The 56,133-nt window shown below is 71.6% G+C and carries 55 protein-coding genes (2 of these 55 only partly in view); 12 read left to right on the top strand and 43 right to left on the bottom strand.

From position 1 onward, the window contains the following. From ACZOOI_RS16185 to ACZOOI_RS16140, 10 genes are all read right to left on the bottom strand, one after another. On the bottom strand, positions 1-351 hold the start of the coding sequence (locus ACZOOI_RS16185) for a hypothetical protein (protein ID WP_465276536.1). Its footprint begins 849 nt before the window's first position; 351 of the gene's 1,200 nt are visible here — the first part of the coding sequence; it begins with the start codon at positions 349-351; the stop codon falls past the left edge of the window. 90 nt (positions 352-441) lie between these two features. Next, on the bottom strand, positions 442-1,230 hold the full coding sequence (locus tag ACZOOI_RS16180) for a type III pantothenate kinase (RefSeq protein ID WP_020549599.1): 789 nt from the start codon (positions 1,228-1,230) through the stop codon (positions 442-444). A 110-nt stretch (positions 1,231-1,340) separates the two neighbouring features. Beyond that, positions 1,341-2,231 carry a carboxylating nicotinate-nucleotide diphosphorylase gene (nadC, locus tag ACZOOI_RS16175; RefSeq protein ID WP_465276535.1) on the bottom strand — a complete coding sequence of 297 codons (891 nt, stop codon included), beginning with the start codon at positions 2,229-2,231 and terminating at the stop codon, positions 1,341-1,343. Next, on the bottom strand, positions 2,228-3,877 hold the full coding sequence (locus ACZOOI_RS16170; protein WP_465276534.1) for an L-aspartate oxidase: 1,650 nt from the start codon (positions 3,875-3,877) through the stop codon (positions 2,228-2,230). Before ACZOOI_RS16170 ends, nadC begins: the two co-directional genes overlap by 4 nt. Further along, complete coding sequence (gene panD, locus ACZOOI_RS16165) at positions 3,874-4,305, bottom strand: aspartate 1-decarboxylase (protein WP_391586433.1); 432 nt, start codon at positions 4,303-4,305, stop codon at positions 3,874-3,876. Before panD ends, ACZOOI_RS16170 begins: the two co-directional genes overlap by 4 nt. Beyond that, positions 4,302-5,162 carry a pantoate--beta-alanine ligase gene (panC, locus tag ACZOOI_RS16160; RefSeq protein WP_465276533.1) on the bottom strand — a complete coding sequence of 287 codons (861 nt, stop codon included), beginning with the start codon at positions 5,160-5,162 and terminating at the stop codon, positions 4,302-4,304. The genes panD and panC overlap by 4 nt, the downstream gene beginning before the upstream one ends. Continuing rightward, positions 5,159-6,097 (bottom strand): Rossmann-like and DUF2520 domain-containing protein, encoded by a 939-nt coding sequence (locus ACZOOI_RS16155; protein WP_465276532.1) that lies wholly within the window; start codon positions 6,095-6,097, stop codon positions 5,159-5,161. The genes panC and ACZOOI_RS16155 overlap by 4 nt, the downstream gene beginning before the upstream one ends. A 64-nt stretch (positions 6,098-6,161) precedes the next feature. Beyond that, positions 6,162-6,596, bottom strand: a complete 435-nt coding sequence (locus tag ACZOOI_RS16150; protein ID WP_465276531.1) for a hypothetical protein — start codon at positions 6,594-6,596, stop codon at positions 6,162-6,164. A 195-nt stretch (positions 6,597-6,791) separates the two neighbouring features. Continuing rightward, the gene (locus tag ACZOOI_RS16145) at positions 6,792-7,973 is read right to left on the bottom strand and encodes a cytochrome P450 (RefSeq protein WP_465276530.1); all 1,182 of its coding nucleotides are present in this window, start codon (positions 7,971-7,973) and stop codon (positions 6,792-6,794) included. 34 nt (positions 7,974-8,007) lie between these two features. Then, entirely contained in the window at positions 8,008-8,466 is a 459-nt protein-coding gene (locus ACZOOI_RS16140; protein ID WP_465276529.1) for a 2,4'-dihydroxyacetophenone dioxygenase family protein, read from the bottom strand. A gap of 140 nt (positions 8,467-8,606) precedes the next feature. Between ACZOOI_RS16140 and ACZOOI_RS16135 the strand changes: the two genes are divergently transcribed. After that, a complete protein-coding gene (locus tag ACZOOI_RS16135) occupies positions 8,607-9,416 on the top strand; it encodes an SDR family NAD(P)-dependent oxidoreductase (protein ID WP_465276528.1) in 810 nt (269 codons plus the stop codon). Positions 9,417-9,486: 70 nt separating this feature from the next. Here ACZOOI_RS16135 and ACZOOI_RS16130 read toward each other — a convergent pair whose 3' ends face one another. The 3 genes from ACZOOI_RS16130 to ACZOOI_RS16120 form a co-directional block, all read right to left on the bottom strand. Beyond that, the gene (locus tag ACZOOI_RS16130; protein ID WP_391586426.1) at positions 9,487-10,185 is read right to left on the bottom strand and encodes a response regulator; all 699 of its coding nucleotides are present in this window, start codon (positions 10,183-10,185) and stop codon (positions 9,487-9,489) included. Further along, on the bottom strand, positions 10,182-11,414 hold the full coding sequence (locus ACZOOI_RS16125) for a sensor histidine kinase (protein WP_465276527.1): 1,233 nt from the start codon (positions 11,412-11,414) through the stop codon (positions 10,182-10,184). The genes ACZOOI_RS16130 and ACZOOI_RS16125 overlap by 4 nt, the downstream gene beginning before the upstream one ends. A 118-nt stretch (positions 11,415-11,532) precedes the next feature. Beyond that, positions 11,533-12,711, bottom strand: a complete 1,179-nt coding sequence (locus tag ACZOOI_RS16120; protein ID WP_465276526.1) for a sensor histidine kinase — start codon at positions 12,709-12,711, stop codon at positions 11,533-11,535. 106 nt (positions 12,712-12,817) lie between these two features. On the opposite strand from ACZOOI_RS16120, the gene ACZOOI_RS16115 reads away from it, so the two are divergent. Beyond that, on the top strand, positions 12,818-13,792 hold the full coding sequence (locus ACZOOI_RS16115; RefSeq protein WP_465276525.1) for an SAM-dependent methyltransferase: 975 nt from the start codon (positions 12,818-12,820) through the stop codon (positions 13,790-13,792). 251 nt (positions 13,793-14,043) lie between these two features. Here ACZOOI_RS16115 and ACZOOI_RS16110 read toward each other — a convergent pair whose 3' ends face one another. The 3 genes from ACZOOI_RS16110 to ACZOOI_RS16100 are packed head-to-tail and all read right to left on the bottom strand — an operon-like array spanning position 14,044 to position 17,198. Beyond that, positions 14,044-15,297 carry a CaiB/BaiF CoA transferase family protein gene (locus ACZOOI_RS16110; RefSeq protein WP_465276524.1) on the bottom strand — a complete coding sequence of 418 codons (1,254 nt, stop codon included), beginning with the start codon at positions 15,295-15,297 and terminating at the stop codon, positions 14,044-14,046. Between the two features lie 36 nt (positions 15,298-15,333). Beyond that, a complete protein-coding gene (locus ACZOOI_RS16105) occupies positions 15,334-16,704 on the bottom strand; it encodes a PH domain-containing protein (protein WP_465276523.1) in 1,371 nt (456 codons plus the stop codon). Next, complete coding sequence (locus ACZOOI_RS16100; RefSeq protein ID WP_465276522.1) at positions 16,701-17,198, bottom strand: PH domain-containing protein; 498 nt, start codon at positions 17,196-17,198, stop codon at positions 16,701-16,703. Before ACZOOI_RS16100 ends, ACZOOI_RS16105 begins: the two co-directional genes overlap by 4 nt. A gap of 70 nt (positions 17,199-17,268) precedes the next feature. Here ACZOOI_RS16100 and ACZOOI_RS16095 point away from each other — a divergent pair, with 70 nt between their 5' ends. Continuing rightward, positions 17,269-18,420, top strand: coding sequence for an NADH-quinone oxidoreductase subunit D (locus tag ACZOOI_RS16095; RefSeq protein ID WP_465276521.1), 1,152 nt, complete (start codon positions 17,269-17,271; stop codon positions 18,418-18,420). 43 nt (positions 18,421-18,463) lie between these two features. Here the strand turns inward: ACZOOI_RS16095 and ACZOOI_RS16090 are convergent, their stop codons facing one another. The 4 genes from ACZOOI_RS16090 to ACZOOI_RS16075 form a co-directional block, all read right to left on the bottom strand. Beyond that, positions 18,464-20,146: a hypothetical protein gene (locus ACZOOI_RS16090; RefSeq protein ID WP_465276520.1), complete on the bottom strand. Its 1,683-nt coding sequence runs from the start codon at positions 20,144-20,146 to the stop codon at positions 18,464-18,466. Between the two features lie 212 nt (positions 20,147-20,358). Further along, positions 20,359-21,282 (bottom strand): ABC transporter substrate-binding protein, encoded by a 924-nt coding sequence (locus ACZOOI_RS16085; RefSeq protein ID WP_465281212.1) that lies wholly within the window; start codon positions 21,280-21,282, stop codon positions 20,359-20,361. A gap of 23 nt (positions 21,283-21,305) precedes the next feature. Continuing rightward, positions 21,306-21,980 (bottom strand): ABC transporter permease, encoded by a 675-nt coding sequence (locus tag ACZOOI_RS16080; RefSeq protein ID WP_465276519.1) that lies wholly within the window; start codon positions 21,978-21,980, stop codon positions 21,306-21,308. Beyond that, positions 21,977-22,717, bottom strand: a complete 741-nt coding sequence (locus ACZOOI_RS16075; protein ID WP_465281211.1) for an ABC transporter permease — start codon at positions 22,715-22,717, stop codon at positions 21,977-21,979. The genes ACZOOI_RS16080 and ACZOOI_RS16075 overlap by 4 nt, the downstream gene beginning before the upstream one ends. Positions 22,718-22,885: 168 nt before the next feature. Here ACZOOI_RS16075 and ACZOOI_RS16070 point away from each other — a divergent pair, with 168 nt between their 5' ends. Further along, positions 22,886-24,034: an ABC transporter ATP-binding protein gene (locus ACZOOI_RS16070; RefSeq protein ID WP_465276518.1), complete on the top strand. Its 1,149-nt coding sequence runs from the start codon at positions 22,886-22,888 to the stop codon at positions 24,032-24,034. 120 nt (positions 24,035-24,154) lie between these two features. Here ACZOOI_RS16070 and ACZOOI_RS16065 read toward each other — a convergent pair whose 3' ends face one another. The 11 genes from ACZOOI_RS16065 to dacB all read right to left on the bottom strand — a co-directional run bounded on the left by ACZOOI_RS16065 (position 24,155) and on the right by dacB (position 34,710). Next, positions 24,155-24,640 carry a DUF3180 domain-containing protein gene (locus ACZOOI_RS16065; RefSeq protein ID WP_391586415.1) on the bottom strand — a complete coding sequence of 162 codons (486 nt, stop codon included), beginning with the start codon at positions 24,638-24,640 and terminating at the stop codon, positions 24,155-24,157. Beyond that, positions 24,637-25,224, bottom strand: a complete 588-nt coding sequence (gene folK / locus ACZOOI_RS16060) for a 2-amino-4-hydroxy-6-hydroxymethyldihydropteridine diphosphokinase (protein WP_465276517.1) — start codon at positions 25,222-25,224, stop codon at positions 24,637-24,639. The genes ACZOOI_RS16065 and folK overlap by 4 nt, the downstream gene beginning before the upstream one ends. Then, positions 25,221-25,583 (bottom strand): dihydroneopterin aldolase, encoded by a 363-nt coding sequence (folB, locus tag ACZOOI_RS16055; protein ID WP_391586564.1) that lies wholly within the window; start codon positions 25,581-25,583, stop codon positions 25,221-25,223. Before folB ends, folK begins: the two co-directional genes overlap by 4 nt. 192 nt (positions 25,584-25,775) lie before the next feature. After that, entirely contained in the window at positions 25,776-26,240 is a 465-nt protein-coding gene (locus tag ACZOOI_RS16050) for a nuclear transport factor 2 family protein (protein WP_360313026.1), read from the bottom strand. Then, positions 26,237-27,121 carry a dihydropteroate synthase gene (gene folP, locus ACZOOI_RS16045; protein ID WP_465276516.1) on the bottom strand — a complete coding sequence of 295 codons (885 nt, stop codon included), beginning with the start codon at positions 27,119-27,121 and terminating at the stop codon, positions 26,237-26,239. The genes ACZOOI_RS16050 and folP overlap by 4 nt, the downstream gene beginning before the upstream one ends. Positions 27,122-27,229: 108 nt before the next feature. Further along, positions 27,230-27,835 (bottom strand): GTP cyclohydrolase I FolE, encoded by a 606-nt coding sequence (gene folE / locus ACZOOI_RS16040; protein WP_020549572.1) that lies wholly within the window; start codon positions 27,833-27,835, stop codon positions 27,230-27,232. A gap of 2 nt (positions 27,836-27,837) precedes the next feature. Then, positions 27,838-29,892 (bottom strand): ATP-dependent zinc metalloprotease FtsH, encoded by a 2,055-nt coding sequence (gene ftsH, locus ACZOOI_RS16035; protein ID WP_465276515.1) that lies wholly within the window; start codon positions 29,890-29,892, stop codon positions 27,838-27,840. 307 nt (positions 29,893-30,199) lie between these two features. Next, positions 30,200-30,766 carry a hypoxanthine phosphoribosyltransferase gene (hpt, locus tag ACZOOI_RS16030; RefSeq protein WP_078979398.1) on the bottom strand — a complete coding sequence of 189 codons (567 nt, stop codon included), beginning with the start codon at positions 30,764-30,766 and terminating at the stop codon, positions 30,200-30,202. Positions 30,767-30,812: 46 nt separating this feature from the next. Continuing rightward, positions 30,813-31,793, bottom strand: coding sequence for a tRNA lysidine(34) synthetase TilS (gene tilS, locus ACZOOI_RS16025; protein ID WP_465276514.1), 981 nt, complete (start codon positions 31,791-31,793; stop codon positions 30,813-30,815). Positions 31,794-32,021: 228 nt separating this feature from the next. Further along, entirely contained in the window at positions 32,022-33,170 is a 1,149-nt protein-coding gene (locus ACZOOI_RS16020) for a zinc-dependent metalloprotease (RefSeq protein ID WP_465276513.1), read from the bottom strand. 136 nt (positions 33,171-33,306) lie between these two features. Beyond that, positions 33,307-34,710, bottom strand: a complete 1,404-nt coding sequence (gene dacB / locus ACZOOI_RS16015; RefSeq protein WP_465276512.1) for a D-alanyl-D-alanine carboxypeptidase/D-alanyl-D-alanine endopeptidase — start codon at positions 34,708-34,710, stop codon at positions 33,307-33,309. A 151-nt stretch (positions 34,711-34,861) separates the two neighbouring features. On the opposite strand from dacB, the gene ACZOOI_RS16010 reads away from it, so the two are divergent. Further along, the gene (locus ACZOOI_RS16010; protein WP_020549566.1) at positions 34,862-35,353 is read left to right on the top strand and encodes an inorganic diphosphatase; all 492 of its coding nucleotides are present in this window, start codon (positions 34,862-34,864) and stop codon (positions 35,351-35,353) included. 113 nt (positions 35,354-35,466) lie between these two features. On the opposite strand, the gene ACZOOI_RS16005 is transcribed toward ACZOOI_RS16010, so the two are convergent. From ACZOOI_RS16005 to ACZOOI_RS15990, 4 genes are all read right to left on the bottom strand, one after another. Continuing rightward, entirely contained in the window at positions 35,467-36,861 is a 1,395-nt protein-coding gene (locus ACZOOI_RS16005; RefSeq protein ID WP_465276511.1) for a C40 family peptidase, read from the bottom strand. A 219-nt stretch (positions 36,862-37,080) separates the two neighbouring features. After that, positions 37,081-38,019 carry a hypothetical protein gene (locus ACZOOI_RS16000; RefSeq protein WP_465276510.1) on the bottom strand — a complete coding sequence of 313 codons (939 nt, stop codon included), beginning with the start codon at positions 38,017-38,019 and terminating at the stop codon, positions 37,081-37,083. Between the two features lie 40 nt (positions 38,020-38,059). After that, complete coding sequence (locus ACZOOI_RS15995; protein ID WP_465276509.1) at positions 38,060-38,779, bottom strand: DedA family protein; 720 nt, start codon at positions 38,777-38,779, stop codon at positions 38,060-38,062. Positions 38,780-38,925: 146 nt separating this feature from the next. Then, entirely contained in the window at positions 38,926-39,804 is an 879-nt protein-coding gene (locus ACZOOI_RS15990) for an alanyl-tRNA editing protein (RefSeq protein WP_465276508.1), read from the bottom strand. A 118-nt stretch (positions 39,805-39,922) separates the two neighbouring features. On the opposite strand from ACZOOI_RS15990, the gene ACZOOI_RS15985 reads away from it, so the two are divergent. Further along, the gene (locus ACZOOI_RS15985) at positions 39,923-40,681 is read left to right on the top strand and encodes a hypothetical protein (RefSeq protein ID WP_465276507.1); all 759 of its coding nucleotides are present in this window, start codon (positions 39,923-39,925) and stop codon (positions 40,679-40,681) included. A 125-nt stretch (positions 40,682-40,806) separates the two neighbouring features. On the opposite strand, the gene ACZOOI_RS15980 is transcribed toward ACZOOI_RS15985, so the two are convergent. Further along, positions 40,807-41,787, bottom strand: coding sequence for an LLM class flavin-dependent oxidoreductase (locus tag ACZOOI_RS15980; protein WP_465276506.1), 981 nt, complete (start codon positions 41,785-41,787; stop codon positions 40,807-40,809). 102 nt (positions 41,788-41,889) lie between these two features. Further along, positions 41,890-42,306, bottom strand: coding sequence for a MarR family winged helix-turn-helix transcriptional regulator (locus ACZOOI_RS15975; RefSeq protein ID WP_465276505.1), 417 nt, complete (start codon positions 42,304-42,306; stop codon positions 41,890-41,892). Between the two features lie 111 nt (positions 42,307-42,417). On the opposite strand from ACZOOI_RS15975, the gene ACZOOI_RS15970 reads away from it, so the two are divergent. The 3 genes from ACZOOI_RS15970 to ACZOOI_RS15960 all read left to right on the top strand — a co-directional run bounded on the left by ACZOOI_RS15970 (position 42,418) and on the right by ACZOOI_RS15960 (position 45,684). Beyond that, the gene (locus tag ACZOOI_RS15970; protein ID WP_465276504.1) at positions 42,418-43,269 is read left to right on the top strand and encodes an SDR family NAD(P)-dependent oxidoreductase; all 852 of its coding nucleotides are present in this window, start codon (positions 42,418-42,420) and stop codon (positions 43,267-43,269) included. An 82-nt stretch (positions 43,270-43,351) separates the two neighbouring features. Continuing rightward, positions 43,352-44,275 carry a TIGR03619 family F420-dependent LLM class oxidoreductase gene (locus ACZOOI_RS15965; RefSeq protein WP_465276503.1) on the top strand — a complete coding sequence of 308 codons (924 nt, stop codon included), beginning with the start codon at positions 43,352-43,354 and terminating at the stop codon, positions 44,273-44,275. A gap of 143 nt (positions 44,276-44,418) precedes the next feature. Continuing rightward, positions 44,419-45,684: a TerD family protein gene (locus ACZOOI_RS15960; RefSeq protein ID WP_465276502.1), complete on the top strand. Its 1,266-nt coding sequence runs from the start codon at positions 44,419-44,421 to the stop codon at positions 45,682-45,684. A gap of 107 nt (positions 45,685-45,791) precedes the next feature. Here the strand turns inward: ACZOOI_RS15960 and ACZOOI_RS15955 are convergent, their stop codons facing one another. Together ACZOOI_RS15955 and ACZOOI_RS15950 are read right to left on the bottom strand one after the other, a co-directional pair. After that, the gene (locus tag ACZOOI_RS15955; RefSeq protein ID WP_465276501.1) at positions 45,792-46,493 is read right to left on the bottom strand and encodes a L,D-transpeptidase; all 702 of its coding nucleotides are present in this window, start codon (positions 46,491-46,493) and stop codon (positions 45,792-45,794) included. Between the two features lie 94 nt (positions 46,494-46,587). Further along, positions 46,588-47,268: an HAD-IA family hydrolase gene (locus ACZOOI_RS15950; protein ID WP_465276500.1), complete on the bottom strand. Its 681-nt coding sequence runs from the start codon at positions 47,266-47,268 to the stop codon at positions 46,588-46,590. Between the two features lie 220 nt (positions 47,269-47,488). Here ACZOOI_RS15950 and ACZOOI_RS15945 point away from each other — a divergent pair, with 220 nt between their 5' ends. Beyond that, entirely contained in the window at positions 47,489-47,809 is a 321-nt protein-coding gene (locus tag ACZOOI_RS15945; protein WP_465276499.1) for a hypothetical protein, read from the top strand. Positions 47,810-47,851: 42 nt separating this feature from the next. Continuing rightward, complete coding sequence (locus ACZOOI_RS15940; protein ID WP_465276498.1) at positions 47,852-48,637, top strand: phosphotransferase; 786 nt, start codon at positions 47,852-47,854, stop codon at positions 48,635-48,637. Positions 48,638-48,815: 178 nt separating this feature from the next. On the opposite strand, the gene ACZOOI_RS15935 is transcribed toward ACZOOI_RS15940, so the two are convergent. Both ACZOOI_RS15935 and ACZOOI_RS15930 read right to left on the bottom strand, forming a co-directional pair. Next, entirely contained in the window at positions 48,816-49,085 is a 270-nt protein-coding gene (locus ACZOOI_RS15935) for a DUF4235 domain-containing protein (RefSeq protein ID WP_465276497.1), read from the bottom strand. Between the two features lie 53 nt (positions 49,086-49,138). Next, on the bottom strand, positions 49,139-49,957 hold the full coding sequence (locus ACZOOI_RS15930) for a hypothetical protein (RefSeq protein ID WP_465276496.1): 819 nt from the start codon (positions 49,955-49,957) through the stop codon (positions 49,139-49,141). A 702-nt stretch (positions 49,958-50,659) separates the two neighbouring features. On the opposite strand from ACZOOI_RS15930, the gene ACZOOI_RS15925 reads away from it, so the two are divergent. Continuing rightward, a complete protein-coding gene (locus ACZOOI_RS15925; RefSeq protein WP_465276495.1) occupies positions 50,660-51,286 on the top strand; it encodes an Ig-like domain-containing protein in 627 nt (208 codons plus the stop codon). 70 nt (positions 51,287-51,356) lie between these two features. Here ACZOOI_RS15925 and ACZOOI_RS15920 read toward each other — a convergent pair whose 3' ends face one another. After that, positions 51,357-51,551: a DUF5708 family protein gene (locus ACZOOI_RS15920; protein WP_465276494.1), complete on the bottom strand. Its 195-nt coding sequence runs from the start codon at positions 51,549-51,551 to the stop codon at positions 51,357-51,359. Positions 51,552-51,729: 178 nt separating this feature from the next. After that, a protein-coding gene (locus tag ACZOOI_RS15915) for a DUF3320 domain-containing protein (RefSeq protein WP_465276493.1) crosses the window boundary here: on the bottom strand, positions 51,730-56,133 show its 3' portion. The gene runs 633 nt beyond the window's last position; only the last 4,404 of its 5,037 coding nucleotides appear in the window; the start codon falls outside the window, past its right edge; it ends in the stop codon at positions 51,730-51,732.

Genomic DNA, 56,133 nt, shown 5'->3' with positions numbered 1-56,133 from the left:
CGCGATGCGGCTTGCCCGTTCGCGCTCACCGCAGGGCAGATCGACGGTGCTCCGCAGGGCGGCCAGGTCCTCGGCCGACGGGATGTGCGCGACCTCGTCCACCGCGTTCCGCAGGCAGTCCAGGAACGTGGACGCGGTTCCCGGCAGCGCGGCCCGATAGCGCCGCAACTCGGCCGTCATGAACGTGCGCAGCCGCTCGCGCTCGTCCTGCGCCTCGCCGATCGCCCGGCCGAGCAACCAGAAGTCGACCGAGTCGCGACCGCCGCGCAGCGCAACGGCCAGCGCGCGGCGCAGTACCCGCACCTCGTGCGCACTGAAGGCCATCCCCTGGTCACCATGTGGCGTCGGCATACCACGCACTGTATGTGGCGAGGTGGACAATCCGGCTCATTTGATGCGTGTGTTTTTCCGATTTGGAGCCGGTCGCGAGGCCGGCTCCGCTCAGACCGCCGCGTTGCGCTCGTAGACCATCCGCAGGCCGATCAGGGTCAGCCACGGCTCGTGCACGTCGATCACCGAGGCCTCGCCCAGAACCAGTGTGGCCAGCCCGCCGGTGGCCACCACGGTGACCGCGTCCGGGTCGTCCGGGGACAGCTCGGCCGCCATGCGCTTGACCACGCCGTCCACCTGCCCGGCGAAGCCGTACAGGATGCCCGCCTGCATCGCCTCGACCGTGCTCTTGCCGATCACGCTGCGCGGGCGCATCAACTCGATCTTGCGCAACTGCGCGCCGCGGGCGCCCAGCGCATCCACCGAGATCTCGATGCCGGGGGCGATCGCGCCGCCGACGTACTCGCCCTTGGTGCTGACCGCGTCGAAGGTGGTCGCGGTGCCGAAGTCGACCACCACGCACGGGCCGCCGTACAGCTTGACCGCCGCGAGCGCGTTGATGATCCGGTCGGTGCCGACCTCCTTGGGGTTGTCCATCAGCACCGGCACGCCGGTCTTGACCCCGGGCTCGACGACCACCGTGGGGATGTCGCCGTAGTAGCGCCGCACCATGTCGCGCATTTCGTGCAGTACGGACGGCACGGTGGAGCAGATCGCGATGCCGTCGATGCCGTCGGCACCGATCAGCGGGTGCTGGCCGAGCAATCCCGCGAGGACGACGGCGAGTTCGTCCGCGGTCCGCCGGGCCTCGGTCGAGATGCGCCAGTGCTCGACGATCTCGTCACCGTCGAACAGGCCGAGCACGGTATGCGAGTTACCGACGTCGATGGTGAGCAACATCGTGGGCGTCCTTGGTGTTCTGGCTCGGGCCGTGGGGGACGGAGCGCGGCTTCGGAAAGGGAAGAGCGGCGGGGCGGGGACGGGCTGATCCGGTGAACGGTACCGGTCGCTCAGGCGCGCAGATCCACGCCGACGTCCAGGATCGGGGCGGAGTGGGTGAGCGCACCGACCGCGATGTAGTCCACGCCGGTCTCGGCGACCTCGCGGGCGGTCGCCAGGGTGAGGCCGCCGCTGGCCTCCAGGCGGGCCCGGCCCGCGACCAGAGCCACCGCCTCGCGCATGCGATCCGGCGTCATGTTGTCCAGCAGGATCAGGTCGGCGCCCGCGTCCAGAACCGGCGGGATCTGGTCGAGGTGGTCCACCTCGACCTCGACCGGCACGTTCGGAAAGGCCGCCCGCACGGCCTTGAACGCCTCGGCGACGCCGCCTGCGGCGACCACGTGGTTGTCCTTGACCATCGCCGCGTCGGACAGCGACATCCGGTGGTTGACCCCGCCGCCGCAGCGCACCGCGTACTTCTCCAGGGCGCGCAGTCCCGGCGTGGTCTTGCGGGTGTCCCGGACCGAGGCACCGGTGCCCTCGATCGCGTCCGCCCACGCGCGGGTGGCGGTGGCCACGCCGGACAGCCGGCACAGCAGGTTGAGCGCGACCCGCTCGGCGGTGAGCAGCGTGCGGGTACTCGCCTCGGCGGTGAACAGCACCGTGCCGGGGGTCACCGCGTCGCCGTCCCGAACGTGCCGGGTGACCACCAGGTCGGTTCCACAGACCAGTTCGAGCACCGCCTCGGCGACCGGCAGGCCCGCGACCACGCCCGATCCGCGGGCGGTGAATTCGGCGTGACCGCGCGCGTCCTCGGGCACGGTGGCCACCGAGGTGACGTCCACGCCGCCGTCGAGGTCCTCGGCGACGGCGGCGGTCGCCAGCGCGGCGACGGCGAGCGGGTCGAGCCCGGCCTCGGCCAGGCGCGACGTGAGATCGGCGGACAGCTGGGCGGTACTCACGCGGTCGACTCCTTGGGTTCGTGTGCCTGGTAGGCGACGTGCAGGGCGCCCTCGCGCAGCGACGTGACGAGGTTGCCGCGCCACGCGGCATCGTCGAGGTCCGGACGGTCCTCGCGCCAGTGGCAACCGCGCGTCTCCTCGCGGATCAGCGCGGCCCGGGCGAGCGCGCTCGCCACCAGGTGCAGATTGGTGGTCTCCCACGTCTGCGTGCACGGATCGGTGCTGGTCCGGGCGGCCAGCGCGGACAGCGCGACCTCGGTGTCGGCCAGGCCGGCCGCGTTGCGCAGCACCCCGGCGCCCGAGGTCATCGCGCGTTGCAGGCGCAGCCGGACCTCCTCGCCGAGCAGCCCCGCCGGGCCCTCGGGGGCGACCGGCGCGGCGAACGGCGGCATGTCCCGGGCCAGATCGGCCGCGATCCGCTCGGCGAAGACCAGGCCCTCCAACAGCGAGTTGGACGCGAGCCGGTTGGCGCCGTGCACACCCGTGCAGGCCACCTCGCCGCACGCGTACAACCCCGGCACGCTGGTCCGACCGTGCAGGTCGGTGCGTACGCCTCCACTCGCGTGGTGCGCGGCGGGCGCCACCGGGATCGGCTCGGTCACCGGGTCGATCCCGTGGGCACGGCAGGCGGCCAGGATGGTCGGGAAGCGGTGCTTCCACATCTCCGCGCCGAAGTGCCGGCCGTCCAGGTACATGTGCTCGGCGCCGGTCTCGGCCATCCGGCGCATGATGCCCTTGGCCACGACGTCGCGCGGGGCGAGTTCGCCGAGCGGATGACGATCCGTCATGAACCGGATGCCGGCCGCGTCCACGAGGTGCGCGCCCTCGCCGCGGACCGCCTCGGAGACCAGCGGCTGCTGGCCCTCGGCGCCCGCGCCGAGCCACAGCACGGTCGGGTGGAACTGGACGAACTCCAGGTCGGTGACCTCGGCCCCGCCGCGCAGCGCGAGCGCGACCCCGTCGCCGGTGGACACCGACGGGTTCGTGGTGGAGGAGTAGATCTGGCCCATGCCGCCGGTGGCGAGCACGACGGCGCGCCCCACGGCGGCGCCGACCCCGTCCCGCGCGCCTTCGCCCATCACGTGCAGGGTGACCCCGCAGGCGCGCCCGGTGGCGTCCTTGAGCAGGTCGAGCACGAGTGCGTTCTCGATCACCTCGATGTCCGGCGTGGCCTGCACCGCGGCGACCAGCGCCCGCGATATCTCCGCACCCGTCGCGTCGCCGCCGGCGTGCACGATCCGGTTGCGCAGGTGACCACCCTCGCGGGTGAGCAGCACGTCGCCGTCCGGCCCCCGGTCGAACTCGGCGCCGGTGTCGATCAGTCGGCGCACCGCGTCCGGACCCTCGGTGACCAGGACCCGGACCGCGTCCTCGGCGCACAAACCGGCGCCGGCCACGAGCGTGTCGTGCAGGTGCTGTTCGGGGCTGTCGCCCTCGCCGAGCGCGGCCGCTATCCCGCCCTGCGCCCAGCGTGTGGAGCCCTCGTCGAGCTGCGCCTTGGTCACCAGCAGGACCCGGCCCGCCCGGCGCGCCCGCAGCGCGACGGTCAGGCCGGCCACTCCGGAGCCGACCACGATGACGTCCGCGCGCACGCTCCACCCGGGATCGGGGGCGGCCAGGCGCGCGGGAAGTGCGGGCGTGTTCATTGCGCGGCCCGGTCGCCGACCACGCGGTCGCCGCGTACCGTTTCGCCACCGGGCAGGGCCTCGGCCGGGTCGTGACCGGTTCCGGTGATCGTGTTCGCCGCGTCCACGAACACCACGCGCGGCTTCAACGCCCGCGCCTCGGCGTCGGTGACCTGGGCATAGGCGATGATGATCACCAGGTCGCCGGTGTGCACCAGGCGGGCGGCGGCACCGTTGATGCCGATCACGCCGGTGCCGCGCGGGCCCGCGATCGTGTAGGTCTCCAGGCGGGCGCCGTTGTCGATGTCGACCACGTGCACCAGTTCGCCGGGGAGGATGTCGGCCGCTTCGAGCAGATCCTCGTCGATGGTGATCGAGCCGACGTAGTGGAGGTCCGCCTGCGTGATCGTCGCGCGGTGGATCTTGGACTTGAACATCGTGCGCATCATGACCGGGGGACTCCCGTGATCTTCAGGCGGGCGTTGTCGATGAGCCGGGTGGCGCCCACGCGGGCCGCGATCGCCAGGATCGCCGGGCCTTCGTGGTCGGCGGCCACCGGGGTGAAGTCGTCGATGTCGACCAACTCCACATAGTCGGGGTCCAGCACGGCGCGCAGCACGTCCTCGGCGGCGGCGCGCACGGCTTCCGCACCGTCGTCGGCGCGCCGGGCGCCCGCGTCGAGTGCGCGGCTGAGCGAGAGCGCGATCTCCCGCTCGGCCGGGGACAGGTAGCGGTTGCGGCTGGACCGGGCCAGCCCGTCGGGTTCGCGGACGGTGGGCACGCCCACGATCTCGACGGGGAAGTTCAGGTCGCGCACCATGCGCCGGATCAGCGCGAGTTGCTGGGCGTCCTTCTCGCCGAAGAAGGCGACCTTCGGTGCGGTCAGGTGCAGGAGTTTGGCGACCACGGTGAGCATGCCGTCGAAGTGGCCGGGCCGGGAGGCCCCTTCGAGCACCGCGCCGGTGGGTCCGGCGGAGATCCGCACCCGCGGCTCGCCGCCCGGGTAGACCTCGTCCACCGAGGGCGCGAACACCACGTCGGCGCCCGCCTCGCCGCTCAGTTCCAGGTCGGCGTCCAGGGTGCGCGGGTAGCGGTCCAGGTCCTCGCCCGCGCCGAACTGGAGCGGGTTGACGAACACGGTGACCACGACGTGGCCGGTCGGGCCGACGAACTCGCGTGCCGCCCGGATCAGCGCCGCGTGGCCCTGGTGCAGCGCACCCATCGTCATCACCACGGCACGCAACCCGTACGGCCGGGTGTCCTCGGTGAGTTCGGCCGCGGTCCGGGCCACGCGTACGGCGGTCACGGTCGGCCTCCCTCGGCCAGCACGTCCAACAGCGCCTCGGCGGCCTCGGCCTTGAGCAGGCCGGCGTTCAGCGCCCGGTCGGCGGTCAGCCGGGCCATCGCCACGTAGGCGGCCAGCGCCTCGGGCGAGACCCGGCGCAGTTCGGCCACGTGCGCGGCCACGGTGCCCGCGTCGCCGCGCGCGACCGGGCCGGTCAGCGCCTGATCGCCGGCGCGCAGCGCGTTGTCCAACGCGGCGCCGAGCAGCGGTCCGAGCATGCGGCCCGGGGCGCGGACGCCGGCCGCGCCGAGCAGTTCGATCGATTGCGCGACGAGGGTGACCAGGTGGTTCGCGCCGTTGGCCAGGGCCACGTGGTAGAGCGCGCGGTCGCGCTCCTCGATCCACTCGGGTTCGCCGCCCATCTCCACCACGAGCGCCTCGGCGACCGGGCGCAGCGGCTCGGGCGAGGTGACCCCGAAGGAGCAGCCGACCAGTCGTTCGAGGTCGATCGTGCTGCCGGTGAAGGTCATCACCGGGTGCAGCGCGAGCGGGAGCGCACCGGCGCGCGTGGCCGGTTCCAGGACGTCGACGCCGTAGCGGCCCGACGCGTGCACCAAGAGTTGACCGGCCTTGATCGCGCCGGTCTCGGCCAGGCCCTGCACGAGCGCTTCGAGCGCGTCGTCGGGCACGGTCAGCAGGGTCAGGTCGGAGGCCGCGATCACCTCTTGCGGGGTGACCAGCGGAACACCCGGCAGGAGGTCCTCGGCGCGGCGCCGGGAGGTCTCCGATACGCCGGAGGCGGCCACCACCGAGTGCCCGGCGAGGGCGAGGGCGGCGGCCAGGGTCGGGCCGACGCGGCCGGCACCGACGACTCCCACGCGCAGCCGCGCGGGGCGGTCGGCGGGGTCGGGCGAGCGGCCGTGTGGATGCGGACGTGCGGTGATGTCGTTGTTCACGCGAGCGAGCCTTCCGTTCCAGTCCGCGGCGGGTACCGGACGAGTACTGGCCCGATCAGGGTACTCACGCGCCGCGCGAGCCGGTCCCCGGGTTGGTCGGCAGGTCGGTCGGCAGCGGGCCCGGCGGTGCCCACCGATAGCGGGTGGAGCCCGCCTGGTGGACGACGCGGTGGACGACCTTGCGTCGGATCAGCTCGGGCCCGCGCATGCCGATCGCGCCGAGCGCGGTCAGCACGAGGCCGGTCAACAACATCGTGCCGGTGACCACCCGGGCCACCCGGACGCTGCGCGGGCCGCCCTGGGTCTGCAGCGTGTAGGCGGAGGAGGTCGAGCGGTCCGCGCCGGCGGTCGATTCCACCGATGCGGCGCTACTGCGCTCGGGTGACGGCGAAGGGGTCGGGCCGGCGTCCAGGGCCCCGGCCGCCGCGACGATTCCGACCGCGGCGACCGCGAGCGCACAGCGTCGACCCGCGCGTATGACCAGCTGACGGCTTCCCATGGGGAGCCTCCCGGAGACCGGCGACGATTGACCAGGGGCGAGGGTTCGGCCCTCTTCTTTCCCCGAGTCGGTCGCTTATGTGTCCCCTTTCGACCGCCTTCGCATGCCTCCCGTCGCGCGAAGGACCCGGCGGCCGGGCCCTGCCGGGCAGGCCCCGGCCGGCCCGCCCGCCGGTCACCGAAAGTCGTCTCGGCGCTACCCGAGCCGGACCGGCAATCGGGTGAGGGCGTTGTTGAGGTTCGAGCGCAGCCGCTCGGGCCCGCCGGTCGCCTCGATCGTGGGGTACCGCGCGAGCAGCTCCTCGAAGAACACCCGCCCCTCCAGGCGCGCGATGTGCACGCCCAGGCAGAAGTGCTCGGCAAAGCCGAAGGACAGGTGCGGGTTGGGCCTGCGGGTGATGTCGAAGCGCTGCGGGTCGGTGAAGACCTCCTCGTCGCGGTTCGCGGAGGTGTAGTACATGGCCACCTTGTCACCCGCCTTGATCGGCACACCGCGCAGCTCGGTGTCCCGGGTTGCGGTCCGGCGGAAGTAGTGCAGCGGGTTGGCCCAGCGCAGGATCTCCTCGACCGCGCCCGGGACCAGGGCCGGGTCCGCGCGCAGTGCCGCGAGTTGGTCGGGGTGGGTCAGCAGCGCGTGCAGCCCGGCGGACAGCATGGTCTTGGTGGTGTCGTTGCCCGCCGTGACCAGCTGCACGAAGAACTGGCCGAAGTCGAGGTCGGTCATCATCCGGCCGCCGAACTCGGAGTCCAGGATCAGCGAGGTGATGTCCTCGCGCGGCTCCTCGGCCCGGCGCGATGCGGCGAAGCCGATCGCGTAGCGGGCCATCTCGATCGCCGCCCGGCCGCCCTCGCCCGCCGTGTTGCGCTCGGCGAGCGCGTGGATGTGGTCCCAGTCGGCCGGCGGCAGGCCCATCAGCTCGCCGATCACCTGGGTCGGCAGGCTGGAGGTGACGTCGTGCACGAATTCGACGTCACCGGTGCCCACGCGCGCGAAGATCTCCCGACAGATGGTCCGGATCCGGTCCTCCATGCCACCGACCACCTTCGCGGTGAAGGACTTCACCAGCGGCTTGCGGTAGGCGCGATGGCGCGGCGGGTCCATCGACAGCAGCGTGCCGCGCAGGGCTTCGAGCCGCTCGGGTTCGAGGTCCTCCAGAATGATCCCGCCGGCCTCGGCGGAGAAGATCGCCGGGTTCTGCGACACGTACTCGACGTCGGCGTGCCGGAGCACGGCCCAGTAGCCCGGCTGTCCGGGGATGTCCTGCCAGTGCACGGGGTCGGTCCGGCGCAACTCGGCGAACAGCGCGTGCGGCGGGCCGTCCAGATACAGCTCGGGGCTGTAGAGATCGGGTCCGGTCGGGGCGGGCGTGACGGTCATGACATCTCCCTCGCAACCTCGGATCGGACCGTCGTCAGCCCACGACCACGTTCGGCCGGCCGAAACCCTGCGCCTCGCACAGGGCGTGGTAGGCGCGCAGCGTGCCCGCGCCGTCGGTCACCGAGGTGATGTTGCCCTCGGCGTCCAGGTTGAGGTTGGCGCCGTACATCTGGAACCACACCCGGGTGTCGGGCTCGACGCAGGTGAGCGTGTGCACGGAGCCGGCGGGCTCGTACAGGAACGAACCGGCCCGGTTGACGTAGTCGTACTCGGTGTATTTCCAGGCACCGGACACGGTGTATCCGTAGACGGGGCCGGTGTGCCGGTGCGTCTCGACGGCGAAGCCGGGCTGGAAGATGTTCTCCACGATCCACAGGCCCTCCTCTTCCTTGACGCACAGCACCTTGAGCTTGTTGCCGCCGCCGATCTCGACGAACGGCAGGTCCTCGGCGCCGATGTGCACGGCGGGGCGTCCGGTCTCGGTGGTGGTCATGCGGGTTCCTCCCGAAGGCGAGCACTGCTCCTGTAACGGTGTAACAGCATGCCTCAAGGACCGGTGAGTTTCGAGGGTCGCGTGGGATGGGCAACACCATCGATCGCACATGCGGCGGGGATGGAGACGGGGAGCGGGAGATGGGACAACTCGACGGAAAGGTGGCCGTGGTCACCGGCGGCGCCAACGGGATCGGTAGCGCGTGTTGCGAGCGCTTCGCCGAGGAGGGCGCCGACATCGTGATCGCCGACCTCCTGGACGAGGCGGCGATCGGCACCGTCGAGGCGGTCGAGAAGCGCGGCCGGCGGGCCACCTACATGCACACCGACGCGAGCAGCCCGACCGACATCGGGACGGTGATGCAGCACGCGATCGACACGTTCGGGGCGATCGACGTCCTGGTCACCGCGGCGGGCATCAGCACGGCCGACTACGTCAGCGGCCGACCGAGCAACACGGCCGCGGTCGAGCGGGACCCGATCAAGCGGTTCGTGGACAGCCCGCTCGCCGAGTGGCAGCGCGTGCTCGACGTGAACCTGACCGGGACGCTCCTCGCGGTCCAGGCCGCCGCGCGTTGGATGGTGGCCCAGGGGCGACGCGGCTCGATCATCACCATCGCCTCGATCGCCGCGAAGCACCCCGAGGCGGGGTCGGCGGCCTACTCCGTGTCCAAGGCGGGCGTGTGGATGCTGACCAAGCAGGCCGCGCTCGTGCTCGGCCCGGCCGGGATCCGAGTCAACGCGATCGGTCCGGGCTTCATCGAGACCAACATGACCGCGGTCCTGCGCGGCATGCCCGAACTCGAACAGCGCCTGCTCGGCAGCGTGCCGCTGGGCCGGATGGGCAGCGCCCGCGAGGTGGCCAACGCGGCGCTGTTCCTGGCGAGCGACCAGTCGTCCTACTTCACCGGCGAGATGTTGCACCCGGACGGTGGCTTCTACACCGACTGACTCCACCGCGTGTCCGCACCCGCGTGCGGGTGCGGGCACGCGGTGCGGGTGCGGGTTGCGATCGGTGGGACTACCGTCCCCGGGCCTTGACCAGGCCGGTCTCGTACGCGAGCACCACGACCTGGACCCGGTCGCGCAGTCCGAGCTTCATCAGGATCCGGCCGACGTGGGTCTTGATGGTGGCCTCGGACAGGAACAGCCGCTGGGCGATCTCCGCGTTGGACAGGCCCTGGGCGACCAGCATCATCACCTCCAGCTCGCGCTCGGTCAGCGCGTCCACCACATCCGGCCGCGGCTCGTGGTCGCTGGGCAGGATCGGCGCGAACCGGTCGAGCAGGCGCTTGGTCGTGCTCGGCGCGACCACCGCGTCGCCGGAGGCCACCGCCCGGATCCCGGACAGCAGCTCCGGCGGCGGGACGTCCTTGAGCAGGAAGCCGCTGGCCCCGGCCTTGAGCGCGGCGAACGCGTACTCGTCCAGGTCGAAGGTGGTCAGCATGAGCACCTTGGGCCGCAGCCGGCCCTCGGGCAGCACGAGCGCGTTCTCACCGCCCTCGGCGCAGATCCGCCGACACGCCTCGACCCCGTCCATCCGCGGCATCCGCACGTCCATCAGGACCACGTCCACGTCCACGTGCCGAAGCTTGTCCAGCGCCTCGACCCCGTCGCCGGCCTCGGCGACCACGCTCATGTCCGGCTGGGCCTGCAACACCATGGTGAAGCCGGTCCGCAGCAATTCCTGGTCGTCGACCAGCATCACCTTGATGCTCACTGAGCTCCTTGAAGAGTCGTCCTGGTGGGCGTACCGGAGGAAATGGAGGAGTCGTCGGGACGGCCGGCGTAGGGCAGCATCGCGCTGACCGACCACCCGCCCCCGATGCTCGGCCCGGTCCGCAACCGGCCGCCCAGCATCGCGACCCGCTCACGCATGCCGACCAGGCCGTGACCCATCCCGTCGCCGGGGGCCGCCGCACCTCGGCCGTCGTCGCTGATCTCCATTTCGAGCCCATCTTCCCCGTAGCCGACACCCACCGTCGCGGTGGCATCGGGGCCGGCGTGTTTGCGCGTGTTGGTCAGCGCCTCCTGGACGATGCGGTAGGCGGTCAGCGCGACGCTCTGCGGCAGTTCGACCGGCACCCCCTCGACCCGGAGTTCGACGTTGAGGCCGGTGGTGCGCACCTGCTCGACCAGTTCGCCGAGCTGTTCGACACCCGGCTGCGGTACGTACGCGTCGGTCTCGGCCTGCGAGCGCAACACCCCGAGCAGTCGGCGCATCTCGGCGAGCGCCTCGCGCCCGGTCGCCGCGATCGTGCCCAGCGCCTCGCGGGCCCGGTCCGGCGACGACTCGATCGCGTACGCGGCGCCGTCCGCCTGCACCACCATCACCGACACGTTGTGCGCGACCACGTCGTGCAGCTCGCGGGCGATCCGGGCCCGCTCGGCCGCCGCGGCGATCTGCGCCTGCTGGTCCCGCTCGAACTCCAGCCGGGTGGCCCGCTCCTCCAGCTCGGCGTAGAACGCCCGTCGGGTGCGCATCGAATCGCCCAGCACCCACGCGATCGCGAGCAGCACCACGAGGAAGCCGAAACCGATGACGTTGTCGCGGAACGAGGCGTCGTCCGATTCCGGGAAGCGCCCGAGCAGGATCGCCGGCGCGAGCAGGACCATCGCGAGCCCGACGCGCGAGAGCCATCGCGGACCGGACTTGGCGGCCGTGTACAGCGCGACGAGCATCGCGTAGTTGGCCGAGGTGAGCGTGCCGTCCCAGACCAGCTGCATCAACCCGCCGACCACGACCAGGGCGGTCGCGGTCAGTGGCCGCACCCGGTGCAACACCATGCCCAGACTGAGCAGCACCACGATCACCAGCCACCACCAGCGTGGAGCGGGTGCGGTGGGGTCCTCCAGGACCTGGAGCAGCGCAAGGCCGAAGACCGGAATCGTGCATACCGAGTCGACCCACAGGGGGTGTGCTCGCAGCCACGCGTAGATTCGTTGCACACTTCGACGCTACGTGGCGCCGGGCCGTCTGCGCGTCAACCGACGTACCGAATCGTTCCTCCGCCACAAGTCGCACCCGACGATGCGGCGCGCACACCCCTGGTGCCGTCGGGACGGCTCAGACGCCCTCCCCCGGGCGTACCGGCAGCCGGGCCAGGACCTGCCAGCCGCCGCCCGACCGGGGCCCGGTCTCCAGTCGGCCGCCGAACAGGGCGACCCGCTCGCCCATGCCGACCAAACCGTGCCCCATCCCGTCGCCGGGAGCCGCGGCGCCTCGACCGTCGTCGCCGACGTCCAGTTCGACGTCCTCGCCCAGGTAGCGCAGCCGCACCAGCGCCTTGACGTTCGGCCCACCGTGCTTGCGGGTGTTGGTCAGCGCCTCCTGAACGATCCGGTACACGGTCAACGCGACGCCTTGGGACAGCTCGACCGGCACCCCCTCGACGGTCAGGTCGACCGCCAGACCCGCGCTGCGCACCCGCTCCAGGAGGTCTTCCAGCTGCTCGACGCCCGGTTGCGGGACGTAGGCGTCGCCCTCGTTCTGCGAGCGCAACACGCCCAGCAGTCGGCGCATCTCGGCGAGCGCCTCGCGTCCGGTGGCGGAGATCGTGCCGAGCGCCTCACGGGTCAGCTCGGGCGCGCCGTCCAGCGCGTATGCCGCGCCGTCGGCCTGCACCACCATCACCGACACGTTGTGCGCGACCACGTCGTGCAGCTCGCGGGCGATCCGGGCCCGCTCGCTCGCCGCAGCGATCTGGGCCTGCTGGTCCCGCTCGCGCTCCAGCCGGTCGGCCCGGTCCTCCAACTCGACGTAGTACGCACGTCGGGTGCGCATCGAATCGCCCAGCACCCACGCGATCACGAACGGGCCCATCAGCAGCAGCGTGAAGAAGACGATGCCGGTGGTCGGCACATCCGGGTTGTCCCACCAGCGCAGCATGGCGGCGATCGGCGCGAGCACCCCGCCGACGAGCGCCGAGCGCGAGGCCCAGCGCGGGCTGTACGCGGCGGCGCTGTAGGCGATCGCCGGCATGGCGAGCGCTTCCAGGCCGGGCGGTATGTCGTCGAAGAGCTGGAAGATCCCGATCGCGAGGGTGACCACCAGCGCATGGGTGGGCAGGCGCCGCCGGATCAACAGCACCAGCGACATCGTGCCGAGGGCGATCAGATGCGGGACGTCGGGCGGGCCGGGCTGGTCGATGATCACCTCGAACAGGCCGAACATGAGCAGCAGCAGCGCCCACGCTCCGTCCACGAGCAGGGGGCGTCCACGGAGCCACGCGTACAGGTGGTGCACACAGGCAGGGTAGACGGGCACATCCGGTCGTCCGCAGGCCGGACGGACCGGCACAGACCGACCTCGCTCGCACGGCGGCGATCTCGGGCCGGTACCGTCGGGACCGATGGAACGACGGCTGACCTGGAAGGAAGCCACTCGTCGGGCGTTGTACGGAGCCGAGGGCTTCTACCGCCGGGCCGAGGGCCCCGCCGGGCATTTCCGCACCTCGGTACACGCGTCCCCGCTGTTCGCCCGCGCGCTGGCCGAGCTCGCGCGCACCGCCGGTCTCGACACGATCGTGGACGTGGGCGCCGGGCGGGGCGAGTTGCTGGTCGCGCTGCGCCGGGTCACCCCGCACCTGGAGCTGATCGGCGTGGACATCGCCGGCCGGCCGGAGGCATTGCCGCCGTCGATCGGCTGGGAGCCGGAGACGCCGCCGGGCCGGACCGCGCTGCTGATCGCCAACGAGTGGCTGGACAACGTCCCCGCCGACGTCGCGGAGGTGGACGAGCACGGCGTGCCCCGGGTGGTCGAGGTGGACGTGCGCACCGGGGAGGAGCGGCTGGGTGCGGCCACCCGCGATCGGGACGCGCGCTGGCTCGATCGCTGGTGGCCGCTGGTCGGCGCGGAGCCGGGCACGCGGGCCGAGATCGGCGAGCCCCGGGACGCCGCGTGGGCGCACGCGATCGAGCGTCTGGAGCGTGGGGTCGCGGTGGCGATCGACTACGGGCACCTGGCCGGCGGGCGTCCGTCGTACGGCTCGCTCACCGGGTATCGGCAGGGCCGGCAGGTGCCGCCGGTTCCGGACGGCACCTGCGACGTGACCTGCCATGTCGCGATGGACGCGGTGGCGGCGGCGGGCGAGGCGGCGGGGGCGCGGGACACGGTCCTGACCACCCAACGACACGCGTTGCGCGCGCTGGGCCTGACCGCCCACCGCCCACCCTACGAACTGGCCCGCACCGACCCGACCGCCTACCTGGCCGGCCTGCGCGACGCGGGCGAGGCCGGCGAACTCACCGCCCACGGCGGCCTGGGCGACTTCCACTGGCTGGCCCAGGGCGTCCGGATGCCGGTCCCCGAACAACTCCACCCCTGAACCGGACGACCACCAGCCGCCCCGACTACCAGAGGAAGCCCCAGCCCACCCGAGCCACCCCAGCCGGGCCGGAGCGTGAGGCCATCCACCGACCCGAGCCAATCCAGCCCGGGCCGGCGTTCGAGGCCACCCCAGCCGGGCCGGAGCATGAGGTCACCCGCCAACCCGAGCCAATCCAGCCCGAGCCGGCGTTCGAGCCCACCCTTCAGCCCGGCCGGCGTTCGAGGCCGCCCGCCGGGCGAAGGCCACCGTCAGCTCTGACCAAGGACACCCGCCGCCCGAAGCTCGGCGAGCTTGGCCTCGTCGTACCCCAGCAAGTCCGCCAGGACCTCCGCACTGTGCTGCCCGACCGTGGGCGCCCGCTCCGGAACAGGCAGGGACTCGCCGACGAACTTGATCGGCGACGGCAACTGCTCCGCACCGAGCCGGTCCTGCCCGATCCACGGGAACCGGTGCTGGAACTGCGGGTCCTCGGCGATCGTCTGCGGCGTGTTCACCGGCGCGATCGGCGTGTTCGCCTCGTTGCCGAACTCGATCCACTCGCGCGCGGTCCGGGTCGCGAAGATGTCCCGCAGAATGCCGCGCAGTTCGACGTTGCCGACCGCGTGGTCCGCGTACTTGGAGCCGGGCCAGCGCTCGAACAGGTCGGCACGGTCCACCGCCTCGCAGAAGTTCTTCCACAACGACTGCTCGGACGCCATGAACAGCACGTGCCGATCGTCCTTGGTCGCGTAGATCTGGTAGCGGACGCCCTTCTCCATGCCACCGGTCCCGGGCGCACGCCGCTCGTAGTTGTCCGACTTGTTGCCGGTCACCTCGGACTCCGGGCGCTCGTACGCCTTCCAGGTCTCGCTGCGCAGCCAGTCCATCGACGCGGCCGCGTCCGACTGGGCGATGTCGATCACGCTGCCCTCGCCGGTGGCCCGGGCGCGGATGATGCCCGCGAGCACACCGAGCGCGCCGAACATCGGGCCGGCATGGATGCCGATCGAGGCGTGCTCGGGCAGGTACGGGAAGCCGTCCTCGTCGATCGCCGGCTTCACCACGCCGGCCCAGGTGTCGTAGGCGACGCCGTGGCTGGGCATGTCCCGGTAGGGGCCGGTGGCGCCGTAGCCGGAGATCGTGCAGAACACGATCCGGGGGTTGATCTTCTTCAGGTCCTCGTAGCCGATCCCGCGTCGGGCCAGACCGCCCGGCCGCATCGCCTCGATCACCGCGTCGGCGTCCTTGACGAGCGCCTTGAAGGTCTCGATCGCCTCCGGCTTGCGCAGGTCCAGGACCAGTGACTTCTTGCCGCGGTTGACGTGCAGGTGCATCAGTGACGTGCCCTCCACGATCGGCCACGTCATGTCCCGGATGTAGTCGCCCTGCGGCGGCTCGATCTTGATCACCTCGGCGCCCAGGTCCACCAACGACGAGGTGATCGCGGCCGGCCCCAGCATCGAACACTCGATGATGCGCACCCCTGCGAGCGGGGCCCCACCCTTCGACTCGACCTGACTCATCGCTGCCTCCCTGCGAATATGACGATGCGTCAGATATTAACCGGCGCCCTCGTCGAGGGAAGAGGCGGAACCTGACGAACTGTCAGATGCGGGTCCGATCCAACGCTCCGCACCCGCTTCACGACGGCCGGTACGCGAGCGTTCGGCCTGTTCGGCGACCATCGTGTGCGCCTCGGCCGCGTCCCGTCGGGCCGCCTTGACGTGTACCGGACCCGGCGTGGAGTCCAGGTGCACGGTGGCCAGGCCGAGCCGGCGCTCCCACGGCCCCTGGGTCCGCCGCACGCTCTGCACCTTCGCGTGCGGGATCACGTCCAGGATCCGGTGGAACCGGCCGCTGCGGGCCACGAACACCTCGGTGTCGGCGCCGTAGGCGTATGCCGACCAGCCGACGGGATCGTGCCACCGGGCCCGACGCGGCGCCGGGATCAGCTCGACCGCGTCGATATCGACACCCGGCAGGATCTGCCCGAGCAGCCCGTGGGCGACCGCGCGCGGCGCGACCGGCAGCAGGATCGTCTCCTTGTTGTCGGTGTCCTTGCCGCCGTAGCCGGCCACGTTGATCTCGACCCGGACCCACCCGCGCAGCCGCCACAACCACGGCTGCACGATCCGCACCGCCTGGACCCGGCCGGGCGGCACCGTCTGATGCCGCTGTTCGAGGAGGCCGTGCCGCAACCGCAGACCGTCCGGCGAGCGGGCCACGGTGAAGTCGAAATTCCGGATCACCCGCCCGGCGGTGAACTGCCACGCGGCCAGGAACAGCGGCACCGACCCGAACACGAAGGCGGGCGCGTGCAGCGCGAGGGCCAGGACCACCACCGTCACGCTGGGCGCGAGCGCGGCCCAGGTGCCGACCGAGAGCAGCACCGAGCCGACCACCGCCGACAGCGGCACCGACACCAGCGCCTGCTCGGGCGCCTCCCCCACGTCCGGGCGCACCCCCGCGGCACGCGCGAGCAGCTCGGCACGCAGCCTCTGCGCGTCCGCCTCGGCCAGATACGAAAGGCTCGCCTCGGCCTTGTCCCCGCCGGCCACCTGGAGCTGCAACTCGGCGAGCCCGAACAGCCGGGCGGCCAGCGGCCGGACGATGTCCACCGCCTGGAGCCGGGACAGCCGCACGTGCCGGGTCCGGCGGAACAGCACCCCCGAATCCAGCCGCAGGTCGTCGCCCTCGATCCGGAACGTGGTGAACCACCACGAGACGTATCCGTAGCCGAACGCGAGCGGCACCACCACGGCGAGCCCGATCATCAGCCGACTCGGGGTCGCCCACCCGGAGTTGACGTTGTGCACGACCACACCCAGACAGGCGGCGATCACCACCCAGCCACGGGCGGGCGGGGTCAGCGGGTGCAGTCGGCGCGGCTCGCCGACGCCTCCGACCGGCCGCTCGGCCCCGGTGCTCACAGCCCCGCCGATCGGGCCTCGCCCAGCGCCGCGAGCCGATCGCGCAGCCGCGCGGCCTCGGCCGGCGGCAGGCCGCGCACGACCGCGTCCGAGGAGGCCGATGCGGTGTGCAGGGTCACCGTGGCGATGCCGAATCGGCGCTCCAGCGGGCCCGCCTCGACGTCCACGAACTGCATCCGCCCGTACGGCACCACCACCAGCCGGCGAAACAGCACGCCGTGCGCGATCAGCAGGTCGTCGGCCCGCTCCGCGTAGCGCCACGAGCGCTGGTTGCGCCGGATCGCCGGCAGGCCCCAGGCGCCCGCCCCGACGCAGGCGAGCAGCACCACCGCGCCCGCCCACCAGGCCACGAGCCAACCGAGCAGACCGCCGGCGAGCACGGCGAACAGCACACAGCCGGCGAGCAGCAGGGCGCGGCGCATCCGATACAGCTGCTCCGAGACGGCCAGCCAGTCGAGGTCGTGCGGAGCCAGGGCGTCATCGGCCGGTTTCATAGGGGCAACCTTCCCAGGTGGGCATACAAGGGTGCGAAGGAGCACACGACTACTGGCAGACTCAGGGTCCATGACCGCCAGGACCGTGGGCGTGGGTATCGGCGCCGACCAGCTCGACACGACCGACATGGTGCTCAACATCGGGCCCCAGCACCCCTCCACGCACGGCGTGCTGAGGTTGCGACTCGTGCTCGACGGCGAGCGGATCCTCTCCGCCGAGCCGATCGTCGGCTATATGCACCGCGGCGCGGAGAAGCTCTTCGAGGTGCGCGACTACCGGCAGATCGTGATGCTCGCGAACCGGCACGACTGGTTGAGCGCGTTCGCGAACGAGCTGGGCGTGGTGCTCGCGGTGGAGCGCATGTTGGGCATGGAGGTGCCGCAGCGCGCGGTGTGGGCGCGCACCCTGCTCGCCGAGCTGAACCGGGTGCTCAACCATCTGATGTTCCTCGGCTCGTATCCGTTGGAGCTGGGTGCGATCACCCCGATCTTCCACGCGTTCCGCGAGCGCGAGGAGATCCAGGCGGTGATGGAGGAGATCTCCGGCGGCCGGATGCACTTCATGTTCAACCGGGTCGGCGGGCTCAAGGAGGATCTGCCGGCGGGCTGGACCGGGCGGGTGCGGCACGCGGTCGCGACCGTGCGCACGCGGCTGGCGGGGCTGGACGGCCTGGTCTCGGGCAACGAGATCTTCCGCGCCCGCACCCGGGGCGTGGGGGTGCTGACACCGGCCCTGGTGGCCGCGTACGGGGTCAGCGGTCCGATCGCGCGGGCCTCGGGGGTCGACTTCGACCTGCGCCGGGACGAGCCGTATCTGGCCTACGGCGAGCTGGCCGACGTGCTGCGCGTGGTCACCCGCGAGGAGGGCGACTGCCTGGCCCGATTCGAGTGCCTGCTGGAGCAGGTCCACGTGAGCCTGGACCTCGCCGACGCGTGCTGCGACCGGCTCGACGAACTCCCGCAGGGTCCGGTGAACCTGCGGCTGCCGAAGGTGCTCAAGGCGCCCGAGGGCCACACCTACGCGTGGACCGAGAACCCGCTCGGCCTGAACGGCTACTACCTGGTCTCCCGGGGCGAGAAGACCCCGTGGCGTCTCAAGCTGCGCTCGGCGTCCTACAACAACGTGCAGGTGCTGACCGAGCTGCTGCCGGGCTGCCTGATCGCGGACATGGTGGCGATCCTGGGGTCGCTCTTCTTCGTCGTGGGCGACATCGACAAGTGACACCTCGGACGCCGGTCGGCGGTCGGGCGGGGTGCCGGCCGGGTCAGGCGTGCTTGCGGATGTCGATCCGGGGGATCTCCTCGGTGTCGTCGTGTGCGGTGAGGTCCACCGGCAGCGGCTTGGGCCGCGGCACGCCCGGACGGGCCCGGTCGGATTCGCTGGGTGCGAACCGTACGCCCTGCCCGCGGTGCACCGGAGCCGGCTGAGCGGCCGGCGCCTGCTCGGTGGGCACCGGGTCGGCGAGCCGATCGGCCTCGATGTCGTCCACGGCCGCGTCCGGGACGGACGTCGCCTCGGCCGGCTCGATCTCGTCCCCGTGCGGGCGCCCGGCGACGAGCGCGTCGTAGCGCGCGTCCGAGCCGAACAGCTCGTCGGTCAGGAAGCCGGTCGCCTCGGGATCGGCCAGGGCGGCACGCGGCGCGAAGAAGTCGAACCGCCCGGAGGCCCCGGAGCCGGCCACCCGGCGAGTCACCTCCAGCACCTTGTCCCGCACCATCCGGGTGACCTCGGCGGTATCGGACACGGGGCCGAGCGCGGTCGGCTCGGCAGGGGTGGGCGCGGTCGCGCCGGCCGGCGCGGGGGCCGCGGAGGCGGACTCGGGCTCGGGCTCGGGCTCGGGCGTGGCGGCGGCGGTGGGCGCCGGCGAAGCGAAGGTGGGTGTGGGCGCCTGAGTGGGCGCGGCGGCGGGAGCCGAAACGCCGGGCGCGGCGACGGCCGGCGCGGGCACAGCGGCTCCGGGCGCGGCGATGTCGGGCACGGGTGGCTTCGCGAGCGTGGGCACGGTGGTGGAATCGGCCGGGGTGACTTCCGTCGAGGGCGCCTCGGGGGCCCCCTCCGCGGTCGCTCCGGCAGCCGCGCGGGCGACGCTCCGGCTGAGCTCGGCAGGCGGCGCGATCGGCGCGGCTGGACGCACCCCGGCGGTTGACCCGGCCTCGGCCCCGGCCTGCGCAACGGAACGAGCGGCGGCAACCGAAGTGCCCGGCGCCACGGCGGTCGACCCGGTCCTGTCGCCGGCCTCGGACCCGGCCCGCGCAGCGGAGCGCGCGGCTTCGGATTCGGGCCGCGCGGTGGTGGGTGCCGCGGTGTGCGCTGCGGCGGTGGGCTGCGCCGCTGCGGTGGCAACCTCGGCCTGGCCCCGCGAAGCGGAGCGCGCGGCGGAGCGCGCGGCGGAGTGTGCGGCGGAGTGCGCGGCGGAGCGCGTCGGCGGGCCGAAGACCGAGGCCGCGTAGGCCGGGACCAGGTCCGGCGCGGACACGGGCGGCCGGCGCACGGCCGGGACGATGGACGGAGCCGTGGGACGTACCTCGCCGCCCCGCCGGTCCAGCAGGTCCAACACCGCCGCACCGCGCGCGAACAGGTCCGGGGTCAGCCGCTGCGGACGCGACACCAGGTGGGCGGCGGCCAGTTCGCCGGCCTGCACCGCAGCGAGTTCCTGCTCGTCGGCCCGCTCGATCGCGGCGCGCAACTCGTCCGCCATGCGCTCGCGTTCCCGACGCCGGGCGATGCTCTCCTCGGCCATCCGCCGGTGGTGTGCGGTGCTCCCGCGAACCACCCACGCGATCGCGCCGGCGGCGGACAACACACCGAGCAGCACGGCGAGTCGAAGTGTGGTCGCACCTCCCGCGACGACCGCCAGGACGACGGCGACGAGCGCCGGCGCGCATATGGCGGCAAGCAGGGATATGCGTGTGGCGGTCGAGACCGAGCGATGGCGTCCACGTGGCATGCACCAGACGTTAGCGCGATACGGCGTTCGCCTCGGTGCGGGGGTTGCCGTGTGCGCGGGTTTTTTGCTTTCCGTGGAAGAAACTCGGCTCGGTTGGCCTCGAACACCGGCCGGGCCGATTTGGCCTCGACGCCGGCCGGGCTATTCGAACTGCCCGGCCGGCGTCGAGTGTTACCCCGACCCCTGAGAATTCACCATCGACAATTCGGCGATCAGATCAGGTTCTTGGACTTCAGGTAGGCCTTGGCGACGTCGGCCGGCTTCTTGCGGTCCTCGTCGACCTGCTTGTTGAGCGCGGTCAGATCCTCGGTGGTGAGGATCGGGGCGAGCTTGTCGACCAGCGGCAGGATCTTGTCGGCCTTGCCGGAATTGACCACCGGGAGAACGTTGTCGGCGTTCTGCAGCTTCTTGTCGTCGGTGAGGACGACCAGGCCGAACTGGTCGAGCGTGGCGTCCGTGGAGGTGGTCAGGACCAGTTGGTCCTTGCCGTCCTTGACCGCCTGCTTGGCGGCGGTGGTGCCGACGCCGAGCGGGTCCACTCCGCCGACCTTGATGCCGTACGTCTTCTCCAGGCCCGGCGCGCAGAACGGGCGCGTCTTGCACTCCTCGCCCGCCGCGATCTTCACCTCGATGCCGGCCTTGCCCAGGTCGGAAAGGGTCTTCAGGTTGTTCTTCGCGGCGAAGTCCTTGGTCACCGCGAACGCGTTCTGGTCCACCGCCTGCGACGGGGTACCGGACTTGAGCCCGGCCGGGCCCGCGAGCGTGTTCAGCGCGGCGACCGTGGCCGCCACGTCCGGCGAGGCGACCGGTGTGGCGTCCGGACCGTTCTTCTTGCGGTTCAGGAACTCCGCCATCGTTGCCGCGTACTCCGGCACGACCGCGATCTTGCCCTTCTCCAGCTCGGGTTCGTAGAGCTCACGGTTCTTGACCGTCTTGATGCTCGCCTTCACCCCGCCCTTGTCGAGCAACTGTTTGTACATCTGCGCCAGGATCTCCGACTCGGTGAAACCGGCCGAGCCGACCACCGTCTTGTCGTCGTCCGAGGACGAACACCCTGTCGCGCCGACCAGAAACACCAGGGAGAGCCCTGCCGCCACACCGACCGTCATGCCCGTCTTGCCGCGCCGCATAAGCATGCGATGCACCGCCCTTTCCGTTCTCACGAGGTCACACCGCCACGCGGTGTCCGGGCCGTGAACCGCTGCACGAGCGCGAACAGGCCTTCCACCACCAGAGCCAACGCGGCCACGAGGATTGCCCCCGCCACCACTTGACCGTTGTCCTGCAGGTCGAAACCGGCCGTGACGATGCGCCCGAGCCCGCCCCCCGCGACGAGCGCCGCGAGTGTTGCGGTGGCAACAACCTGAACGGCACACGTTCGAATTCCCGTCATGATCAACGGAAGTGCCAGGGGCAACTCGACGCGGAACAACATCTGCCCGCCCGTCATACCCATGCCGCGCGACGCCTCGACCACGTCCCGGTCCACCCCGCGCATGCCGACGTACGCGTTGGTGAGCACCGGTGGGATGGCGAACAGCACGAGCGCGATGATCGTCGCGGTGTCGCCCATGCCGATCGGGCTCAGCCCGAGCAGCACCAGCACCGCGAACGTCGGGATCGCCCGCCCGATATTGGAGATGTTGATCGCCAGCGCGCCGCCCTTGCCCAGGTGCCCCAGCCACAGTGCGACCGGCAGCGCGATGGCGACCGCGATCAGCACGCACACCACGGTGAGCACGATGTGCTCGACGAGCCGATTCCACACCCCGCTCTCGCCGCTCCAGTTCGCGCCGTCGGCCAACCAGTCCCAGGCGTCGCCGAGTACGTTCACGCCGCGGCCTCCGCCTTCAGGTCGATCTCCGCCGTCGGCGCGGGCACCGCCGGCAACCGCCGTTTGCGCCCACCGGCCCGCTCCCACGGGGTCAACAGCCGCTGTACGCCGAGCAACAGCAGGTCGGCCACGATCGCCAGCGCAACGCACAACACCGACGCGGTCAGCACCTGCGCCTTGAAGAGCGTGTCGATGCCCTTGTAGATCAGGTTGCCCAACCCACCCGAGCCGACGATCGCACCGACCGTGGTGAGCGCGACGGTGGACACCGTGGCGACCCGGACGCCGGCCATGATCGCGGGCAGCGCGAGCGGGAGTTCGACCTGGAACAACAACCGTCCGGGCCCGTAGCCCATCCCCCTCGCCGCCTCCACCACATCCGGCGGCACCGATTGCAGACCGGCCAGCATGTTCCGCACCAGGATGGTCAGCGAGTACAGCACCAGGCCGATGATGACCGTCGTTTCGGTCAGGCCGGTGAACGGCTGCAGAATCGCGAACATCGCCAACGAGGGGATCGTGTACAGGATCGTGGTCGAACCGAGCAGCACGCTCCCGGTCAATCGCCAACGCCGGGCAGCCAGGGCCATCGGGAACGCGACGAGCAGACCGATCGTCACCGAAACGACGGTCAGATAGATGTGTTCGCGCAACGCGGTGGTGATCTCCCCGGAGTACTCGTCGAAGTACTTCCCGCAGACCCACGAGTTGCGCTTCAGGCAGTCGCCGGAGGCCACAATCACGGGCGGACAGTACCCCAGCGGTCGGACGGGCACTCCCGTGACGGCGGACACACCCGGTGTGTGAACGGGGCCACCCGGGTACGTTGCCACCCCTGGGGGTCGGGAATCACCGGGTCTCCGGACACCTGCCACGGCTGCCTGCCATACCCCCGGAGGGTCCCCATGATCCGGCTCGACCGCGTCACGAAGCGGTACCCCGACGGCACCGAGGCGGTCGCGGAACTGTCGCTGGAGGTCGCCACGGGCGAGCTGGTCACCCTGGTCGGCCCGTCCGGCTGCGGCAAGACCACCACGATGAAGATGGTCAACCGGCTGATCGAGCCCACCTCCGGGCAGATCTTCCTGGACGACGAGGACATCACCCGGGCCGACCCGGTCAAGCTGCGCCGGCGGATGGGCTACGTGATCCAGTCCGGCGGCCTGTTCCCGCACCGCACCGTGCTGGAGAACACCGTCACCGTGCCCAGCCTGCTGGGCTGGGACCGCAAGAAGGCCCGGGCCCGCGGCGTCGAACTGCTGGAGCTGGTCGGCCTGGACCCGAGCAAACTCGGCGATCGCTACCCGCACCAGCTCTCCGGCGGTCAGCGCCAGCGGGTCGGCGTGGCCCGCGCCCTCGCGGCGGACCCGCCCGTGTTGCTGATGGACGAGCCGTTCGGCGCGGTGGACCCGGTGGTGCGCGAGCGCCTGCAGACCGAATTCCTGCGGCTCCAGGACGAGTTGAAGAAGACGATCCTGTTCGTCACGCACGACATCGAGGAGGCCGTCCGGCTCGGCGACCGGATGGCGGTCTTCTCGATGGGCGGCCACATCGAGCAGTTCGACACACCCTCCAGCGTGCTCGGCGCACCCGCCACCGACTACGTCGCCGACTTCGTCGGCGCGGACCGCGGCCTCAAGCGCCTGTCGGTGACCGAGATCACTCCCGAGGACCTCGAACTGCCGCCGGTCGTGCACCTGGACGACCCGATGTCCGAGGCGCTCGCGAAGCTGCGCGCGGCCGATTCGCGCTGGGCCGTGGTGCTCGACGACGCGGGCAACCTGCACGGGTGGGTGGACGATCGCCCGGCCGGCGGCACGGTGCGCGACCGGGCCCGCCGGATGGAGGCCTGGGTGCCGGTGCGCGCCTCGCTCAAGCAGGCGTTCGGCGAGATGCTCCAGCACGACGCCGGGTGGATCGCCGTGGTGGACGGGGACCGGTTCGTGGGCGTGCTCACGCCCGCGCGGCTGCACGAGGCCCTGCGGCGGTCCATCGGTGCGGAGGAGCGGGACATCCCGTTGGCCGAGGTCGTGCTGGACACCATCGAGGGGTGACGGGCCGGCCCTCGGCCGAGGTCCTGTCCGCAGCGGCCGGCCGGGCAGGTTCGGCCGCCTCGGCCCTCGTCGTCCTCGACGTTCCCGGGGAGTTCGACCCGGCCTCGGGCCGAGTCGTCCTCAGGCGCCGGACCGGCCGGCCTTCTTGTCCTCGGGGTCCTCGGGGATGCGCAGTATCCGCTCCAGGAACAGGCACCCACCGACCAGCAGCACACCCGCGCCGACGGCGAAGGCGCAGCGCTGGGCCTGGGCCGAGCGCTCGGTGACCTCCAGGAAGCCGGTCAGGTAGAGCGCGTAGCCGCCGTACAGGCCCACCACGAGCGCGCCGACCAGCGAACCGGCCTTGGCGAAGACCACCGCCCGGGCGGCGACCAGCGGATCCACCGGGCGCGCGTTCGGCCGCCGCTCGCGCTGCGCCTTCAGCCGCGAGCGCAGCGACAACGCGGTCGCCAGCGCGATCGCGGCCAGGCACAGGAGCACGATCGGAGCCAGGATCGGGACCACGGGCGGCGTGCCGCGCGAGTCCCACAGGTCGATTCCGGCATACGCGATGCCGCCCGCACCCAGCGCGAGGGCGAGCAGGAAGAGCGGGCGCGTGGGCTTCATCGGTCTGCGGTCAACTCCAGGTCGTCACGGCGATGCACCCCGCCGAGGCCGACCTGCGCGAGCAGGTCGGCGACCCGGCCGTGGCCCGGTACCTCCGCCTCGGGGTCGATGTCGTGCCACGGCGCGAGCACGAAGGAACGCTCGTGCGCGCGCGGGTGCGGCAGGGTCAGGTGCGGGTCGTCCTGCTCCACGCCCTCGAACCGGATCACGTCCACGTCCAGCGTGCGCGGCCCCCAGCGCTCGACCCGGACCCGCTGGAACGCCTCCTCGATCGAGTTGGCGCGCTCCAGGATCAGGTCCGGGGTGAGCAGCGTGCGCACCTCGATCACCGCGTTGAAGTAGGTGCCCTGCTCGGGGCCGCCCACCGGGTCGGTCTCGTAGACCGGGGACACCCGCAGCAGGCTCACGCCCGGGGTGTCGGCGATTTCGTCGATGGCGCCCTGGAGGGTCTCCAGGCGGTTGCCCAGGTTGCTGCCGAGCGCGAGCACGACCCGGCTCCAGGTCGGCAGCGCACGCCGGCCGGTGGTCTCGGCGGGCTGCTCCGGGGTCGGTTCGCGGGTGGGTTCGCGGACGGTGTCGGTCATCGGTCCCGCCCCCGCACGATGGTTACCGTCACGTCGTCGAACGGGACGGTGATCGGGGCGTCGGGCTTGTGCACGATCACCTCCACCTCCTGCACGAGCGGGCGGGCCAGGCATACGTCGGCGATCCGCTGCGCGAGCGTCTCGATCAGATCGACCGGGTCGCCCTGGACCACGCCGACCACGTCCTCGGCGACCTCGCCGTAGTGCACCGTGAGGGTGAGATCGTCGGACTGCGCGGCCGGACGGGTGTCCACGCCCAGCACGACGTCCACGACGAAGGTCTGGCCCTCTTCGCGTTCCTTCGCGAACACTCCATGGTTGCCGCGGGCCTTCAGTCCCCGCAGCGAGACGCGGTCCAGCATCAGTCGCCTCCTCGGCGCTATCCCATCACTGCGCACCCCGACCGGTCGGTTGTCGACCCGTCGAGGGGCGGTCGCGCCGACGGCCGGACCACCTCTGTGCGGTACGAATGTACCCAGCGATCCCGACAGGTTCGCTCGGCCGGGTGCCGCGAAGGCACCCGAACGACGCATCGAAGCGGTCGGGATCGGTCAGATCTCCTCTTCGGCGTCGACCTCCGCCATCACCGGCGACGCGTGGTGCAACCACAGCCGCCAGCCCGCGGGAGTGCGCCGGAAGACGTTGGTGACCACCGCCCGGCCGCCCGCGAACCCGGCCTCGTCGCCGCCGTCCTCCTCGGCCATCCCGGTCAGCATGTTCGCCGTGCAGGACAACACCGCGACCTCGCCGGCCAGCTTGACCTCGACATCGGTCAGGAAGAACTGCACGTACGCGGTGTTGGCCATGATCAGCGCGTACGAGCGCAGAATCTCCGCGCGTCCGTGCAGCGCGGGCCAACCCGGATGCACGCATGTCACGCTCGGCGCGTCGGGGCCGTCGGCCCAGATCGCGCCGAGGGCGTCGATGTCGCCCTCCTCGACGGCCGTCCACAGCGCGAGGTTGACCTCGCGTACCGCGTCCGCCTCGGGCGACGTCTGGTCGTCAATCGGGTTCATCGGGCCTCCTGCCAGGCAGCCGCCACCTTGACCGCGTCGAGCGAAGCGGGCACCTCGTGCACACGGACGGCCCACGCGCCCGCGGCGGCGGCCAGCGCGGAGACCGCGGCCGTCGCATCGTCGCGTCCGCGGGGCGGACGCAGTGTGCCGTCCTCGGCGGCGAGCAGCCGCCCCAGGAAGGTCTTGCGGGACGCGGCCACGAGCAGCGGACGACCGAGCTCGTGCAGCGCGTCCAGGTGGGCGAGCAGCGGCCAGTTGTGCGCGGCCGTCTTGGCGAAGCCCAGACCGGGGTCGAGCACGATCGCATCGGGATGCACGCCCGCCGCGATCACCTTCTCCATCCGCTCGGCCAACTCGGTGCGCACCTCGGCGACCACGTCGGCGTAGACCGCGCGTTCCTGCATCCCGCGCGAGTGCCCACGCCAGTGCATGACCACCACGGGCACCCCGCTGTCGGCCACGTACGCGGCCATCGCCGGGTCCGCGAGCCCACCGCTGACGTCGTTGACCAGGCGGGCGCCGGCCTCGACCGCGGCGCTCGCCACCTCGACCCGGGTGGTGTCCACACTGACCACCGCACCGGCCGAGGCCAGCTCGCGGACCACCGGGACGACCCGACGCAATTCCTCGTCCACATCCACCCGACCGGCCCCCGGCCGGGTCGACTCGCCGCCCACGTCGATCAGGTCCGCTCCCTGGTCGAGCAGCGCGAGCCCGCGCGTGATGGCGGCCTTCGAGTCGAACCACAGGCCGCCGTCGGAGAACGAATCGGGGGTCACATTGACCACACCCATGACCGCGCACCGGCCGAACTCGGGCAGGCCGCGCACCCGTGGTGGGCGGTCGGGAGCCCGATGTCGCGGGCCGGTCGTCGCTGTCATGGGGAACAGAGTAGGGGTTGACCGGGCACTGCCCGGTCAACCCCCGAGTACTGCGTCGCGACTTGTTATCGGCGCCGTGCCGGCCCGCGACCGTGCGCTGTGGAGCCGCTACCGGCTCAGGATCAGGCTCATCGCCTCGGCCCGCGTGGCCGCGTTCAGCAACTGGCCGCGCACGGCGGAGGTGAGGGTGCGGGCACCCGGCTTCCGTATGCCGCGCATGGTCATGCACAGGTGCTCGCACTCGACGACCACAATCACCCCGCGCGGGCGCAGGATGTTCACCAGCGCGTCGGCGATCTGGGTGGTCAGCCGCTCCTGCACCTGCGGACGCTTGGCGTACACGTCCACCAGGCGCGCGAGCTTGGACAGGCCGGTGATCTGACCGTCCTCCGACGGGATGTACCCCACGTGCGCCACCCCGTGGAACGTCACGAGGTGGTGCTCGCACGTGCTGTAGACCTCGATGTCCTTGACCAGGACCATCTCGTCGTGGCCGAGATCGAAGGTCGTGGTGAGCACGTCCTCGGGATCCTGCCGCAACCCGGCGAAGATCTCCTGATACGACCTGGCCACTCGGGCCGGGGTGTCCTTGAGACCCTCGCGGTCGGGGTTCTCCCCGACCGCGAGCAGCAGCTCCCGGACCGCGCGCTCGGCGCGATCCTGGTCGAACTCACCCACGGCACGACCGTCGAAGGTGACCGGGTCGATCGTCACGTTCAGTTCTCCGGAGAATCGGACGGCGGTTCGGGGCGCGCTACCGCCCCACCGGACCCCGTCGTGGTGCCCGTCGCAGAGGTCGAGCCGCCGTTGAGAAGCCCGTTGTCACTGCCGCCGCCGGAGAGCGTGAGCTCACGGGGCGTCATCACGGGGGGACGGCTGGACGGCTGACGCCGGCTGGAACCCGTCCACGCGGGGCGGGCCGGCCGCTTGGTGACCGGAGCGAAGATCTCGGCGACCTGGGCCTTGTCCAGGGTCTCCTTCTCCAACAGCTCCAGCACCAGGTTGTCCAGCACGTCGCGGTTCTCGACGAGAATCTCCCACGCTTCGTTGTGGGCGGTCTCGATGAACCTCTTGACCTCTTCATCGACGATAGCCGCGACCTCTTCGGAGTAGTCGCGCTGGTGACCCATTTCACGACCCAGGAAGGGCTCGGCACCGTCGTTGCCGAACTTGATCGCACCCAGCCGCTCGGTCATGCCGTACTGCGTGACCATCGAGCGGGCCAGACCGGTGGCCTTCTCGATGTCGTTCGAGGCGCCCGTGGTCGGGTCGTGGAAGACCAGCTCCTCCGCCGCGCGCCCGCCCATCATGTAGGCGAGCTGGTCGAGCATCTCGTTGCGCGTGGTGGAGTACTTGTCCTCTTCGGGCAGGACCATCGTGTAGCCGAGCGCGCGACCGCGGGACAGGATCGTGATCTTGTGCACCGGGTCGGTGTTCGGCAGCGCGTGGGCCACCAGGGCGTGGCCGCCCTCGTGGTACGCGGTGATCTTCTTTTCCTTGTCGCTCATGATCCGGGTGCGCTTCTGCGGCCCGGCCACGACACGGTCGATCGCCTCGTCCATCGCCAACGCGTCGATCAGCTTGGCGTCCGCGCGGGCGGTCAGCAGTGCGGCCTCGTTGAGCACGTTCGCGAGGTCGGCACCGGTGAACCCGGGGGTACGCCGGGCGACCGCCTTGAGGTCGATGTCGTCGGTGACCGGCTTGCCCTTGGCGTGCACCTTGAGGATGTCCCAGCGGCCCTGCATGTCGGGACGGTCGACCGCGATCTGCCGGTCGAAGCGGCCCGGACGCAGCAGCGCCGGGTCGAGGATGTCGGGCCGGTTGGTCGCGGCGATCAGGATCACGCCGCCCTTGACGTCGAAGCCGTCCATCTCGACCAGCAGCTGGTTGAGCGTCTGCTCGCGTTCGTCGTGCCCGCCGCCCATGCCCGCGCCGCGGTGTCGGCCGACCGCGTCGATCTCGTCGACGAAGACGATCGCCGGCGCGTTCGCCTTGGCCTGCTCGAACAGGTCGCGCACCCGGGAGGCACCGACACCGACGAACATCTCGACGAAGTCGGAACCGGAGATCGAGTAGAACGGCACGCCGGCCTCACCCGCGACCGCGCGGGCGAGCAGGGTCTTGCCGGTTCCGGGCGGGCCGTACAGCAGCACGCCCTTGGGGATCTTCGCGCCGACCGCCTGGAACTTGGCGGGCTCCTGGAGGAACTCCTTGATCTCGTGGAGTTCCTCGACCGCCTCGTCCGCACCGGCCACGTCGGCGAAGGTCGTCTTCGGCGTGTCCTTGGAGATCAGCTTGGCCTTGGACTTCCCGAAGTTCATGACCCGGGAGCCGCCGCCCTGCATCTGATTCATCAGGAACAGGAAGACCACGACGATGAGCACGAACGGCAGCAGGGAGAACAGGATGCTGACGATCGTGCTCTGCTTGCTGAGCTTGACCGTGTAGGAGTCCTGGATCTTGCCCTGCTCGTACTTGGACTGGAGCAGGCGCTGGATCTCCACGCCCTGCTCGTCGATGTACGAGGTCTTGATCTTGGTGTGCTTGTCGACCTTCACCCCGGGGATCAGGGTGAGCTCGAGTGACTGGTCGTTACCGCCGATGAGCTTGGCTGACTTGACCTGGTCGTTTTGGATCGCCTGGATCGCCTTGCCGGTGTCGACACCCTTGAAGCCGCTCGAAGAGGAGACGAGCTGCATCAGGAGGATCACAGCAATGACGGCCAGCGCGATCCACATGACCGGCCCGCGGAAATAGCGCTTGACGTCCATCGATGCGGGGCAGCAGACGCCCCGTCCCTCCTGCCGACTTTTGACCCGGACGCCTTATGGCCCCCGGGTACGTTGCCTGTCCGGTATCGCCCGGCACGGTCGCCCGTGCTGATCGGATGTCGCTGCGTTAGACGGTACACCGGGTGTCCGCACGTCAACGCGCCGCGCGTTCACTCACCTTGCGCGCCTTCGTGCATCGACCCCCGACGCACCCTCCAACGAGGGAAAACGTTCCCCTTGTTCCCGGATGCTGTTACAGGATGTCAATCGCGCAAACCCGAAGCCGTATTCCATGCGCCCGAGCGGGTCAGGTCGGCTTCGAACCGCCGTATACATGCTCGGCCAGTGTGCCCACGAACGGCAGGTTGCGGTAGCGCTCGGCGTAGTCGAGGCCGTAGCCCACCACGAACTCGTTGGGGATGTCGAAGCCCACGTACTTGACCGGGATGTCGACCTTGGCGGCCTCCGGCTTGCGGAAGAACGCGCACACCTCCAGCGAGGCGGGGCCTCGCGAGGTGAGGTTGGCGAGCATCCACGACAGGGTCAGGCCCGAGTCGATGATGTCCTCGACGACCAGGACGTGCCGACCGGCGATGTCCGCGTCGAGGTCCTTGAGGATGCGCACGACGCCCGAGGACTTGGTGCCGGAGCCGTAGGAGGACACCGCCATCCAGTCCATCTTGACCGGCGAGTGCACGGCCCGGGCGAGGTCGGCCATGACCATGACGGCGCCCTTGAGCACGCCGACGAGCAGCAGGTCCTGGCCCCGGTAGTCCTCGTCGATCCGTTCGGCGAGCTCTACGAGCTTCGCCTCGATCTCCTCCTGCGTGACGAGGACCCTTTCGAGGTCGGCGCCCATGTCCTTCTCGTCCACCACATGCCTTACTACGAAGTTTTCGACTGAGCCCCGCGGTCACCGGTCAGGATTGAGCCGGCCGGTGAAAGAGAAGCCTGCCACACCGCCTGCGTATCTCGACGCCCCCGGGCAGGTGGATGGGCCCCTGGCCGTGCCAGGAGATGACCAGCTTCTCCACCGCCTCCACGTGCCGGGCGAACAGCGCGCCGGAGGGGCTGCCCGCGCCGACCGCCGTACGGCGCAACACCCGGCGGCGGACCGCGGCGGGCAACTCGGCCAGCCCGGCGACCTCGAGCTCGCCGTCGTCGTGCGTGACGTCGGCCTGGGCGCGGTCGGCCCACTGGTCGAGTGCCTCGGCATCGTCGCGGAACAGCCGCGCGGTGCGGGCCAGCGCCTCGGACACCCCGGGGCCGAGCGCCTTCTCCAGCACCGGGAGCACCTCGTGGCGCACCCGTGCCCGGGTGTAGGCCGGGTCGGCGTTGTGCGGGTCCTCCCAGGGCAGCAGGTCCTGCGCGACGCACGCCTGCCGGGTGATGTCGCGGCCCAGCTCCAGGAACGGGCGCTGGTAGTGGCCGGTCAGCGGCGGCATGCCGGCGAGCGAGCGGGCTCCGGAGCCTCGGGCCAGCCCGAGCAGCACCGTCTCGGCCTGGTCCTCCAGGGTGTGGCCGAGCAGCACGAGCGCGGCGCCGTGCTTCTTCGCCGCGGTGTCCAGCGCGTTGTATCGGGCCAGCCGCGCGGCGCCCTCGGGGCCGCCCCGGGTGCCGACGGTGACGCCGAGCGCGTCGACCGGGCCCAGGCCCAGGTCGCGCAGCCGGGCGACCAGATCCACGGCGCGGCGGGTGGAGCCCGCCTGGAGTCCGTGGTCGACGGTGACGGCTCCGGCGCGCAGACCCGCGCGGGGGGCCTCGAACGCGGTGGCCGCTGCGAGCGCCAACGAGTCCGCGCCACCACTGCAGGCCACCAGGACGAGGTCACCCGGTTGCAGCTCGCGCAGGGTCTTGCGGACGGCCAGCCTGGTGGCGGCCACGGCGGGATGGGGTCCCACGACTCGACGACACCTCCTTGCACGTCCGGTTCGGCCGGTTCGCGGAGGTCGCGGCCTCCGCGAGAAATGCCGAAGAGAATTGGTTTGCCCACGCTACGTCACCCGAAGCGCCCCGGGCCGCAGACACCGCCGGATGTCGCCCGGATGAGGACGCGGGCGGGCCGGCGTCGGCCCGCCCGCGGCGCGAGAAGGCGCGCGGAGGCGTCGCGTCGGGTGTCCCGTGCCGCCTCACGCGGGATCGGCGGGGTCCTCGGTCGGCGCGGTTCCGGCCTTGCCGTGCACCCGGTCCACCCACATGCCCGGCTCGGCCACCTCGGCCTTGGTGGGCAGCGTGTTGGGCGAGGTCCACACCCGGTTGAAGCCCTCCATGCCGACCCGGCCGACCACCTCGCGCACGAACCGCTCGCCGTCGCGGTACTGGCGCAGCTTCGCCTCCATGCCGAGCAGCTTGCGCAGTGCCTGGTCGAGCCGCCCGGTGCCCTGGGCGCGCCGCTCGGCGAACTTCTCCCGGATCTCCGTCACGGTCGGGATGACCTGCGGCCCGACGCCGTCCATGACGAAGTCGGCGTGCCCCTCCAGAAGCGACATCACCGCGGTGATCCGGCCCAGGATCTCGCGCTGCTCGGGTGTCTGGACGAGTTCGACCAGCGAACCGCCCTCACCGTCGCCGTCGGTGCCCGCACGACGCGCGCCCGCGAACGTGGAGACCGCCTCGCGCAGCCGGCCGAGCAGCGCGGACGGGTCGAGTTCGGTCTGCCCGAGGAAGCCGTGGATCTCCTGCTCCAGGTGGTCGCGCAACCACGGCACGGCGGTGAACTGGGTCCGGTGGGTCTCCTCGTGCAGGCACACCCACAGCCGGAAGTCGTGCGGGTCCACGCCGAGCTCGCGCTCGACCTGGACGATGTTCGGGGCGACCAGGAGCAACCGCCCGGGGCCGCGCCCGCTCGCGCCCGGGCTCTGCGGCGCGAAGGTCTCGTACTGGCCGAGCACGCGCGAGGACAGGAACGCGAGCAGGGTGCCCAGCTCCAGGCCGGTCACCTTGCCGCCCACGGTGCCCAGCGCGGCGCCGCCCGGCACGCTCTCGCGGCGCTGTTCGACCTTGTCCAGGAGCGGTCGCAGCACGTGCCGGAAGCCCTGCACGTTGGCCCGGGCCCAGCCCGGTCGGTCCACCACCAGGACCGGGGTGTCGTTGTCGCCCGAATCGAGTCCCGTGAACGCCCGTACGTGTCCTTCGGACGTCTTGGCGTGGGCGCGCAGCTCCGCCACGACCGCCCGCGCCTCGTCCCGTCCGACGTCGGGTCCCGGCCGCACGAGCCGGTTCGCCGTCGCCACGGCCAGGTCCCAATCGATCATGTCCGCACCGTTGCCGCTCGTCATACGGCCACGGTACGTGCTCGGCGCGGCCTCGAAAGAGGAACCGGGGTCCACGACTTCATCGGGATCGGGATTTGTGGGCGCGCGGACCGGCTCGGCCGCCGGTACGAAGCGGGCCGGTCGCCGCGCCCCGCGCGGGTCAGGCGGTGGTGCAGCCGCAGTCGGCCAGCGCGGCGGCCATCCGGTCGATCGCCGCGCGGGCCGGGTCGGGGTCGCCGGTGAATTTGTCGGCCAGGATCGCGAACGCGAGCAGCCTGCCGTCCCGATCGCGGACCAGACCGGACAGCGTGCTGACCCCGGTCAACGAGCCGGTCTTGGCCCGGACCACGCCGGCCGCGTCGGCGGAGCCGCTGTTCGGGCCGTACCGCTCGGTCAGAGTGCCGGTGAAGCCCGCAATCGGCAGGCCGGTCAGGGCCCAGCGCAGTTCGGGGTGCGTCTGGGACGCGGCCACCGCGAGGGTCTGCACGAGCGTCTGCGGGGTGAGCCGGTCCTCCTTGTCCAGACCGCTGCCGTCCTTGAGCGCGGACGCCCCGTAGTTCACGCCCAGGCCCTCCAGGACCTTGCGCGCCGCGACGGTGCCGCCCTGGAAGCTCGCGGGTTGGCCGCCTGCGATCGCGACCTGTCGCAACAGGGCCTCGGCCAGGTCGTTGTCGCTGAAGGTCAACATCTGCTCGACCATCGCGGACATCGGCGGGGACTGGACCGAGGCGAGTTCGGGTGCACCGCCCGCGGGCGCGGTGCCCTGGGCGGGCGTGCCGTCGACGGTGATGCCCGCGGTCTTGAGCAGCGCCGCGAACTTCTTCGCGGCGTCGATGCCCGGGGACGGCACCCGGTTGCTCTCCTTGCCGACCACGGTCGGGTCCACCCGGCCCTCGTCGACCATCAGCGACACCACCGGCGCGATGTTCTCGTTGACACCGATCGCGTGCAGGGCCGGTCCGGTGTACAGGGTGGTGTCGTACTGCAGCTTGACCTGCGTGGTGCCGGTCGCCTTGAGCGCGGTGGCGGTCGCCGCGGCCAGGTCGGACAGTCGGGCGGGCCGGTAGGCGCTGCCGTACTGCTGCCCGTCGAGCGCGGTCAGCGTCGGATCCCCGCCGCCGACCAGCACGATGGTGCCCGGCGTCGCGCCCGGCACCACGCGGGTGGCGATCCGGTGGTCGGGGCCCGGCGCGGTGAGCGCGGCCACCGCCGTGGTGATCTTCGTGGTGGACGCGGGGGTGGCCGCCCGGTCCTGGTTGGCGCCGTACAGCGCCTTGCCGGTCAGCGCGTCGACGACGGCGATCGCAGGCGGGGCGCCCAGTGCGGTGGCCTTGGTCAGCGGGTCCAGCGCGGCCCGGATGCCGGCCTCGGTCGGGGTCGCGCCCGCGGGTTCCCCGGACACCGGCGCGAGCACCGGCTGCGCGCTCGCGACCCGCTTGGTCTTCTCGTCGGCTCGGGCGGCCAGGGGCTCGCCCTTCCACGACCCGTGCACGAGCGTGGTGAGAACGGCCAGCACGATCGCCGCCAGGGCCGCGGCGATCGCTTTGCTCCTTATGCCGGCCACGCGAGACCATCCCCTTCCGCCGGACCACCGGCCATGCGAGACACTGAGATCAGATCAGGTTCTGTCCGGGACCTGTGCCGGGTTCGGCCTCGCGGACAGAACGACCCTAACGGTCCCGGCAACGGTCCCGGCGCAGCACTATGGAGGAGCCTTGGAGTTCGACGTCACCATCGAGATCCCCCGGGGATCGCGCAACAAGTACGAGGTGGACCACGAGACGGGCCGCATCCGGCTCGACCGGATGTTGTTCACGTCGACGCGCTACCCGGCGGACTACGGCTTCATCGAGGACACCCTCGGTGAGGACGGTGACCCGCTGGACGCGCTGGTGCTGCTGGACGAGCCGACCTTCCCGGGCGTTCAGGTCCGGTGCCGCGCGATCGGCATGTTCCGGATGACGGACGAGGCCGGCGGCGACGACAAGGTCCTGTGCGTGCCGGCCACGGACCCGCGCGTGGAGCACCTGCGTGACATCCACCACGTCTCGGAGTTCGACCGGCTGGAGATCCAGCACTTCTTCGAGGTCTACAAGGACCTGGAGCCGGGCAAGTCGGTCGAGGGCGCCAATTGGGTCGGCCGCGACGAGGCCGAGGCCGAGGTCGAGGCCTCCCGCAAGCGGCTCACCGAGCAGGGCCACCACTGACCGGGTAGCCCCTCGCACGAACGCCGGTCGCCGGCGGGCACCCTCCGGGGTGGCTGCCGGCGACCGGCGTTCGTCGTGGTGGCGGTCGGTCGACCGAGCGGTCGTGGGCACGGTCAGGACGGGCGGGCGTAGTAGTCCGGGGTGCCCATGTAGAACATGTTGCTGATCTTGATCACGTCGCCGGTGCGCGGTGCGTGGATCATCCGGCCGCCGCCCAGGTACATCGCGACGTGGTGGATGTCGGAGGCACGCTTGGTCTCGGTCCAGAAGATCAGGTCGCCCGGGCGCAGGTTCTTGTACGACACCGGGGTGCTCTGGGAGTACTGCGTGGCGGCGAAGTGGGTCATGCTCACGCCGGCCTTGCGCCACGCCTGCATGACCAGGCCCGAGCAGTCGTAGCCGCGTGGGCCCTCGCCGCCCCAGACGTAGGGCTTGCCCAGTTGCGCCTTCGCGTACGCGACCGCGGCGGCCGCGCGGCCGTTGTTCGCGGCGGTCTTGCCGGAGGTGTCGGGTCGGCCGGCCGGGCTCTTGGTGGGCTTGGTCGGCTTGGTCGGCTTGGTCGGCTTGGCGGGCTTGGCGGGCTTGGCGGGCTTGGTCGGCGTGTTCGGCGTGCTCGGCGTGCTCGGCTTCGCGGGTTGCGTCTCCTGCCCGCGCGCCTCCTCGGCCTGCCGGTCGGCCTCCCCGCGGGCGTCCTCGCGGGCCGCCTCGGCCTCGGCCCGGGCGCGGGCCTCCTCCTCGGCGCGGCGCCGAGCCTCGGCCGCCGCACCGTCCCGGCGCTGTGTCTCCAGTGCCACCGACGTCTGCTTCAGCGTGGCCAGTTCGGTCAGCAGCGCGGTGCGCCGGGCGGCGATCTCGCCGACTCGGCGCTGCTGTGCGGCGAGTTCGGCCTCGACCCGGTCCTTGGCCGCGCGGACCGCCTCGGTCGCGCGGGCGGCCGTGTCCGCGGTGTGTTCGGCGTCGGTCTTGGCGGTCGCCGCGTCCTGGACGGCGATGGTGCCGCGGCGCAGGGTGTCGTCGCCGTCCTGGGAGATCCGGCGCATGCTCTCCATCCGGGAGACCAGGTCGGCGGGCGAGTCGGCGCCCAGGACCGCCTGGAAGGTGCCCAGTCGGGCGCCGCCGCCCATCCGGTAGGTCTGCGCGGCGAGCCGGCCGAGTTCGGCTCGGGCGCCGACCAGTCGGGCGTCCGCCGTGCGCAGGTATCCGTCGGCGGCCTCGGCCCGGTCGCGGGTCTGCTGCCGCAACACCACGGCCCCGTTGTACGCCTCGACGGCGGCGCCGGCGCGAACGTCGAGGCGTTCCAGATCGTTTGCCTCGCGGTCGAGTTCGGCCTCGATCCGATCGATGTCGGCGACCTTGCCGGTGACCGCGTCCTGTGCCCGGCGAACCTGGTCGGCGCCGGGGCGGGCGGTGCCGGAGGGATCGTCGGCGAGGGCTCCGGGGGTGATCGTGAAGACGAGGACGGCGGCGAGTCCGGCCGGGACTGCGGCGCGGATGAACGGTCGAGGCATGCGGTCTCCCTCCAAGCGGCGGGCACCGAGGGGAACCGGACGTTCCGATTCCGGGCAGGTCTCCTCACGCTAACGATCGGTGATCGCAATCGCACCATAAGCGACATATTTCCCGCTAATGGGCTTATCTCTCACGCGCCACTCGAACATCGGTGCGCCACCCGGGACTCGCCGTTCGCCCGCGCCGGCCCGGGCGCCCGATCGCACCGCGCGGTCGGTTCAGCCGGTGGCCGCCGGCTGCTCCAGGGACCACATGCACACCGTGCCCGACTCCGCGTCCGCGGTCAGCCAGACACCGTCGGAGCGCACCACGAGCCATTCGCGCGGTGCGTCCTCGGGGTACTCGACCTCGGCGATCGCCCGCAGGTCCGGCACCGAGAACAGCACGTGCCGCTCGCCCGAGGAGGCCGCGAGCACCAGGTCTCGGCGCACGAAGCCGGCGTAGATGTCGAACACCTCGTCCGGGTCCGGGAAGACCTGCTCCCCCGGCCGGGCCGCTATCACCGCGCCGTCCGGGTAGCGCACGAGGGCAAGCGGGCCGGCCTCGATCGGCGTGGTCAGCATCATCCGACCGGAGCCGTGGATGTCGGTCAGCACCCGGCTCTCCCCCGGCGGCACCTCGGCGACCCGGTCCGGGGCGTCCGTGCCGAGCACGAAGACCCGGTACGCGTCGTCGGCGTGCGAGGCGGCCAGGCCCACATGCCCGCCGTCGGGGTGCGGGATGAGTTCGGAGCCCACGGTGGCCGGATCCAGCGGCCACACCGCCCGCGCGGTGCCGTCCGCGCCGTCCAGCAGCACGCACCGGTCGCCCTCGGCGGTGCGCACCACCGCCCAGATCCCGGCCGAGGTGACCGCGCAGGAGCCGGCCTCCTCGACCTCCCACGGCTGGTGCGGGTGGGACCACACCTCGCTCCCCTGCGCGTCCAGCACCACCACTCGGTCGGGTGCCGAGGCGACGAAGTACCCGAGGTCGGGGGTGACCGAGTGGCCGCCCCGCCAGTCCTCGGGCAATCGCACCTCGCGCACGATGCCCAGCGAGTCGTCGAGCACGACGAGCGAACCGTCCACGCCGTGCGCGAGCCAGGCCGCCGCGCCGGGAATGCGGTCGAGACTCCACAGGGACGGCAGGGTTGCCCGGGCCAGAAGTTGAGCGCGCATGGCGTGAACTCTATTGGCGCCCGGCACCAACCCGTACGGCTCAGCGCCGGTGACCCGGTTCCGGGTCCGGCCGGTCGTCGCTCGCGCGGTGCCGACCCCGCCCCGGGGCCGGCTCCGACCCGTCCACCGCGGCCTGCTTGCGCGACGCCGAGCGGGCGCGCAGGAGTTCGATCGCGACCGGGATCACCGAGATCAGCACGATCGCGACCAGGATGAACTCGATGTTGTCTCGGACGAACCGCACCTGCCCCAGCGAGTGGCCGAGCAGGGTGACCCCGCACGCCCACAGGAATCCGCCGACCACGTTGTAGACCACGAAAGTGCGGTACTTCATCCGGGCGACACCCGCGACGATCGGCGTGAATGTGCGCACGATCGGCACGAACCGGGCCAACACGATCGAGCGCGGTCCGTACTTCTCGAAGAACTCGTGCGCCTTCTCCACGTTCTCGCGCTTGAAGAGCCGCGAGTCGGGCCGGTTGAACAGGGACGGCCCCACCTTGCGACCGAACAGGAAGCCGACCTGGTCGCCCGCCACCGCCGCCACCCACAACAGCAGGCACACCAACCACAGCGGCTGCGAGAACTTGCCGTCCGAGACCAGCAGTCCGGTGGTGAACAGCAGCGAGTCACCCGGCAGGAAGAAGCCGATCAGCAGCCCCGACTCGGCGAAGACGATCACCAGGATGCCGATCAGGCCGAACGTGGAGATCAGCTTGTCGGGATCCAGGAACGATGGACCCAGGGCGATGGTGTGCACGGCGCGAGCCTCCCGGAACGGGTGATGGCGGACGTCGGAAGTCCCCCGACCAGGTCATGGTTAGGCAAAGAGAATTCCTTCCGAAGGTAACGTCCGCATCGTGGGACCGGTTCCCGACGGGCGCTGCGGAAGTCCGCGGACGGGTCTCAGGCGCGTTCGGGCCGGGTCAACGCGACGAGTGCGCCGTCCTCGTCCAGGTTCAATTCGATCGTCAGGGCCCGCAGTTCGCCGAGCCGGCCCAGGTGCGAGCCGCCGCACGGGATGTGCGCGTCGCCGTCCGGCAGGCCGCAGTGCCACACCCGACGGGCGGTGAGCGCCGGGCCGGGCACCTCGATCCGCACCTCGGCATCGGTTTTCAGCCATTGCGCCAGCAACGCCTCGACCTCGTCGCGGATGCCGGGCAGGTCCTCGGCCAGGCCGTCCGCGGTGAAGCCCTTCTTGCGCAGCGACTTGCCGATCCGGTAGTCGTCGCGGCTGCCGCCCTCGTCCATCCGGGACGAGGTGATCGCCAGGTTGTCGAAGTCGGGGCGGCCGAGGCTGTCGGTGCGCACCTCCTTGCGCCAGCGCGGCGCGAGCACCGCGTTGAGCGCGAACGCCAGCAGGTGGCACGAGGTGTGCGCGGCGCTGAGCGCGGCCCGACGGTCGGCGTCCACGACCAGTTCGGCGCTCGCCCCGACCAGGTCGCCCGGATCGCCCGGGGCCCGGTCCAGGACGTGCAGCACCAGCCAGGACCAGTCCTCGTCGCCGCGCCGGACCCCGATCGCCTCGCCGACCGCGAACTCGCCGTCCGGGCCGACCGCGCCGGTCACGCAGTCCGACACGACCAACTCCGCGCCCGCCACCCGGATCAGCCCGGTGTCGGCGGGCTGGTCCGGCCAGGTGTGGTCCAGCGGGTGGAACGGCGTCCTGGCCACCACCAGGGCGGTCCGCCCGTCCGGCAGCACGGGCGCGGCCAGGATCGGCGCGTCGCCGGTGATCGCGCCCGCGGGGAAGGTCACCTCGGTGGAGGTCGTGGGGAGAGCCATCTGCGTCCTAACCTCGATTCGATCCGGTCGCCATCGTGCCGGTGCGGCGATGGCGCCGTGCAGTCCATTCGATCATGGACAATCCTCCTCACACAGGAATCGCGAGCAGGGACGGTTTGTGCAACACCACGGCTGGATCTCGACCACGGCGCGGCTGGCGGGCGACACCGAGCCCGGGCCGCACGGTGTCGGCTGGATGCTCGTCGCGTTCATCTTCACGTTCGCGGTGACCCGCCTGATCACCCGGCTGATCCGGGCGGGCAAGGGCCCGTTCCGCAACATGGTGGTGGGCAAGGTGCACGTGCACCACCAGGTGTACGGGATCTTCCTGATGTTGATCGCGGGCGCGCTGGAGTTCGCCTACGAACCGGGCGGCGCGCTGCGTCAGGTGCTCGCCGGGTTCTTCGGGATGGGCGCCGCCCTGACGCTGGACGAATTCGCGCTGCTCGTACACCTGGACGACGTGTACTGGGCGGCGGACGGCCGCAAGTCGGTGGACGCGGTACTGATCACCGCCGCGATGGGACTGCTGCTGTTCGTCGGCGCCAACCCGCTGGGCCTGGGCGACGGCGACAGCAAGCCGGTGGCCGCGACGGTGGTGGTGTTCAACCTGGCCTTCGCACTGTGCGCACTGGCCAAGGGCAAGGTCGCCACCGGACTGATCGGCGTCTTCGTACCGTTCGTCGCGATGGTGTCGGCGATGCGCATCGCCAAGCCCGAATCGCCGTGGGCGCGCTGGCGGTACAAGGAGGGCCCCGGGCGCACCTCGCCGCACGCGGACACCAAGCTGGCCCGCTCGCTGCGCCGCTTCCCGCCAGACCGGCGCACGTGGTGGGACCACACCAAGGACTTCGTCGCGGGCGCACCGCACCGGTGACCGCAGGGGTGACCCTCCGGTGCCGTCCGGTGCGATGGGGTGCGGTGCGGTGCGCACCACGGTGGCGGCACGCGGCCGGCCGATGTCGCCGAAGGGCCGCTGCGGTGCGCACCGCGGTTGCGGCGCTACAGGTTCGGGAGCACCTCGTTCTCGAACAGGCGCAGGCTCTCCCACGCGAGCTCCGGCGCAATGCCGCCCATCATCGGGTGCAGGATCGCGAACGCCGCGTCGCCCTGGGCCTTGAGCTCGGCCACCAGGGTCTCCGGGGTGATCACCCGGTACTGCCCGCCCGCGCGCAGCGCGTCGGCATCGGTGACGCTCGCATAGCCGCCCACGCCCGAGGTGCCCGCCGCGGCCATCGTCTCGCCGTAGGCGTTGACCTCGTGCAGCGCGTGCGGCGCGATCCGGTCCCAGTCCCGGTCGGGGTCGTTCGAGAGGTGGAAGAAGCTGGTGTCGCCGCCGAAGTAGGGACCCGGGTCCTCCTCGCCGAGCTTGACCTTCTCGTCCCGGTAGAACTCCCAGATCGCCGGATTGGACGGCATGAACCCGTCGGCGATGCGCGCGGCGCGGCGCGCGGCGGCCTCGACGCTGCCGCCGAGGATGATCGGCGGGCCACCCTTTTGGAACGGCTCCGGGGTCACCCGCACCGTCCGGCCCCGGAATTCGAACTCCTCGCCCGTCCACGCCTTGCGCAACGTCTCGACGGTCTCCACGGTGCGCTTGACCCGCTCGCGCATCGGCACGTCGTACATCGCGAACTCGGCGTCGACGTAGCCGTTGGTGAGCACCACGTTGACCCGGCCCTGGCTGAGCAGGTCGAGCACCGCGAGTTCCTCGGCCAGGTGCAGCGGATCGTGCAGCGGCGCGGGTATCGCCGCGATGGTCACGCCCATGTTGCGGCTGCGCGCGGTGATCGCGGCGGCGAACTGGAGCGGGGCGGGCAGGTAGCCGTCGGCGAAGCCGTGGTGCTCGGACAGCGTGACCATGAAGAATCCGCGCTGATCGGCCCATTCGACCATGTCGAGTGCCGCCGCGTAGCGCTCCCCCATGCTCGTCCCGGCGAAGGCCGGATTGCGGAAGTCGAAACGCAGCGCGAACACAGCCATGCCGTACTCCTGTCCCCGGCGTCGCCGGGATGAGCGGCGCCGCACTCTCTGATGGGGCGTCAGGTTAGTCGTGCACGTCGAGGAGAACCAGGGCCGGACTCGTCAGCCGGTGCGCAGCGCCCGGTCGAGCAGTACGCGCAGGGCGCGCCGGTCGGCGTCCGGCAGGCCGGCCAGCGGCGGATCACTGGCGAGCGCGGCGAACAGGCGCTCGCGCAATGCGGCGCCGGCCGGGGTGAGTGCGATCAGTTTCGCCCGGCGGTCCCCCGGATGCGGCCGGCGCTCGACCAGGCCGCGGTCCACCAGGCGGTCCACCACGAAGGTCACATTGGGTGGTTCGCAGCACATCCGCCGCCCCAGCTCGCGCATGCCCAGCGGCTCGGCGAGTTCGTGCACCGCGTTCGCCTGGGATGCGGTCAGGCCGACGGAGCCCGCGCACGCGGCGAAGTGCGCGTCCAATCGTGCGGTGGCCGCGTAGAGCAGCGCGGTCAGTCCCGGCAGCTCGCCGTTCCCCGTGGTCATGGCCACACTCTAGCCGAACTTCATTACAGCTCGAATGATTCGAGGTGTAACGTCTGCTCGGAGCTGACACGTCGTCAGTTCTCTTGGTCACCCCGGGAGAGGAACCCGCCCATGCCCGCAATCCTGGCCGGCCGGATGGCCCTGGTCACCGGTGGCAGCGGCGGCATCGGCTCCGCCTGCGCGGCCCGACTGCTGCGCGACGGCTGCTCGGTCACCCTCGCCGCCCGGCGGCCCGATGCCCTTGCCGCGACCGCCGAACGCCTGCGTGCGCAGGCCCCGGCCGGCACCGAGGTGCGCGTCGTCGCGGCGGACGCCTGCAGCACCGACGGGATTCGTGCCGCGGTCCGGGCGGCAGGCCCCGAGCTCGCCGTCTGCGTGGCGACCGTGGGCGGCGGGAGCACCGCACCGATCCTGGCCATGGACGACGACACGTTCCTGGCCGACCTGCACCGCAACACGCACAGCGCGTTCCTGGCGATCAAGTACGCCGCACCCGTGATCGCCGCGCGCGGCGGCGGCGCGATCGTGTGCGTGTCCTCGACCGCGGCCAAGCTGACCATGCCGTTCCTGAGCGGCTACGCGGCCGGGAAGGCGGGCCTGGAAGCGCTGGTCCGGGCCGCCGCGGACGAGTTGGGCGCGGCCGGCGTCCGGGTCAACGCGGTCCGTCCCGGCCTGGTGCGCTCGCACGAGGAGGCCCGGATCTTCCGCGACGACGAGATGATCGCGCGCTTCCTGGCGAACAAACCGCTGGGCCGCACCGGCCTGCCCGAGGACATCGCCGAGGCGGTCCGCCACCTGGCCGGCCCCGAATCGTCCTGGACCACCGGCCAGAGCCTGGCCGTGGACGGCGGCAACGAGCTGCGCCGGGCGCCGTCCTTCGAGAAGTACGCCCGGGCCGCGCTCGGCGACGCGGTGATCGACGCCGCGACGGCCGGCCGCGATCCGTACGCCGAATCGCGCTGAACCACCGGCAGGCCCGGGCCCACCGGCCGCCGACCCACATCGACCCGATCTCGACCCGACCTCGACCCGACGGAGCATCCGCATGACCACCGACGTGCAACTTTCCATCGGCCTGCCGAACTTCGGCACCTGGCCCGCCGGCGACTGGCGCGGCTTCGTGGACGTCGGCCGGGCCGCCGACGACGCGGGAATCGACCGGATCGTCCTGGTCGACCACGTGGTGATGGGCCCCAACACGCAGAACTACACGTGGGGCCGCTTCCCCACGCCGCCCGAGGCGGCCTGGCCCGAGCCGCTCACCCTGCTCGCCGCGATCGCCGCCGTCACCTCGAACGTGCGCCTGGCCACCGGCATCCTGGTCGCCCCGCTGCGCAGCGCCACGCTGCTCGCCAAGACCGCGGCGACGCTGGACCAGGTCTCCGGCGGGCGGCTGGAGTTGGGGGTGGCCACGGGGTGGCAGCGTGAGGAGTACGACGCGGCCGGGATCGACTGGGACGCGCGCGGGCGGCTGCTGACCGACACCCTGGCCGCGTGCAAGGCGCTGTGGACGAACCTGCCCGCGTCCTTCGCGTCCGAGACGGTGAACTTCGCCGACGTCTACTGCGCGCCGCAGCCGGTCCAGGCGGGCGGGGTGCCGCTGTGGATCGGTGGCACGCTGAACAAGCGCAACCTGGCCCGGATCGTGCACAGCGGCGACGGCTGGATTCCGATCATGGGCCTGTCCACCGCCGACATGGCCCGGGACGTGGTCCGCATCCGCGAGGCGCTCGCCGACGCCGGTCGCGACCCGGCGGCGCTGCGGGTGCAGGGCCCGCTGCCGATGGTCAAGGACGACGCCGGGCGCTTCGACCTGGCCCGCACGATGGCCGGTGCGAGCGAGGTGATCGCCGCCGGTGCGACCGCCGTGCACCTGCCCATCCAGGTGTTCTGCTCCGGTCCACAGGACGCGCCCGCGTTCTTCGCCGAGGCCCGGAAGTTGTTCGACAGGGTGGTGTCCGGAGGCTGAGCCCCTCCCGGGTGATGCTTTCCACCTGGGGCTTTACCCCTGCTTGGGGAAAGTTGCCGGATTGCGGAACGTCGTCGGTGGGAGGGTCGTTCCCCTGATCAGGGCGCGAAACGGCGCCTTTGTCCAACGCGGGAGGGCCCTCCATGTCCGACGTCACGCTGCCCACCGGCGCCAACGCGCCCCTGACCGGCGACCGCGCCGAGGTCTCGATCGGGTGGGGCTCGACCGACGTCGTGGACGTGTCCGCCGTGCTGCTGACCGACGCGCACAAGGTACGCACCGACGAGGATCTGGTCTTCTTCAACAATCCGGTCGGCGGCGACGGCGCGGTGCGCACGGCCGCCGGCCCCGCGGGAACCACCCACGTCAGTGTCGAATTGGCCAAGCTGCCCGCCGAGATCGCGCGCGTGGTGGTCGTGGTCAGCTCGGACGCGGACCGCCCCGGGATGACCCTGGGCCAGGTGCCGGGCCTGGGCGCGGTCACCGTGTCCGGGGATGCGCGGATCGGCTACACGCCGGACGCGTTCGCCGGCGGCGAGACGGTCGCGGTCCTGGTCGAGTTGTACCGCCGCGGCGACGCGTGGAAGGTACGCGCGGTCGGTCAGGGCTATGCGAGCGGCCTCGCCGGGCTGGCGACCGACTTCGGCATCTCGGTCGAGGACGAGCCGGAGCCGGAGCCGACCCCCGCTCCTGCCGCGCCCGCGCACGCGATGGTCAAGGAGCCGGCCGCGGCTCCCGCGCCGGCCGCGCCCGCGCCGATCTCGATGGCCAAGGAGCCGCTCGGCCGGGTCGACCTGGCCAAGGGCGGCCGGGCGACGATCAACATGGACAAGGCCGACCGATCGATCACCGTCACCGCGTCGCTGGTCTGGGACGGCGGCGACGACGCGCGCCGCAAGACCGGCGCCGACCTGGACCTGTACGCGCTGTTCGTGCCGCGCTCCAAGGTGGGCGCGAAGAAGGGCGACAAGGACGGGGTGATCTACTACCGCGAGCTCGGCAGCCTGACCGAGGCGCCCTACATCCAACTGGACGGCGACTCGCGCGTGCCCGGCCGGGAGACGGTCCGGATCACCCGCCCCGACGAGCAGGGCTACGTGCTGATCTGCGCGTACAGCGCGGTCGAGAACGGCTTCGGCAGCTTCAAGTCCTACGGCGCGCACGCCGAGGTCACCGACGGCCAGGGCTCCACCGTGAACGTGCCGCTGTTCAACAACAAGCGCGCGGTGTTCTGGGTGGCGATCGCGCTGGTCGACTTCACCGACCCCGACGGGGTCTCGATCCAGCACGTGGAGAAGTACTCGAAGCTGATGCAGGAGCGCCGCCCGATGCTCTACCCGGACGGCACCTTCGAAATGGGCGCGGGCCCGGCGGAGTTCAAGACGGTGCGCTCGCCGCGCGAGCGCTGATCCGGTGGCCCGACAGGGAACTACCGCTCGGTCGTCGTGGCCGAGCGGCAGTCGATCGCGGGGCTCGCCGGGTCGACCGAGCGGTGGACGATCGTCGGGATCCCGGGCTACTTGGCCGAGCGGTAGACGATCACCTTGTCGCCGACGCGGGTCTCGTTGAACAGCCGCTGCACCAGGCCCTTGTCCCGGACGTTCACGCAGCCGTGCGAGGCGCCGTTGTAGCCGTTGGCGGCGAAGTCGGCCGAGTAGTGCACCGCTTGGCCGCCGGAGAAGAACATCGCGAACGGCATCGGCGTGTGGTAGAGCGTCGACACGTGGTCGCGGCTCTTGAAGTTGATGCTGAACGCGCCCTCGCGGGTCGGCGTCTCGGCCGAGCCGAAGCGCACGGCCGTCGAGTACTGGGCCTTGCCGTCGATCACCCAGGTGAGCCGGTCGGTGCGCTTGTCGATGCAGATCGCCCGGCCGGTCAGGCACCGCTCGTCCAGTCCGGCCTGTGCGGCCGGCGGCTTGGGCGAGGCGGGCTTGGTGGTCGGCGGCTTGCTGGTCGGCGGCTTGCTCGTGGCGGGCTTGCTGGTGCTGGGCTTGGCGGACGTGGGGGTGGCGCTGGTCGGCGCACTGGTCGTGGGTGCTGCGGAGGTCGGCGCGGTGCTCTCCGGCGCCGGCGTCACGGGTGCGGACGAGGAGGTGGTGGGCAGCGACGACTGCGCACCGGCCTTCGCGGTCGAGTCACTCGACGAGCCGGAGTTGCAGGCCGACAAGGCCAGGATCGCGGTCACGGTGACCGCGAGGGATATACGAGTCTTCTTCATCGAGTGGTGCCTCTCCCGACCCAAACCCAAATGTGGAGTGTTCCCCGAGTCGTGCACCCTTGTAGACGCCGATGGGGCTCGGGAGGTTGCGTTCCTAGTTTGACCCATTGGTGTGAATGTTCAGCCGGACATGTCCCGCCGTGACCAGTTCGGGATTCACCGGACGCAGATCCGCCGCCCATGCGTCCAGGGCGGCGCCGATCCCGCCCCCGGCCAGGGCCGCACCGATGCCCAGGCACCGCATGCCGGCCGCCTCCGCGGCCCGTACTCCGCTCTCCGCGTCCTCCACGACCAGGCAACGGTCCGGCCGCACACCCAGCAGATCGGCCGCACGCAGGTAGCCCTCGGGGGCCGGCTTGCCCTCGCGGACGTCCTCCGCGGTGACCATGTACACCGGTTCGGGCAACTCCGCCGCGCGCAGTCGGCCACTGGCCACCCGGCGGGTGCCGGACGTGACGACGGCCCAGCGCGCCGCGGGCAGCATCGCCAGCAGGCCGGCCGCGCCGGGCATCGGACAGATGCCGGTGAAGTCCCGTTCCTCGCGCTCGACGATCCACGCCGCCTCGACCTCGGCGTCCAGCGTGGGGGCGACCACGCGCACCAGGTCGATGTCCCGTCGTCCGTAGGAGGCGGCGACGGCCGCGTCCGGATCGACGCCGCGGTCGAGCGCCCACATCCGCAGGATGCGTTCGATCAGGGGATGGGAGTCCACCAGCACGCCGTCGAGATCGAACAGGATCGCGTCGCAGTCGAGCGTCGTGCCGTCGTTCACCATGCGGCCAGGCTGTCAGGAGCGGCGGCGCGCCGTCGAGGCCTTCCCGCCGGATGATCGCGGTGCCGTGCTCAATCACCCGCACAGCTCTGATTCCGCTCCGAATCGACCATCTTCGAACCTGGGTCAACGAGCTCCGTTGCCTAACTGTCACGTTTGCGCCGATCCCTACCGGCTAGGGGGTGACTACGGCCCGGACGCGCTCACCCCCAGGCGGCAAATCATGTACTTGGTTCTCGCTTTGCTGGCTTTGATCGTGATGTTCCTGTTGATACCCGGGCTGGCCTGGTTCGAGGACCGCTTGCTGGGGCCCCAGGGGCCGCCGACCCCGGCAGCCGCGCCGTCGACCACCCGACCGGCGATCGAACCCGCCGCCGCGTCCGCCGCGCCGGCCGCACTCGCGCTGCCCGCCGTGCCTCGGCCGGCCGGGCACACCGTGCGATCGGGTCGAGCCCGCCACGCCCGCCGCCCGACCACCTCCCTGCACGCCTACCGGCACCACATCGGTCGCCGCCGTCCACCCCGAGCCCCGGTCTTTCGTTGACCGCCGGCGCACGTCCCGGAGTCGACCCTGAGCGAGCCCCCCGTGCCGCCGCCCGTGCGGATCGAATCCGTACCGCCCGAACTGGGCTCTCCGCTGGGCGCCGCACCGCTGTCCACCCGCTCCGACGTCTGGCACGTGCTCGGCAGCCGCGCCGACGCGGTGCTCAAACTCGCGACGCCGGACGGGACGGCGCCGGCCAATCCGCGCTACTGGGCCCGCGAGGTCGAGGCGTACGAGAGCGGCTTCGCGGCCGAGGTGTACGCCGCCTACGGCCTGACCGCGCCCAAGGCGCTACGCGCCGACCGGCGCGCAGACGGGTCGGTGGCACTGTGGCTCGACTACGTACGCGGGTGTCCCGGGACCAGGTGGGACCTGAACCGATGGATCGACTTCGCCCGCCGGCTCGGCGCGGCACAGGCCGCGCCCCGACCGGCCGGGCCGTCCTGGCTGTTCGAGCGCCCGCCTCCGGTCGGGCGGCTGGCGGCACGCGCCGCCGAACTGCCGTACGTGCAGTGTCACCTGGATCTACGGCCGGTGGATCTGATCGCGCGGGACGAGGACATCGTGCTGTTGGACTGGTCGCACGCGGGCTACGGGCTGCCGGGCGAGGACCTGGCCGGGCTGATCCTGGCGCATGCGGCCGAACCCGAGTCGGCCTCGGCGCTGGACGCCGTGTTGCCGGCCGAGTACGCGCGGGGCGCGGGCCGGTCGGAGGCGGACGTACGGGTCGCGATCGCCGCGACGGCGCCCATGAAGTACGGGCCCGGCGCGGACGAGGCGACCCGTCGGATGTTGCGGATGTGGACGCGGAGCGCGGCGGCCGGCTGAGGCGGCGAGTTCGCCCGTGCCGCGACACACTCTTCGCCGACTCGGCCGAGCCGGACGACGAGTTCGTCGGCCGGTGGTACCTACTCGCCCCGGGGCAAGGGTGGACGGCCTGCGCACGCGGGGCCCCAGGCGCCGATGGGGCGGGCCTGTGCACCCGCCCCCTCCGATGGCCGATCGTTCAGTGACCCGGCCAGATACCGGTGCCCCGCCTGAACGCCACGGCACCGCCCCGGTTGACGGCGGCGTGCACCACGGCGTAGATCGCGCCCTGAACGGCGGCGGCGGCGAGGATCTCGCCCCAACCCCGGTCGCTGTCCATCGCGTCGGGTGCGTCCTCCTGGTGGGTGAGCAGTTTCCAGGTCTTGTTGAACGCCTTCGTCGCCGCTATCCCGCCCACCACACCGACGAGCATGCCGATCGGGCGGTACATCAACTTTCCGGTACGCATGGCGGACTTGGTGTTCACCGCCTCCGAACGCCCTCTGGCCCCGGATCCGCCGCTCACCGGCGGGACTTTCGAATCGCCCAGATCAGGACTGCGACGGTCGCGACCGCGGCGGCGATCGCGGGCAGCGGGCGCTTGCGGACCTCCGCCGACCCGGTGAGAGTCGCGTGCCGAAGCGGGTCGGGGGTGTGGTCGAAGAGTTGGTCGCGGCCGGTGCGCCCGACCTCGACGGTGCGGTCCTTGGCCTCGACGATCCGGTCGCCGGCCGTCTCACGGACCCGGTCCGCCTTGTGCCCGGCTTGCGCGGCCTTGTGCCGGGCGGCCTCCTTGACCTGATCGCCGGCGTGCGTGGCGGCCTCCTTGAGCTGTTCGGCCCGGTGCAGCGTCGCCTCCTTGGCCCGCTCGGCCCCGTGCTTCGCGGCCTCCTTGGCCTGATCCGCCTTGTGCGCCGTGCTTTCCTTGACTCGCTCGGCTCCGTGCATTGCGGCCTCCTTGGCCTGCTCGGCCTTGTGCGTCGCGGTTTCCTTGGCCTGCTCGGCCCTGTGCGTCGCGGCTTCCTTGGCCCGGCCGGTCGCCCGCTGCGCGCTCTGCTTGGCCCGGTCGACCCGCCGGCCGGTGTTCTCGGTGGCTTCGCCGACCTTTTGGTGCACCTCGGCCGGCAATTCCGCCTGGGTCAACTCCTCGACGGCGTGCGCAACCTGCTCGTGCTTGCGGTTCGGCCGCCGATCCGGCCCGGATTCCCGGTCCGGCTCCTGCCTGGGGAGGCGCGGCTCGCCGAACGCCGCCGCAGCGGGTTCGCTCGGTGGCGCGACGACGGTTTCCTCCGGCTCGCCCGACGCGGACTTGCCGCCGGGGTTCCGGCCTGGGGTACTCATCGGTGCGTACTCCTCTTCACGGTCTCGATGTCCTCGCGCCATCGCCGAGGACCGCGCCCTGCGCCTGCCCGGCGGAAGGCCGGTCATTCGTCCTCGGCGGGCCTTCGACGGCCGGGGCCGTCTCCCCGATCCTGCCGGGGGCGCAGACCCGGCAGGACCGAGGACACGGTCCCGGCGTTCGGTGCGTCGATGCCGGAGTCGGTGTCTCCCGGTCGAGGCTAGAAACAACCGAGCCGCAGATCCGGGAATGTCACCCGGATGCGCGGCGGCGTGTCCGACGGATCACCCGCTCGGCGGGATCGGGGGCGTCGGGACGGGGGCGTTGAGACGGGCCGGGGTCGCGGGCGGGACCGAGCCGTCCACGCGTGTGGGTGAAGCTCGGCGCCGCTCCGCGTGCCGTGTCCCGAACCGGCGGGCATTCGGCACAGGATCGGGCTTCGAGAACGGCTCCCTCGGCCGGCATCGGCTCCGGCGGGCGCCGTCGGACCCACCCGAGATCCGGCCGCGCCCGGATGGCAGTGCCCGGAGGTATGCGTGCCCGCCGTGTCCGGAACACCCGAACCGCCCAGCCGGGTGCATCGAGTCGGGGCGCTACTCACGTGCTGCGCCGTGCTGTTCGGCGCGAGCGCCGGCATCGGACATCCCGCCGCATCCGTGATCCCCATCCCGTCCCTTCCACCCGTCGGGTCCGACCGGCCCAGCGTGTCCGACACCCCCGCCGTATCCGGCCGGCCCGTCGTATTCGGGACGCCCGCCGTATCCGCCGCGGGCCGAGGCGGCGGCCGGACGTGGCCGACCGGCGGACCCGGAACGCTCGTGCCGCCCGCGCCGCGGGCCGTCGCGGACCGGGTCGGCACCCGAACCGGGCAGTCCGTGGACGTCCCGGTCCTGGCCGGGGACACGGGAGAGGGACTGGTCGTGCTGTCGCACACCAACCCCGAGCACGGCCTGGTGCTCGACCTCGACGACTCCCGGGACGCGACCGCGACCGAGTCCGTGTTGCGCTACACGCCGGGGCCGGGCTTCGCCGGTCGGGACGGCTTCCACTACACGGTCGTCGACCGACTCGGTCGGCAGTCCACCGCGAGCGTCCGGATCGACGTGACGGCCGAGCCGGGTGCGGCGGCACGCACGGCCGAGCCACGGCCGGGCAGGATCGGCGCGCATCGCGGCGTGGACGAACTCCGGGCCCCCTCGGCCGTACGGAGGCCGGCCGGACACGACTCGGGCGGCGGGCCGCTGCTCGTGGCCTTCCTGTGCTCGGCCCTGCTCGGCGCGGGCATCCTGGCCTGGGTCGCACACCGTCGACCGGACCGGCGCGTGCACTGAGCCGGGCCGGGGCAGGCCGGTTCCGGTCGGGTCAGGCCGGGTCGGGTCTGTCGGGTGGGGGCTGGTCGGGTCAGGTCTTCCGGGCGTCCTGGGTCAACAGGTACAGCCCGTACAACACTTCGGCGATGCCGACGATCAGCAGCACAACGCCGACCTTCCCAAGCGCGATCACGGGCGTATCCACGTCGTCCGCGAACACCTTCAAGGCACCCCCCACCACCGCACTCGCAAGGCCTGCCGCCAACGAACCACGTGCCTTGGCCACGGTCTTCCTCCTCCACTCGACCTGCGAATACGCCTCCGAGGCTAGATCCGAGTCCCACCCCGACACGCCCTCCACAAGGACGACCCGCCATACACACTTCGGCCCAGGACGGTCCCGATTCCCCGCCCCCCAGCGCGGCCCGGGGACCGGCCGGCGCACCCGGATCGCCCCGGCCTCGTCACCCGACCGCTGTGATGTGCCCGTCCGCCTCCTTCACGCGGCCGCCGCGGCACAGTTCGTCGATGTCGGAGTCCAGGAAGCTGCGGATGTCCCGACCCATGCGGCGCCAGCCGAAGAACTCGCACGCGTGCCGGACCAGTTCGTCCCGCGACATGCCCGGGCACTCCGCGGCCAGTTCGTACAGCGCCAACTGCCGTTCGACGGGAGCAATGTGCGCGGCCTTGCGAGGGGTGTCGCCCTCCGCAGACACGCGGGCGACCGGCTTCTCCCTCCCGACCGCGTCCAGGAAGTCGCCGTCGACCTTCCTGACCCGTCCCGTGCGAACGAGATCGCGCACCACTTCCCGCACGTTGTCACGAATCCTGCTGCCCGCCCGGGCCACGCCCCAGGCTTCCCGGGCGCGCTGCACCAACAGCTCCTCGTGGATGGGTCCCTCGACCCCGACCACCCTGGTCAGGATCTCGCGCAGCGCGGGCCGGGCCTCCGGGGTGTGCAGTTCGTACGGCGAGGACGCGATGGGCTCGTACGTTTCGTACCGGGAACTCCACGGCCGATCGGGCTCGGAATCGACCGGAACACGCTCATGCTCGACGGGTGCCGGCATCGTCGGCGACGCCCCGTTCGCCGGTATCGGGACTCCGGGCAAGGCCGACACGCCGGGGTACACGGCAGGTGCCCCGAGAAGGGGGGCATGCTCCGCCACGTCACCCGCCGCGGCCACCGCCGAAGCCGCCACGACGGCGTGCGGCATCGCTCCCCGCGCGATCGCCGACTCGACCGCCTCACGCAGTCTCAGCTCGGCCGCGGCCCTCCCGCGGTACCAGTCGGTGCCCCAGATGCGGTGGAGTTGCCAGCCCAACCCGGCAAGCACCTCCTCCCGCAGTCGGTCGCGATCCCGAGCCGTCCTCGACGAGTGGTACATCGCACCGTCGCACTCGATGCCCAGTGCGTAGGAACCGGGAAACTCCGGATGGCGCACACCCATGTCGATGCGGTATCCGGCGACGCCGACCTGCGGCTGCACGCGGTAGCCCCAGTCGCGCAGCACCCGGAGCACCGACTCCTCGAACGGGCTGTCCGGTTCCGCGTCGGCCTGTGTCACGTCTTGTGCAAGGACGGCAGGACCGTTCTCGGCGTACTCCAGATAGCGCTTGAGGTGCTGGACGCTCTCGTTCGCGCTGTCGACCAGGCCACTGCCCCGGAAGGAAGCGACCACCTCCATGCGGAAACGCGCCCGGGTGACGGCGACATTGAGGCGGCGCCAACCGCCCCCCTTGTTGATCGGTCCGAAGTTCGTGCCGAACCTGCCGTGCTCGTCGGGGCCGTACCCGATCGACATGATCATCACGTCGCGCTCGTCGCCCTGGACCGATTCGAGGTTCTTGACGAAGAAACCGTCGAGTCGGTCCTCGGTGAAGCAGTGGTCCAGGTCGGGACGCAGCAACCTGGCCTGCTGGACGGCCTGATCAACGGCTGCGGCCTGGGCCTGGGAAAGGGCGACCACGCCCAAGGTGCGGTCGGGTCGGGTGTCGAAGTGATGGATGACCCGCTGGGCGACGAACTCCGCTTCCCTGCGGTTGTCGCGCCGTCCGCCGCGGTCGTACACGCCCTTCGCGTGGAAGAACTCGACGCCGATGTCGTTGCCGTGGTCCAGTGCCCCCGGAAACGTCACCATGGAATTGCCGTAGAAGGACCTGTTGCTGAAGGTGATCAGGTCCTCGTGCCGACTGCGGTAGTGCCAGCGCAGGGACAGCTCCCGCAGGGCCCCTGCCTTGCAGGCGTGCAGCAGTGATTCGAAGGTGTCGGGAACGTCCTCGTCGTACTGATCGGAATCGTCCTCGACCGCCGCGTCGAAGAAGGACGTGGGCGGCAACTGCTTCTCGTCGCCCGCCACGATCAGCGAGCCCGCCCGGTACACACAGTTGATCGCGTCGGCCGGACGGACCTGTGACGCCTCGTCGAAGATCACGACATCGAAGTGATAGTCCGCAGGCAGGAATTGACTCACAGTCAACGGACTCATCATGAAGCACGGCTTGATCAGTCTGACGACTTCGTGGGTCCGGCGGAGCAGTTCCCGAACGGGCAGGTGGCGTCGCTTCAGCTCGGCCTGCCGCTTGATCACCAGGGCCGGCCCGCCGCCGAACCGGCGCGGTCGGCGTGTGTTGCATGCCTCGATCACGGCTCCGCTCGCGGCGGCAACGAGTCGGCGGTCCGCCTCCCGGAAGTCCGCCACCCTGGCGTCCAGGTCTGCGGAGCGGGTGGTGGCGAGCCGAGGATCCGTGGCAAGGAGGTCGTCGGCCCAGCACTTCAGCACCGCCTGCTCCACGACCGCCGGCAACTGCTCGGGGAGCACGCCTCGTTCGACGGCACGCGGAAGGAGTTCATCGATGCCGTGATGCGCCAGGACGTCCAGTCCGGCGCGGTATGCCTGCCATTCCTCCGGACCGCGGGGATCGGCCCGGAGCTCGTCGACGGCCTGCCGGGCCTGATCGAAGGTGCCCGACAGGGCGGAGGACAACCGAACCCGGTGAGGTTCCTCGAACATGTCGAGCAGCGCGGTCGAAGACTCCGACCAGCGCGCGATACGGAGCGTTGCCGCGTCGCACCAGCCCGCCAACGCACCGCGAACGCCGCGGGCCAACAGCTCCGGAACCGGGTCGGGTTCGGCGGCGTCGGCCAGGCGGGAGACGGGCAGGTCCCGGTGGGTGCTCCCGCGGGTGAGTTCCGCTATTCGGTCCGCCATGGCCAACACCACGTTCAGGGACGGCAGGTCGTCCTCGCCGTGAGGGACGTAGGCGCCCAGCACCTCTCGGTGACGTGCCACCTGCAGAGTGATCTCGGCCTCGGCGTTCTGCCAGGTCAGGGCATCGTTGAGGCGATGAGGCAGAGACTTGTCCCAGGCGCCGGCGCGGGTAAGCGCGACCACCGCCGCGCGATCCGCCCGGTATCGGCCGGACAGGCGCCCGAACATACCCCGGTGCCGTTCGGCGAACCTCCCGACCAGCTCGGGCAACTCTTCGGCCTGTAGGACCTGTTCACCGAAGACGTCCTCGGCCGCCGCACGGGCGGCCGCGCGGGCGGCGAGCGCGACCCGGATCTCCCGAGCCGCTCGATGTGCCTCGCGCAGCCCTTCCTCGTCGAACCACCGCGCAGGCGGCCGATCGGCCGCGGATGCCAGGTCGGCGAGTTGCAGCAGGCCGAACGCGGCCTGCATGGTCCCGGGCTCGGGTAGCCCGAACATCTCGGCCAGCCGGGCCAGGCTTGCCGAGACATCGTCCGACAGCCCGCTGCCGGCGGTGCCGACCATGGCCGGGTCCCGTTCGGGCAGGCCTGCTTCCAGCATTCCGACGGCCCGGCGTAAGTCGTGCACGGTGCGCGGTTCGGGAAGGGTGGCCCTGAACGGGCGACGCTCGGCAGCCGTGCACAGGTCGGCAAGGGCGTCGGCGGCCTCGGCGAGAACCGCAGTGGGGGCGGAAGCCCGCTTGAGCCCGCGCCAGACGAACGTCTCACCCTCCGCCGCCGGACGCCAGGCTCGGCCGATGGCACCGGCCGCCTCAACGAGTGACCGAAGGTGTCCGGCCCCGAGCCGTGCGACCGTGTGGGTGCTGCGCGCACCGAGGGCGAGCTGCGGTGTGTCAGCCAGTTCCAGGAGGACCAGGCGGCCCAGGACGTCGTGAAGAGAACGACCGAGCGGTTCACGGGCCTGGTTCATCGCCGCCGCATAGGCGGACAGCTCCTCGCGCAGTCGACGGGCCCGATCGAGTTCGTGCTCGGCCGCGCCGGTGATCCGCACCTCGGTGGTCAGCACCCGTTCGAGCTCCGTCGCCACCGCCTTCTTGCTGGTGTCGCCGCTGTGCAGGGCCATCACGAAGTCACCGAGGCCGACACCTCGCAGCCTGTTGCGGACGACGTCGAGCGCCGCGGCCTTCTCGCTGACGAAGAGAACGGACCGGCCGGCATGCATGAGTGCGGCGATCATGTTGGTGATCGTCTGACTCTTGCCGGTACCGGGCGGACCGCTCATCACGAAGGAACGGCCGTCCAGCGCGGCGGCGATGCACTGTCGCTGCGAGGAGTCCGCGTTCAGCACAAGCGGGGTCCGCTCGGGCAGTTGGATCTCATCGATGCGGTCGATATCGGGCGGCTCGAAGCCGATCAGGTCGTCGGACAGTCCTGCGTCGGGCCCGAGGCCGACGGCTCGCACCAGCGGATGAGCCAGGATGCGTTCTTCGTTCTGCTGGAGGTCCTGATACATGGCCTCCTTGTGCGAGGCGAAGAGGCCGAGGACCACACGCTCGTCGACCGACCAGCCCTCTTGCGTCCGCGCGACTTCCCAGGCGGCCGACAGGACCGCCTCGGGGTCGGCCACGTCACAGTCGGCTACCGGGCCCCAGTCGAC

The organism is Embleya sp. L77, from assembly GCF_055557415.1.
This window is presented reverse-complemented; position numbering and strand designations above follow the sequence as displayed.

Bases quoted from the DNA above. Each gene is read 5' to 3' on its own strand.
- ACZOOI_RS16140 (WP_465276529.1), bottom strand. From the start codon at position 8,466: ATGACCACCACCGAGACCGGACGCCCCGCCGTGCACATCGGCGCCGAG.
- ACZOOI_RS16050 (WP_360313026.1), bottom strand. From the start codon at position 26,240: ATGAACCCGATTGACGACCAGACGTCGCCCGAGGCGGACGCGGTACGC.
- ACZOOI_RS15970 (WP_465276504.1), top strand. From the start codon at position 42,418: ATGCCCGCAATCCTGGCCGGCCGGATGGCCCTGGTCACCGGTGGCAGC.
- ACZOOI_RS15935 (WP_465276497.1), bottom strand. From the start codon at position 49,085: ATGCGTACCGGAAAGTTGATGTACCGCCCGATCGGCATGCTCGTCGGT.
- ACZOOI_RS16100 (WP_465276522.1), bottom strand. From the start codon at position 17,198: ATGAAACCGGCCGATGACGCCCTGGCTCCGCACGACCTCGACTGGCTG.
- ACZOOI_RS15980 (WP_465276506.1), bottom strand. From the start codon at position 41,787: ATGGCTGTGTTCGCGCTGCGTTTCGACTTCCGCAATCCGGCCTTCGCC.
- folP (WP_465276516.1), bottom strand. From the start codon at position 27,121: ATGACAGCGACGACCGGCCCGCGACATCGGGCTCCCGACCGCCCACCA.
- ACZOOI_RS16085 (WP_465281212.1), bottom strand. From the start codon at position 21,282: ATGCTTATGCGGCGCGGCAAGACGGGCATGACGGTCGGTGTGGCGGCA.
- ACZOOI_RS16005 (WP_465276511.1), bottom strand. From the start codon at position 36,861: ATGCCTCGACCGTTCATCCGCGCCGCAGTCCCGGCCGGACTCGCCGCC.
- ACZOOI_RS15955 (WP_465276501.1), bottom strand. From the start codon at position 46,493: ATGAAGAAGACTCGTATATCCCTCGCGGTCACCGTGACCGCGATCCTG.
- ACZOOI_RS16170 (WP_465276534.1), bottom strand. From the start codon at position 3,877: ATGAACACGCCCGCACTTCCCGCGCGCCTGGCCGCCCCCGATCCCGGG.
- folK (WP_465276517.1), bottom strand. From the start codon at position 25,224: ATGACCGACACCGTCCGCGAACCCACCCGCGAACCGACCCCGGAGCAG.
- ACZOOI_RS16145 (WP_465276530.1), bottom strand. From the start codon at position 7,973: ATGACCGTCACGCCCGCCCCGACCGGACCCGATCTCTACAGCCCCGAG.
- ACZOOI_RS16110 (WP_465276524.1), bottom strand. From the start codon at position 15,297: ATGAGTCAGGTCGAGTCGAAGGGTGGGGCCCCGCTCGCAGGGGTGCGC.
- ACZOOI_RS16090 (WP_465276520.1), bottom strand. From the start codon at position 20,146: ATGCCACGTGGACGCCATCGCTCGGTCTCGACCGCCACACGCATATCC.
- ACZOOI_RS15965 (WP_465276503.1), top strand. From the start codon at position 43,352: ATGACCACCGACGTGCAACTTTCCATCGGCCTGCCGAACTTCGGCACC.
- ACZOOI_RS15930 (WP_465276496.1), bottom strand. From the start codon at position 49,957: ATGAGTACCCCAGGCCGGAACCCCGGCGGCAAGTCCGCGTCGGGCGAG.
- ACZOOI_RS16065 (WP_391586415.1), bottom strand. From the start codon at position 24,640: ATGAAGCCCACGCGCCCGCTCTTCCTGCTCGCCCTCGCGCTGGGTGCG.
- ACZOOI_RS16150 (WP_465276531.1), bottom strand. From the start codon at position 6,596: ATGGGAAGCCGTCAGCTGGTCATACGCGCGGGTCGACGCTGTGCGCTC.
- ACZOOI_RS15950 (WP_465276500.1), bottom strand. From the start codon at position 47,268: ATGGTGAACGACGGCACGACGCTCGACTGCGACGCGATCCTGTTCGAT.
- ACZOOI_RS15960 (WP_465276502.1), top strand. From the start codon at position 44,419: ATGTCCGACGTCACGCTGCCCACCGGCGCCAACGCGCCCCTGACCGGC.
- ACZOOI_RS16070 (WP_465276518.1), top strand. From the start codon at position 22,886: ATGATCCGGCTCGACCGCGTCACGAAGCGGTACCCCGACGGCACCGAG.
- ACZOOI_RS16020 (WP_465276513.1), bottom strand. From the start codon at position 33,170: ATGACGAGCGGCAACGGTGCGGACATGATCGATTGGGACCTGGCCGTG.
- ACZOOI_RS16115 (WP_465276525.1), top strand. From the start codon at position 12,818: ATGGAACGACGGCTGACCTGGAAGGAAGCCACTCGTCGGGCGTTGTAC.
- panD (WP_391586433.1), bottom strand. From the start codon at position 4,305: ATGATGCGCACGATGTTCAAGTCCAAGATCCACCGCGCGACGATCACG.
- ACZOOI_RS15975 (WP_465276505.1), bottom strand. From the start codon at position 42,306: ATGACCACGGGGAACGGCGAGCTGCCGGGACTGACCGCGCTGCTCTAC.
- ACZOOI_RS15945 (WP_465276499.1), top strand. From the start codon at position 47,489: ATGTACTTGGTTCTCGCTTTGCTGGCTTTGATCGTGATGTTCCTGTTG.
- ACZOOI_RS15990 (WP_465276508.1), bottom strand. From the start codon at position 39,804: ATGGCTCTCCCCACGACCTCCACCGAGGTGACCTTCCCCGCGGGCGCG.
- ACZOOI_RS16135 (WP_465276528.1), top strand. From the start codon at position 8,607: ATGGGACAACTCGACGGAAAGGTGGCCGTGGTCACCGGCGGCGCCAAC.
- ACZOOI_RS16180 (WP_020549599.1), bottom strand. From the start codon at position 1,230: ATGTTGCTCACCATCGACGTCGGTAACTCGCATACCGTGCTCGGCCTG.
- ACZOOI_RS16095 (WP_465276521.1), top strand. From the start codon at position 17,269: ATGACCGCCAGGACCGTGGGCGTGGGTATCGGCGCCGACCAGCTCGAC.
- ACZOOI_RS16000 (WP_465276510.1), bottom strand. From the start codon at position 38,019: ATGCGCGCTCAACTTCTGGCCCGGGCAACCCTGCCGTCCCTGTGGAGT.
- ftsH (WP_465276515.1), bottom strand. From the start codon at position 29,892: ATGGACGTCAAGCGCTATTTCCGCGGGCCGGTCATGTGGATCGCGCTG.